The sequence below is a fragment of the Microcoleus sp. CZ3-B2 genome, assembly GCF_036705055.1.
GTDB lineage: Bacteria > Cyanobacteriota > Cyanobacteriia > Cyanobacteriales > Microcoleaceae > Microcoleus.
On sequence record NZ_JAUBTN010000002.1, the window covers coordinates 34,443 to 92,113 of the forward strand.

Annotated in this window: 52 protein-coding genes (1 of these 52 only partly in view); 21 read left to right on the forward strand and 31 right to left on the reverse strand. The window is 45.5% G+C overall.

Translation table 11 applies throughout. The annotated features are described in order from the left end of the window. The first annotated feature begins 220 nt into the window (after window positions 1-220). From QUA97_RS01225 to QUA97_RS01245, 6 genes are all read left to right on the forward strand, one after another. The gene (locus QUA97_RS01225; protein ID WP_194066074.1) at window positions 221-367 is read left to right on the forward strand and encodes an anacyclamide/piricyclamide family prenylated cyclic peptide; all 147 of its coding nucleotides are present in this window, start codon (window positions 221-223) and stop codon (window positions 365-367) included. A gap of 702 nt (window positions 368-1,069) precedes the next feature. Continuing rightward, window positions 1,070-3,241 carry a S8 family peptidase gene (locus QUA97_RS01230; RefSeq protein ID WP_333192319.1) on the forward strand — a complete coding sequence of 724 codons (2,172 nt, stop codon included), beginning with the start codon at window positions 1,070-1,072 and terminating at the stop codon, window positions 3,239-3,241. Between the two features lie 1,216 nt (window positions 3,242-4,457). Continuing rightward, complete coding sequence (locus tag QUA97_RS01235) at window positions 4,458-5,900, forward strand: 1-acyl-sn-glycerol-3-phosphate acyltransferase (protein ID WP_333192322.1); 1,443 nt, start codon at window positions 4,458-4,460, stop codon at window positions 5,898-5,900. 31 nt (window positions 5,901-5,931) lie between these two features. Then, window positions 5,932-6,054 carry a D-galactonate transporter gene (locus tag QUA97_RS28235; RefSeq protein WP_442922465.1) on the forward strand — a complete coding sequence of 41 codons (123 nt, stop codon included), beginning with the start codon at window positions 5,932-5,934 and terminating at the stop codon, window positions 6,052-6,054. A gap of 317 nt (window positions 6,055-6,371) precedes the next feature. Then, a complete protein-coding gene (locus QUA97_RS01240; RefSeq protein ID WP_333192325.1) occupies window positions 6,372-7,265 on the forward strand; it encodes a sensor histidine kinase in 894 nt (297 codons plus the stop codon). Between the two features lie 226 nt (window positions 7,266-7,491). Next, the gene (locus QUA97_RS01245; RefSeq protein ID WP_194066130.1) at window positions 7,492-8,931 is read left to right on the forward strand and encodes an IctB family putative bicarbonate transporter; all 1,440 of its coding nucleotides are present in this window, start codon (window positions 7,492-7,494) and stop codon (window positions 8,929-8,931) included. Window positions 8,932-9,419: 488 nt separating this feature from the next. On the opposite strand, the gene QUA97_RS01250 is transcribed toward QUA97_RS01245, so the two are convergent. The 3 genes from QUA97_RS01250 to smpB all read right to left on the reverse strand — a co-directional run bounded on the left by QUA97_RS01250 (window position 9,420) and on the right by smpB (window position 11,565). Then, window positions 9,420-9,650, reverse strand: a complete 231-nt coding sequence (locus QUA97_RS01250) for an Osc7112_2153 family protein (protein ID WP_194066071.1) — start codon at window positions 9,648-9,650, stop codon at window positions 9,420-9,422. Beyond that, a complete protein-coding gene (locus QUA97_RS01255) occupies window positions 9,647-10,372 on the reverse strand; it encodes a tetratricopeptide repeat protein (protein WP_194066070.1) in 726 nt (241 codons plus the stop codon). The genes QUA97_RS01250 and QUA97_RS01255 overlap by 4 nt, the downstream gene beginning before the upstream one ends. A 725-nt stretch (window positions 10,373-11,097) precedes the next feature. Then, the gene (gene smpB, locus QUA97_RS01260) at window positions 11,098-11,565 is read right to left on the reverse strand and encodes an SsrA-binding protein SmpB (protein WP_193971280.1); all 468 of its coding nucleotides are present in this window, start codon (window positions 11,563-11,565) and stop codon (window positions 11,098-11,100) included. A gap of 123 nt (window positions 11,566-11,688) precedes the next feature. Here smpB and xrtO point away from each other — a divergent pair, with 123 nt between their 5' ends. Then, window positions 11,689-13,245, forward strand: a complete 1,557-nt coding sequence (gene xrtO, locus QUA97_RS01265) for an exosortase O (RefSeq protein WP_333192331.1) — start codon at window positions 11,689-11,691, stop codon at window positions 13,243-13,245. Further along, entirely contained in the window at window positions 13,232-16,099 is a 2,868-nt protein-coding gene (locus QUA97_RS01270) for a TIGR02921 family PEP-CTERM protein (protein WP_333192333.1), read from the forward strand. The genes xrtO and QUA97_RS01270 overlap by 14 nt, the downstream gene beginning before the upstream one ends. A gap of 351 nt (window positions 16,100-16,450) precedes the next feature. Here QUA97_RS01270 and QUA97_RS01275 read toward each other — a convergent pair whose 3' ends face one another. The 4 genes from QUA97_RS01275 to QUA97_RS01290 all read right to left on the reverse strand — a co-directional run bounded on the left by QUA97_RS01275 (window position 16,451) and on the right by QUA97_RS01290 (window position 19,307). After that, window positions 16,451-16,750, reverse strand: coding sequence for a Rieske (2Fe-2S) protein (locus tag QUA97_RS01275; protein ID WP_333192336.1), 300 nt, complete (start codon window positions 16,748-16,750; stop codon window positions 16,451-16,453). A 36-nt stretch (window positions 16,751-16,786) separates the two neighbouring features. Continuing rightward, window positions 16,787-17,455: an HAS-barrel domain-containing protein gene (locus QUA97_RS01280; protein WP_333192339.1), complete on the reverse strand. Its 669-nt coding sequence runs from the start codon at window positions 17,453-17,455 to the stop codon at window positions 16,787-16,789. A gap of 340 nt (window positions 17,456-17,795) precedes the next feature. Further along, the gene (locus QUA97_RS01285; RefSeq protein WP_194066066.1) at window positions 17,796-17,987 is read right to left on the reverse strand and encodes an NAD(P)H dehydrogenase subunit NdhS; all 192 of its coding nucleotides are present in this window, start codon (window positions 17,985-17,987) and stop codon (window positions 17,796-17,798) included. A 249-nt stretch (window positions 17,988-18,236) separates the two neighbouring features. Then, entirely contained in the window at window positions 18,237-19,307 is a 1,071-nt protein-coding gene (locus tag QUA97_RS01290) for an Mrp/NBP35 family ATP-binding protein (protein ID WP_194066065.1), read from the reverse strand. Window positions 19,308-19,498: 191 nt separating this feature from the next. On the opposite strand from QUA97_RS01290, the gene hemF reads away from it, so the two are divergent. Both hemF and QUA97_RS01300 read left to right on the forward strand, forming a co-directional pair. Beyond that, a complete protein-coding gene (gene hemF / locus QUA97_RS01295; RefSeq protein ID WP_194066064.1) occupies window positions 19,499-20,542 on the forward strand; it encodes an oxygen-dependent coproporphyrinogen oxidase in 1,044 nt (347 codons plus the stop codon). Between the two features lie 60 nt (window positions 20,543-20,602). After that, window positions 20,603-20,965, forward strand: a complete 363-nt coding sequence (locus QUA97_RS01300; RefSeq protein ID WP_106149243.1) for an STAS domain-containing protein — start codon at window positions 20,603-20,605, stop codon at window positions 20,963-20,965. Between the two features lie 246 nt (window positions 20,966-21,211). Here QUA97_RS01300 and QUA97_RS01305 read toward each other — a convergent pair whose 3' ends face one another. Further along, the gene (locus QUA97_RS01305) at window positions 21,212-21,862 is read right to left on the reverse strand and encodes a chromophore lyase CpcT/CpeT (protein ID WP_194066063.1); all 651 of its coding nucleotides are present in this window, start codon (window positions 21,860-21,862) and stop codon (window positions 21,212-21,214) included. A 333-nt stretch (window positions 21,863-22,195) separates the two neighbouring features. On the opposite strand from QUA97_RS01305, the gene psb29 reads away from it, so the two are divergent. After that, window positions 22,196-22,909 (forward strand): photosystem II biogenesis protein Psp29, encoded by a 714-nt coding sequence (psb29, locus tag QUA97_RS01310; RefSeq protein ID WP_194066062.1) that lies wholly within the window; start codon window positions 22,196-22,198, stop codon window positions 22,907-22,909. A gap of 240 nt (window positions 22,910-23,149) precedes the next feature. Here psb29 and QUA97_RS01315 read toward each other — a convergent pair whose 3' ends face one another. Both QUA97_RS01315 and QUA97_RS01320 read right to left on the reverse strand, forming a co-directional pair. Continuing rightward, the gene (locus QUA97_RS01315; protein ID WP_194010712.1) at window positions 23,150-23,686 is read right to left on the reverse strand and encodes a late competence development ComFB family protein; all 537 of its coding nucleotides are present in this window, start codon (window positions 23,684-23,686) and stop codon (window positions 23,150-23,152) included. 367 nt (window positions 23,687-24,053) lie between these two features. After that, on the reverse strand, window positions 24,054-25,103 hold the full coding sequence (locus QUA97_RS01320) for a M23 family metallopeptidase (protein ID WP_442922466.1): 1,050 nt from the start codon (window positions 25,101-25,103) through the stop codon (window positions 24,054-24,056). A 784-nt stretch (window positions 25,104-25,887) separates the two neighbouring features. Here QUA97_RS01320 and QUA97_RS01325 point away from each other — a divergent pair. Continuing rightward, window positions 25,888-28,203: a cation:proton antiporter domain-containing protein gene (locus QUA97_RS01325; RefSeq protein ID WP_194066059.1), complete on the forward strand. Its 2,316-nt coding sequence runs from the start codon at window positions 25,888-25,890 to the stop codon at window positions 28,201-28,203. A 165-nt stretch (window positions 28,204-28,368) separates the two neighbouring features. Here the strand turns inward: QUA97_RS01325 and QUA97_RS01330 are convergent, their stop codons facing one another. Next, the gene (locus QUA97_RS01330; RefSeq protein WP_194067413.1) at window positions 28,369-28,581 is read right to left on the reverse strand and encodes an Hfq-related RNA-binding protein; all 213 of its coding nucleotides are present in this window, start codon (window positions 28,579-28,581) and stop codon (window positions 28,369-28,371) included. A gap of 266 nt (window positions 28,582-28,847) precedes the next feature. Between QUA97_RS01330 and dapF the strand changes: the two genes are divergently transcribed. Together dapF and QUA97_RS01340 are read left to right on the forward strand one after the other, a co-directional pair. Further along, on the forward strand, window positions 28,848-29,690 hold the full coding sequence (gene dapF / locus QUA97_RS01335) for a diaminopimelate epimerase (RefSeq protein WP_194067414.1): 843 nt from the start codon (window positions 28,848-28,850) through the stop codon (window positions 29,688-29,690). Between the two features lie 265 nt (window positions 29,691-29,955). Beyond that, window positions 29,956-31,101, forward strand: coding sequence for a hypothetical protein (locus QUA97_RS01340; RefSeq protein ID WP_194067415.1), 1,146 nt, complete (start codon window positions 29,956-29,958; stop codon window positions 31,099-31,101). A gap of 230 nt (window positions 31,102-31,331) precedes the next feature. On the opposite strand, the gene QUA97_RS01345 is transcribed toward QUA97_RS01340, so the two are convergent. From QUA97_RS01345 to QUA97_RS01365, 5 genes are all read right to left on the reverse strand, one after another. Then, complete coding sequence (locus QUA97_RS01345) at window positions 31,332-32,513, reverse strand: aspartate aminotransferase (RefSeq protein ID WP_333192356.1); 1,182 nt, start codon at window positions 32,511-32,513, stop codon at window positions 31,332-31,334. 99 nt (window positions 32,514-32,612) lie between these two features. Further along, entirely contained in the window at window positions 32,613-33,758 is a 1,146-nt protein-coding gene (locus QUA97_RS01350; protein ID WP_333192358.1) for an iron-containing alcohol dehydrogenase family protein, read from the reverse strand. Window positions 33,759-33,939: 181 nt separating this feature from the next. Beyond that, complete coding sequence (locus tag QUA97_RS01355) at window positions 33,940-34,269, reverse strand: type II toxin-antitoxin system PemK/MazF family toxin (protein ID WP_333192361.1); 330 nt, start codon at window positions 34,267-34,269, stop codon at window positions 33,940-33,942. Further along, on the reverse strand, window positions 34,256-34,699 hold the full coding sequence (locus QUA97_RS01360) for a hypothetical protein (RefSeq protein WP_333192364.1): 444 nt from the start codon (window positions 34,697-34,699) through the stop codon (window positions 34,256-34,258). The genes QUA97_RS01355 and QUA97_RS01360 overlap by 14 nt, the downstream gene beginning before the upstream one ends. A 77-nt stretch (window positions 34,700-34,776) precedes the next feature. Continuing rightward, on the reverse strand, window positions 34,777-34,971 hold the full coding sequence (locus tag QUA97_RS01365) for an element excision factor XisH family protein (protein WP_041623044.1): 195 nt from the start codon (window positions 34,969-34,971) through the stop codon (window positions 34,777-34,779). A gap of 378 nt (window positions 34,972-35,349) precedes the next feature. On the opposite strand from QUA97_RS01365, the gene QUA97_RS01370 reads away from it, so the two are divergent. The 3 genes from QUA97_RS01370 to QUA97_RS01380 are packed head-to-tail and all read left to right on the forward strand — an operon-like array spanning window position 35,350 to window position 36,515. Then, entirely contained in the window at window positions 35,350-35,832 is a 483-nt protein-coding gene (locus tag QUA97_RS01370; RefSeq protein ID WP_106148801.1) for a hypothetical protein, read from the forward strand. A gap of 52 nt (window positions 35,833-35,884) precedes the next feature. Further along, a complete protein-coding gene (locus QUA97_RS01375) occupies window positions 35,885-36,304 on the forward strand; it encodes a GIY-YIG nuclease family protein (protein ID WP_333192370.1) in 420 nt (139 codons plus the stop codon). 4 nt (window positions 36,305-36,308) lie between these two features. Beyond that, window positions 36,309-36,515, forward strand: a complete 207-nt coding sequence (locus QUA97_RS01380) for a hypothetical protein (protein ID WP_006631417.1) — start codon at window positions 36,309-36,311, stop codon at window positions 36,513-36,515. Between the two features lie 86 nt (window positions 36,516-36,601). On the opposite strand, the gene QUA97_RS01385 is transcribed toward QUA97_RS01380, so the two are convergent. From QUA97_RS01385 to QUA97_RS01410, 6 genes are all read right to left on the reverse strand, one after another. Next, complete coding sequence (locus QUA97_RS01385) at window positions 36,602-36,943, reverse strand: hypothetical protein (RefSeq protein ID WP_333192373.1); 342 nt, start codon at window positions 36,941-36,943, stop codon at window positions 36,602-36,604. 146 nt (window positions 36,944-37,089) lie between these two features. Then, complete coding sequence (locus tag QUA97_RS01390) at window positions 37,090-38,910, reverse strand: DNA repair helicase XPB (protein ID WP_333192376.1); 1,821 nt, start codon at window positions 38,908-38,910, stop codon at window positions 37,090-37,092. Window positions 38,911-39,278: 368 nt separating this feature from the next. Continuing rightward, window positions 39,279-41,159 carry a hypothetical protein gene (locus tag QUA97_RS01395; RefSeq protein ID WP_333192379.1) on the reverse strand — a complete coding sequence of 627 codons (1,881 nt, stop codon included), beginning with the start codon at window positions 41,157-41,159 and terminating at the stop codon, window positions 39,279-39,281. Window positions 41,160-41,401: 242 nt separating this feature from the next. Continuing rightward, entirely contained in the window at window positions 41,402-41,686 is a 285-nt protein-coding gene (locus QUA97_RS01400; protein WP_333192382.1) for a peptidase, read from the reverse strand. Between the two features lie 221 nt (window positions 41,687-41,907). Next, a complete protein-coding gene (locus tag QUA97_RS01405) occupies window positions 41,908-42,345 on the reverse strand; it encodes a DUF4363 domain-containing protein (protein WP_194067424.1) in 438 nt (145 codons plus the stop codon). 234 nt (window positions 42,346-42,579) lie between these two features. Beyond that, the gene (locus tag QUA97_RS01410) at window positions 42,580-43,026 is read right to left on the reverse strand and encodes a hypothetical protein (RefSeq protein ID WP_333192386.1); all 447 of its coding nucleotides are present in this window, start codon (window positions 43,024-43,026) and stop codon (window positions 42,580-42,582) included. Between the two features lie 519 nt (window positions 43,027-43,545). Between QUA97_RS01410 and QUA97_RS01415 the strand changes: the two genes are divergently transcribed. The 4 genes from QUA97_RS01415 to QUA97_RS01430 all read left to right on the forward strand — a co-directional run bounded on the left by QUA97_RS01415 (window position 43,546) and on the right by QUA97_RS01430 (window position 49,084). Beyond that, a complete protein-coding gene (locus tag QUA97_RS01415; RefSeq protein ID WP_194067426.1) occupies window positions 43,546-44,970 on the forward strand; it encodes an aspartate ammonia-lyase in 1,425 nt (474 codons plus the stop codon). A 50-nt stretch (window positions 44,971-45,020) separates the two neighbouring features. Next, window positions 45,021-45,347, forward strand: a complete 327-nt coding sequence (locus tag QUA97_RS01420; RefSeq protein WP_194011807.1) for a hypothetical protein — start codon at window positions 45,021-45,023, stop codon at window positions 45,345-45,347. 128 nt (window positions 45,348-45,475) lie between these two features. Further along, complete coding sequence (locus QUA97_RS01425; RefSeq protein WP_194067427.1) at window positions 45,476-46,435, forward strand: DUF362 domain-containing protein; 960 nt, start codon at window positions 45,476-45,478, stop codon at window positions 46,433-46,435. 1,440 nt (window positions 46,436-47,875) lie between these two features. Then, window positions 47,876-49,084, forward strand: coding sequence for a glycosyltransferase family 4 protein (locus tag QUA97_RS01430; RefSeq protein WP_333192391.1), 1,209 nt, complete (start codon window positions 47,876-47,878; stop codon window positions 49,082-49,084). Between the two features lie 270 nt (window positions 49,085-49,354). Here the strand turns inward: QUA97_RS01430 and QUA97_RS01435 are convergent, their stop codons facing one another. The 9 genes from QUA97_RS01435 to QUA97_RS01475 form a co-directional block, all read right to left on the reverse strand. After that, the gene (locus tag QUA97_RS01435) at window positions 49,355-49,735 is read right to left on the reverse strand and encodes a hypothetical protein (RefSeq protein WP_333192394.1); all 381 of its coding nucleotides are present in this window, start codon (window positions 49,733-49,735) and stop codon (window positions 49,355-49,357) included. 103 nt (window positions 49,736-49,838) lie between these two features. Beyond that, window positions 49,839-50,120, reverse strand: coding sequence for a hypothetical protein (locus QUA97_RS01440; protein WP_194067430.1), 282 nt, complete (start codon window positions 50,118-50,120; stop codon window positions 49,839-49,841). Between the two features lie 197 nt (window positions 50,121-50,317). Beyond that, window positions 50,318-51,160, reverse strand: coding sequence for a WecB/TagA/CpsF family glycosyltransferase (locus tag QUA97_RS01445; RefSeq protein WP_194067431.1), 843 nt, complete (start codon window positions 51,158-51,160; stop codon window positions 50,318-50,320). A gap of 197 nt (window positions 51,161-51,357) precedes the next feature. Beyond that, entirely contained in the window at window positions 51,358-52,428 is a 1,071-nt protein-coding gene (locus QUA97_RS01450) for an NAD-dependent epimerase/dehydratase family protein (protein WP_194067432.1), read from the reverse strand. 66 nt (window positions 52,429-52,494) lie between these two features. Then, window positions 52,495-53,724 carry a glycosyltransferase family 4 protein gene (locus QUA97_RS01455; protein WP_333192399.1) on the reverse strand — a complete coding sequence of 410 codons (1,230 nt, stop codon included), beginning with the start codon at window positions 53,722-53,724 and terminating at the stop codon, window positions 52,495-52,497. Then, window positions 53,724-54,884 (reverse strand): glycosyltransferase family 4 protein, encoded by a 1,161-nt coding sequence (locus QUA97_RS01460; RefSeq protein ID WP_194009478.1) that lies wholly within the window; start codon window positions 54,882-54,884, stop codon window positions 53,724-53,726. Before QUA97_RS01460 ends, QUA97_RS01455 begins: the two co-directional genes overlap by 1 nt. Window position 54,885: 1 nt before the next feature. After that, a complete protein-coding gene (locus QUA97_RS01465) occupies window positions 54,886-55,794 on the reverse strand; it encodes a glycosyltransferase family 2 protein (RefSeq protein WP_333192403.1) in 909 nt (302 codons plus the stop codon). Window positions 55,795-56,083: 289 nt separating this feature from the next. Beyond that, complete coding sequence (locus QUA97_RS01470) at window positions 56,084-57,337, reverse strand: glycosyltransferase family 4 protein (protein ID WP_333192406.1); 1,254 nt, start codon at window positions 57,335-57,337, stop codon at window positions 56,084-56,086. A 33-nt stretch (window positions 57,338-57,370) separates the two neighbouring features. Continuing rightward, window positions 57,371-57,671 carry the final stretch of a glycosyltransferase family 2 protein gene (locus tag QUA97_RS01475; protein ID WP_333192408.1) on the reverse strand. 629 nt of this gene lie beyond the right edge of the window, so the window shows 301 of its 930 coding nt (coding positions 630-930); its start codon lies off the right edge, out of view; it ends in the stop codon at window positions 57,371-57,373.

The following is a 57,671-nucleotide window of genomic DNA, read 5'->3' on the forward strand; positions in this document are numbered from 1 at the left end:
CCCAACAAACTGCCCCTGTCGTGCGGACAACTGTAGGTAATAACAACAGCCAAGCTGCTCAAAGCGTCGAGGCGTCCTTTTTCTTCCCTGCACCAATACCTCCTTTTGCGGGCGACGACGCCGAGTAATTGCCGACCTTGTGTCACTCAAAGCGACAAAGGGAAAAACTAAAAACTTTCCCTACCAATCAAATCTCACCTTTAATTAGGAAAGAAAAATCATGAAAAAGAGTCTCAAACCCCAACAAACTGCCCCTGTCGTGCGGACAACTGTAGGTAATAACAACAGCCAAGCTGCTCAAAGCGTCGAGGCGTCCATATTCATCCCTATACCAATTCCTCCTTTTGCGGGCGACGATGCCGAGTAATCGTTTCCATTTTCTCACTCGCCTCAAAAAAGCTCAAAAGTCTTTTTCTACTTCCTTTGGTTCACAATTTACCGCGATGAATTGACGTAAAGTCCTTGTCGTTTCTAGGTTTTTCGATACCGGATATGGGAGGAGTCTCCGAGGGGACTCAGATGACCGCTTTTGACGCCTGGTTGAGGCGAGAGTGAAAACTTTAGTCAGAGAGATGAACCCTGGCAAGCAGGTTACTACCCAGTAGCACTTTGTTGGGGTCTTCTCTTTGGTGTTGTAATTTTGACTAAAGCCTTTGTACTTTCTGGTCTACTTGGCACGGGCGACGTTTTCGGGTAATTATTTAGGAACATATAGAAATATGGATATCTTGTGAATCCTAACAATTTTATAGATAATGGTTGGCACAACAATATGGTTAATAAAAGCCAGACCTATTACAGAAATCAATCAGTATACGGTATACCTCGAAAAAGAATTTATTGCCGGAAACTTGAAAATTTTAATTTGTAGTATCAAAGGAGTTGAAGGGAAACAAAAGGTGTAACAGTAATGTCAGACTTCTATAAAAAATAATATAAATAATTAGGTTCACTAAAAATGCAACTGTTACAGACTTAACTATAACCAAATTCACTAATTTTCAAAAAATTGAAACTAACTTGAGCCTTACCATTGCACGCTAAGATTTAACATCTACTAAAATCTACAATGCCCGACCTCATAGCTATCCCCGGCCTCCCTGAACTCTGGACGCGCACTCTAGGCGACCCTCGCATCACTATTGCCGTCCTAGACGGTTCCGCCGACATGGCCCGCGCCTGCTTCCTTGGGGCCAACTTCAGCCAACTACGCCCCTACTGGCAGGAAGAATCCGAACCCATTGAGCCAGTTTATCTCGATAGATTCAGGACACTAGAAGCCCTGGTAAAAGAAGTCTCACAGCTAGAAAAAGACAACGAAACAGGGGCCCAAGACGCTAAAATTCAAGCCAAAGAAGCAGAAATAGAGGCTTTTAAAAAAACCATCCCCGAACCGATTCTCATACGCCTAGGCTCCGATTTCCACGCCACCCATGTTGCGAGTACACTTTTTGGCCAGCACGGTTCCCCCGTCCCCGGCATGGCTCCAGACTGCACCGGCATCAATATTCCGATCGACATCAGTGGCGAACGCAGCGAATTCATCTCGCCCCTCAACCTTGCGCGCGCCTTCAACTTGGCAATGAAACAAGGGGCAAATATCATCCACTGCGCCGCCTGCCACCCCACCCAAACGGGACTGGCGCACGAACTGATCGCCCGCGCCGTCAAGCAGTGCCAGGATAACGGCATTTTAGTTGTCGCACCTGCTGGTAACGATAAAGGCGAGTGTTGGTGCGTCCCCGCCCTGTTGCCTGGTGTTCTCACAGTGGGAGCGATACGAGATGACGGTCTTCCCTTCCAATTCAGCAATTGGGGGGGTAACTACAACGAGCAAGGCATCATGGCATTTGGAGAAAATATATTAGGGGCGCGGTTGGGAACTGACGAGCCAACGCGGAAAAGAGGCACGAGTTGCGCGGCTCCTATTATTACCGGCGTTTCTGCCCTGTTAATGAGCTTGCAATTGCAGCGAGGCGAAAAGCCGGATGCTGAAGCCGTCCGCGCCGCCATTTTAAACAGCGCCATCCCTTGCGATCCTGAAGAAGTAGAAGAACCAGAGCGCTGTTTGCACGGAAAACTCAACATTCCGGGTGCGGTGAGGTTGCTGACAGGGGAACCGCTAAGGGCTGTTGTCGCCTCTGGCAGCGATCGTACAGATTTTGTAGAACCTCTGGGCCAAGTCTTCTCTCTTTCCCCAATCGGGGCGACGGCGACGGAATTTTCCCGACCATTGAAGGGTGAAAACTCCTTTGCCAGCAAGCAAGAGGGGGTTTTAGCTCAGTCTCAACCCCTCCTTGCTTCCACCACTCTGGAAACCCGTCCCTCAGAAATTGCCACTATGTCGAGCACTCCTGTCACCGCCAGCCAAGCTGCCGGCACCGTCACCGCCAGCATTCCATCAAACCTAGTTTATGCCTTGGGAACCCTCGGCTACGACTTCGGCAGCGAAGCGCGGCGCGATACCTTCAAACAACTGATGCCGGCCTATGAAATTGACGGCACCGCAGTCCCCGCTAATCCCTACGATGCTCGCCAGATGGTTGATTATCTGGAACAAAACCCCTCGGAAGGGAAAGCTTTAATTTGGACGCTGAATCTGGAATTAACGCCGGTTTATGCCATTGAACCGAAAGGGCCTTTTGGGGCGGATGTGTATGAAACTCTCCAGTTAATGTTAGCCGGACAGGTGCTTGCCGAAGATAGCGAAGATTTTATTGAGCGGGTGAGTATACCCGGGAGATTGAGCGATCGCACGGTGGAGCTATTTTCTGGCCAAATAGTACCAGTAATTACTGTTCAAAATACCCGAGGAATGTATGGCTGGCGAGTCAATAGCCTGATCGCCGCAGCTTTGGAAACGGTGCGCGACTCTGACAGCGATACGAACTCCGAAGCGATCGGGCGTTCTTTAACTAGCTTCCTGCACCGCATCTATTTTGACTTGCGAAATTTAGGCCAAACAGCGCACGATCGCGCCCTCAATTTCGCTGCAACCAACGCCTTCCAAGCTGCCTCCACCTTTGCAGAAGCGGTTGCTAGGGGGATGGAACTCGACAGGATTGAAGTGGAAAAAAGCCCTTTCTGCCGTCTGGATAGCGACTGTTGGGATGTGAAATTGAAGTTTTTTGACCCAGAAAACAGCAGTCGGGCCAAGAAAGTTTTCCGGTTCACTATTGACGTGAGAGATCCCATGCCCGTTACTTTGGGTGAAGTGCGATCGTGGTCTGTGCCGAAGTAAGCTGGAGGCGTGATGTGATATCAATTCCGGCTGCACCGGAATGATAAGCGAGGACACGGCAGTGCCGGAATGATATAGAGGACACGGCACTGCCGTGTCCCTACCACGATCGATTGTAGGGACACGGCACTGCCGTGTCCTCCGTTTATATCATTCCGATGCTAACGGAATTGATATGAGGCTGCAAAAAATATCGCCTCTTGCCGCCCCTACAAACTCCCATTCCTCTAGCCTCGATCCTTCTACTACAGCCATTGTTTAGTCGATCGAATATCCCCTCCCAGATTTGTCTCTTTGTCCGCACAGGGGGTCTAGTTTTCTGCTTCTGGGGTAGTAATGGCTCATTGACATCCACCCCGACCTGAAGGTACGGGGATTCCCAAACCTCACGATTTGAATTTCTGCTTCTTCGCAACTGCCTCCACCCTAAAAGAGATTTGGTCTTATGTTCGCTCCACAGACTAACCCCGCAAGCCCTGCGGTTTTTACGTATCGAATACCAAACGGAATTCTTCGTAGTTTTGATTCTAGGGATGTTTACCATTGCCCTATCCTCTTTTCCCGGTCTACCGATTTTGCTTCGCCGCCAGCACAAGGCTGAACTTCGCTCGTATAGGCTGTTTGATCCATCGTCTCGGGTGGGTCGTTGACCAATTATATTGTAATATAAAGCCGTCCTAAAAGGACGAGGTTTCTACCCAATTTTCTGATGATTTTCCACTATGAGTCAGTTAAGCTGCTGCCCTACGGCATTTCTTTCTGATTTTAGCTCACCATCACAGATCCCAAATGGGTTATACAGCGTATTCCAGGTTTATTGAAGTAGGGACACGGCAGTGCCGTGTCCCTACGGCGACATAGATCGATAGGCGGGTGTCCTTCATAAACGTGGAATCTGCTGTATCTGAGCTGTTGCACCAATATCAATAAGGAGCTTTTTGGTGGGTGGGGGCGGGTTTATTTAACCTGTTTGCAACATGAGAAGGCTGTTGATGAACCCGCCCTTATAGCTTGCCCTCGAATGGTGCAAGATATCAGTTATATAAAACTTATGCAGAAACGGGGGTTTTTTACCAAAATATGTCGTTGCAGCCGCGGCTATAGGGTAAAAAACCTGTTTTTTTACTCCTTCTGCGTAAGTCCTGATAGAGTAGAAAACCAGTAAAAATTTCCAATTCTTACTGCAGTCTAGAAATCTCCAATCTCAAATCCCCAAATGCCGAATTCAATTAGCCAAGTTCAGCCACCGCTAGAATTCATCCCCCCAGCCTATAACCCCCTAGTAATGCTTGGCTGCCAACAAATACTCCCCTGCTGGCTGCGATTTCGGACGAATATCAGCCACATTCAAGCCGAAAACGTCGAAACCCTCGCCGAACTATTCCACCAATTTCAAAATCAGAAAGTTCGCTTCCTGCTAGCCTTCCGCCACCCCAACTCCGACGATCCCTACTGTTTGGGACAACTAATTTGGAAACTCGTACCCCAAACAGCGCGCGCCAAAGGCATTCCCCTACAATTCCCGGTACATTCCCACTTTATCTACGATCGCGGAATTCCCCTCTGGGCCGGTGCTGGAGTCGGCTGGCTGTATTCTCGCCTCGGCGGTACTCCGATCGTTCGCGGTAAAATCGATCGCGCCGGATTGCGATCGGCCCGCGATTTATTCGCCAACAGCCAATTTCCCATCGCCGCCGCCCCAGAAGGCGCTACCAACGGCCACAATGAAATAGTTAGCCCCCTCGAACCGGGAATCGCTCAAATGGGCTTCTGGTGCGTTGAAGATTTGTTCAAAGCCGGACGTACTGAGGAAAAAGTGTTAATTGTGCCGATCGGCATTCAATACCGCTATGTCAACCCGCCTTGGGAACCCCTAGAAAAACTTTTAACTCAATTAGAAATAGATTGCGGACTCCCACCCTTAGACCGCACCAACACCGCCAATTTAGAGGCAGAAAATTCCGATCCCGAAGAGGAAAATTACAAATTTCAATATCTGCGCCTGATTCGACTTGGCAGCCACTTGTTAACAGTAATGTCCGAGTTTTACAGCCGTTTTTATCATAAAAAAATACAGCCAACGACCTCTATTTTAACATCATTATCGCTACCAGATACAACTGCCAACGATTCGGGCAATGAAGTGATGGTTGCTCGACTGACAGCACTGTTAGACGTGGCTTTGCAAGTAGCAGAAGAATATTTTAACTTAAAGCCCAAAGGTAGTTTGATAGACCGCTGTCGCCGTCTGGAACAAGCAGGCTGGGACTATATCTATCGAGAAGATATCAAAGATATTGCAGCACTTTGTCCCTTAGAAAGAGGATTAGCCGATCGCCTCGCCGAAGAAGCAAGTCTGCGGATGTGGCACATGAGACTTGTCGAAAGTTTCGTCTCCGTTACCGGCAGGTACGTCCAAGAAAAACTGACTGCAGAACGTTTGGCAGAAACAACTTTACTGCTGTGGGATGTACTGACTCGCATCAAAGGCGGAAATCCTTTCGGGCGACCTTCTTTGGGCAAACAGCAGGTGCAAATGACCGTGGGCGAACCCCTCTCAGTGGGCGATCGCTGGCAGGGATATCAAAAGGGCCGCCGGTTAGCAGTTGCCGAACTCACTCAAGATTTGCAATCAGCTTTAGAAGCAATGATTAATTAGTCAGTAGTCAGTAGTCAGTAGTTAGTAGTTATTGGTTATTGGTTATTGGTTGTTGGTTATTGGTTATTGGTTATTGGTTATTGGTTGTTGGTTATTGGTTATTGGTTATTGGTTACTTGCTACGAATTCCCAATTTCCCATTCTCAATTCCTAACAACAAATAACAAATAACTAACAATTAACAAATAACCAACAACAACTAACAACTAACAAACAATAACTAACAACTAACAACTAACAACTAACAAACAATAACTAACAACTAACAACTAACAACTAACAAACAACAACTAACAACTAACAACTAACAGTCAACAGTCAGCAGCCAACAGCCAACAGCCAACAGTTAACAGTCAACAGTCATCAGTTAACTCAAGTCTGCAACTGCCAACAAGTTGTTATAGACTTGAGAAAGAGGTATAATGAACCACTAATAATCAACGAGCCATAATAAAACCAAAAAAATCACCGATGAATAACAAACCTATCGATTTGTTGACTAACTCAATCAAGGTAAAACTGCTGAATCATTTAGCGCAGGAATTGCTCACCCCACTCACTTCTGTCATCGGCATGGCGAGCGTGTTGAGCCAAGAAATTTACGGCCCGTTGACGAGCAAGCAAAAAGAATATATCGACGTGATTCAAGACAGCAGTCGGTGTTTGCGATCGCTAGTTGAAGAAATTTTGGAACTAGCAAATCTCGATGAATCGGCTTTCACCTTGAAGCGAGTCGCAGTCGATATAGAAGGTTTGTGTCAGCAAGTTGTGACAACCCTGTCGCCGGCGGCAAGTAGGCGAGAGCAAGAAATTAATTTCACCATCGGGCCCGGGCCGCGCATCTGGTTGGCAGATAAGGATAAGGTTCAGCAAATGCTGCACCACTTAATTTTTAGCATTATTCAATCGGCTGGGGCAGGCAGCGTGATTCGAGTCCACGTTTCTCGGAAAGAAGACGGTATCAACATCGGAGTTTGGGTTTTTCATCCTTGGTTGGGAGAAAGTTTGCCCCATGCTAAACTCTACTCCGACTACTTGTTGAAGGCCATAGCAGGTAGCGGTTGGCGATCGAACTCCGAAACCTCTTCCCCGGAACTCGAACCGCAACTGACGACACAGATACAGAGTGCCCAGCGGTTAACGCTGGCGTTTTCTGAGTTGGCGGCTTTGGTGGCCGAGAATGCCGCGGATACCGCACCGGTGTTAGCTGGTTACGGGGCTAGGGAACGATTGGGGCTGCTGCTTTGCTGCCAGTTGGTGGAAATTCAAGGCGGCCAACTCTCGATTCAAGGCACCCCGGAATCTGGATATCGCTACGTGCTCTGGCTCCCCTGCACTAATGCTACGGAGTTGTTGGAAGGGTGAAGTCAGTTGGCAGTTGGTAGTTGGTAGTTGGCAGTTGTTAGTTGGCAGTTGTTAGTTGGCAGTTGTTAGTTGGCAGTTGTTAATTGTTAGTTGGCAGTTGGCAGTTGGCAGGAAAACAGTTGTTAACAGTCAACAGTTAACAGTTAACAGCTAACAATTCCCTAATGACTAATGACCAATGACTAATGACCAATGACTAATGACTAATTACAAATCTAAAATAGAAATGAATTCAGTTTGGCAACAGTTAAGTCTGGCAAATTTGCCGCTCTCTCAGTGGCAAAAGGGCAGTTATTTATTGAATTGGGCGATCGGCAATGCGCGCAGTTGGCGAGAAAGTAGCTGGCTGATGCAGTGGGCGGAGCCTCTGGGTTTTGGTTTGCTGGCCTTGACGTTCAGTATGGGCCCGTTGGTGAACAATGCCTTGGTGGGGCTGTTGATGGCTGCTGGTGCAGCATTTTGGGTGCTGCTGACTGTTTCTGACGATCGCGCGATCGCCCTCACACCCATTCACTTGCTGGTACTGCTGTACTGGGGTATTGCCACCGTCGCCACCGCCATGTCGCCGGTGAAAGCCGCCGCTTTTGTCGGTTGGGGCAAGCTAACGCTGTATTTGCTGTTTTTTGCCCTCATGGCGCGGATATTGCGAGACCCCCGCCTGCGTTCCTGGTTGATTGCAGTATATTTAAATGTCGCTCTAGTAGTCAGTTTCTACGGCGTGCGGCAGTGGATCGATCAAGTGCCACCATTAGCTACTTGGAACGATCCGACATCAACTCAAGCCGATCTCACGCGAGTTTACAGCTTTTTGGGCAATCCAAATTTGCTCGGTTCCTATTTACTGCCAGCAATTGCCTTAAGCGCCGCCGCACTTTTTGTGTGGAAAGGATGGGGAACAAAACTTTTAGCCTTGACGATGCTGGTGGTGAATTGCGCGTGTTTGCGCTACACCGACAGCCGGGGTGCTTGGATCGGTTTTGTGGCTCTGCTTGTCGTGTTTTTAGTGCTGCTTTGGTACTGGTACAGCCCTTCTATGCCTCGGTTCTGGCGCACTTGGGCGCTGCCGTTAGGGTTGGGAGGTTTGGCTGGTGCGTTAATTTTGGGAGTGCTTTTGGTGGCGCCGTTGCGCGATCGAGTTTCGAGTATGTTTGTCGGCCGCGGCGACAGCAGCAACAATTTTCGGATTAATGTTTGGAATGCGGTGATTGACATGATTCGCGATCGGCCAATTCTCGGAATTGGCCCCGGAAACACTGCCTTTAATAAAGTTTATCCGCTTTATATGAAGCCGAAATTCACTGCTTTGAGCGCTTATTCCGTGCTGCTGGAAATTGCCGTAGAAACAGGCTTTATCGGTTTAATGTCTTTCCTGTGGCTGATGACTGTCACCGTCAATCAAGGTTTGTTGCAGATCAAAAAATTGCGCGACGCGCAATTTAATATCTCTAATTTAGAGGAAGCGTCCCCAAATCTCAAATCGAATCAAGGGTTTTGGTTGATTGCGGCGATCGCAACTTTAACCGGCATGATGGCCCACGGTTTTGTCGATACCGTTTGGTACAGACCAGAAGTTAATATGCTGTGGTGGTTGATGGTGGCGATCGTTGCTAGTTTTTACAGGAACTCGCAGGAGCAGCAAAATTCAGCTTTGACAGACAGCGAGTAGATAAAAATGCTGGCACAGAACATCTGTTCTTTTGCAAAAAGCATTTGTTTCTTTTAGTGCTTTCCCCGAAGCTCGCCGGTTGCAGGAGCTCTTCGAGCTTTTGATATCATCTCCGGTAAATTACCATCACAAAAACGGATCGCGCGTGCGATCCAATTTTATTGTTATCAATCGACCGGACATGATATTATATCAAATCCGGTTGTATTCCTTATGATGTTAACAGTCAACAGTCAACAGTTAACAGTCAACAGTCAACAGTCAACAGTCAACAGTTAACAGTCAACAGTCAACAGTCAACAGTCAACGCTTGAATTTACTATTCCGATGAAGAGAGGAAACGATATTACTTGATGGCTGTACGAACACAGCCACGATCGATAGTAGGGTGCGCGCTGCACGCACCCTACATAAAATTACTACATACTACATACCTGCAAATGTAAAGTGCTGGTGTCACACCCTACAAAATTTATGGAAAATAACTTTTATTCTGCGCTCTCCGAAGGCATGACGAATCTCGGACACGGATAATTTCCACCATCTCTATCTCTGCAACGCCGCCACGTTGACTGATTCGAGCTGAACGGCGTTTCGGATGATTCATTAACTGTAGATTGAACAGTTGCAGGAGTGGGCTGTGCTTTTGAGGCTTGACTGAACTGCAATACTGTGATAATTGCCAGTATGGTTGATGAAAGCAAAAATGTGCGTTTCATTTATTTGTTTTTTCCTCTTTTAATCGTTGACGTGCCATTCCTATCCATATATCCTCATCGAACTCTTGAGAATCCGCATACTTTAGACAAATTTTCCACTGCGGTAGCGCTTCCTTCGTTTTTTTCATCCCTTCTAGGACTTGCGCTTTCAGGCAATAAGTTGCTGGGCCTTCACTATCAAGCTTAATGGCTGCATCCAGATGTTGCAATGCTTCTGAATATCGAGCCTGTTTCAGCCGCGCCCATCCCAAATTTTTAAGTAAAGAATATTTAACTCGATCGTCCTCAGCTACTTTCAAACCTTGCCACAGCAAGTGAACCGCAGCAGCATAGTTTTTATTCTCAAGAATATATAACCTCGCCAAATTGCTGTAAGCAGCAGGCAGACCTAGTTTGGCAGCTTGCAGATATTTTCCTCGGGCGCATTGCAAATCTTGCACCTCTTCGCAAAGCCATCCCAAATTGTAAAGAGCCGCGCGGCTTTTGGGGTCTACAACGAGCGCCAACTCATAGGCTTGTTGAGTATCGGCCAATCGATTGGCTTTGTAGTTTTCCAAGCCTCTATTATTAAACAGTGATGCGAGTTCCGGCAACCCAAATTGCCAACCACCAAAACCTACTGTTAGGATGAGCAGGAAGGCCGCCCACTTGGACTGGTGATACTTTTTCCCTGGCTGTTTCATGACATTAAAAATATTAGCTAATGGTGTCGTTTTTGGCAAATTTTCACTGTTAGTTAAGTGATAATTTGTTTGCCGTATTTAATTGCCACCCTCATGACATCATCATCTTACGAATTGACTTAGACCTGAGCCTATTTCTCATTTCTGGTTTGCAACTCCACAGCCGAATGCTTGGGTAATGCTGCCAGTACCTAGATGTATTCGAGCATAGGTTAATTCTTCGCGGGGCTCGAACACCTATCCGGATCATTTCAGAAAAAAGCCAGAAAAAAGCCGTAAGCCCTAAGCCTGAAAGGAGAAAGAGCCTTGACTGCTACGGATGTTGTGAGTAATAATACTTAGTTGTGGGGCGATCGACAATAGACTGATTGCATATAGCCTTTCAAGCGAAAGATGAGATACTATCCTGTATAGGGCATGGGGCATGGGGCATAGGGCATACCTCACCACGCTTGAGAAGTGCTATAAATCTTCCATCGATGGGAAAACCGCAGATGTATTTCAATAACAGAAAGAGAATGAACAGCAATTCAAATCTAATGATTAATCGCTAATCACTAGACTTGAGTTGCACTCAAATCAAACACAGATAACATTGAATTATCTGCATCCGTCAGTGTTTATCTGCCTGAAATCTGCGGTTAACAAAGCGAATATTTATGTAACTCAAGTCTACTAATTACGAACAGACATAAACAATAACTCATGTAGATAGGACTCGAAAAGCCTGTTCTTTACAGGCTTTGAGAATATTCGTCCAATCACTAAAATTGCTTGATTGCGCGTTCCATATCCCGCTTGTCTTCGCGTTTCTTCAAATCTTCGCGCTTGTCATACAATTTTTTACCTTTACCCAAACCGATATCGAGTTTAACCCAGCCGCCTTTCAAATACATTTTTAACGGCACTAAAGTCAAACCTTTTTCTTCCACTTTGCCAATTAGTTTACGAATTTCCTGCTTGTGCATCAGCAATTTGCGAGTGCGTCTTGGTTCGTGATTAAAATAGTTGCTAGCACTTCTCCAAGGCGAAATATGAACGTTTATCAGCCACAGTTCGCCATTCCGAACTAAGCCGTATCCGTCCCGCAAATTCGCTTTTCCTTCCCGAATAGATTTAACTTCGGTTCCTTTTAACTCGATGCCCACCTGATATGTCTCTATAATTTCATAGAGATGCCGCGCTTGTCGGTTATCGCTAACAATTTTGTATCCCGGACTTTTTTCGCTCATTTTTACCTCCGCTGAAATTATTATAACGCTAGCTTGTCTGTAGAAAAAATAAAAGCTTGACAAAACTTAAATTTCAGGTCTAGGCATTACCAATGTTGCTGAGCTAAGATGTCACCAACGTGAATGTCAAGCGGTATCATGCAGCGCACCAATATTCCAGATTCTGGAATTCCAGATTCTGTTACTCCTTATCCTGCGGTTAATTTGGTTTGGTTAGCTCCTTCTTTACTGTCGCTCACTTGGTTTTTTGCCAATATCTCGGCAGTTAAATGGCTGTTATCCTCGTTTGTTGAGATACCGACACTGTACAAGATAGTAATTAGTTTTCTGATTGTAGCATTAGTAGTGCGATCGCTCAGTTCGGGAACTCGCCCGCCCGCATTGTCCCCCAAATTCGTTGTGAGGCGCTATCCGCTGGTATTAATGTTGGGTGCGAGCGTTTGCTCGATCGCCGCAGGGTGCATAATAGACATCAAACAAATTACCATCCTGCTATTTATCCTCGGAACCTACGGGCTGTACGGCTTAATGGTAGAGCCGAACTTTTGGCGAAAAAACCTGCCAATCGCGGGGCTGCTAGCTTGTATTTTACCATTCAACACTCAGCTCAATAACGGATTGGGTTTGCCGGCGCGAGTGCTGACAGCTCAGGTAGTAGAAAAATTGCTATCGGTTTTCCAAATCGGGGCTATTTCTTCCTACGATATCATCGTCTTAGAAAACGGCATCGCTCAAGTAGACGTACCTTGCAGCGGCATTAAAACCCTCTTAGTAGGGACACTATTTTTGCTAGCTGCTACCTGGTTAGAAAGCCGTCAATTGGGTTTTAAATGGCTCGCAGTATGCGCCGTCAACTTCATAATGTTAGTTTCGGCTAACGCTTTGCGGGTAGTCGTATTAGTATTAGTTGCCCAAGTTTTTCAACAGCCAATTTATGCCGAAATCCTGCACGTACCCCTGGGAATAGTCGGTTTAGTTAGCGCTTGTTTTGTGAGTTGGTTGATGCTGCAAAAAATACCAAAAATTTCCGCAGCCAAACAAATTAATCTTGAGTCGCAACCAGATGCAGAAATCCTCAAAAATCAGCCCTTAGCAAAATCCGGACTAATTGTGGCCGTCGCTGTATTGGCAGCAATTTCTCAATTCTATCATGTAGAAAGCGAACAAGTAGCGATCGCCCCCCTGAAATTTCCCGAACAAATCATATCCGAACCAATCCCCCTGAATCCCAGCGAACAAAAATTCTTCGGCAATTACCCAGACACCAAAACAGAAAAAAAGAGATTTATCTCCGGTAACTTGCGCGGTTCCATGCTAACCGTAGCCAGCACATCCTGGCAGACTTATCACGCACCAGAGTTGTGCTTTATCGCCAGCGGCATCCCCGTCAACCGCATAGAAAGAAAACAGCTAACTCCTGCCATCGCAGCCCGCTGGCTGTCTGTCAAAGACAACCAACTATCTGCCACCTACTGGCTACAATCTTCCGAGCAAACAACCGATAATTTCTTAGAGCGAATCCGCCGCGACATCAACCACAAAAATCATACTTGGGTGCTTGTGTCAATTCTTTTTGACAATTCCGTAAACCCCAAAAGTTCCGAAGTCCAATCTTTTGCTAAAAACGTACATAACACCGTTAATTATAGCTTAAAAACAGCAAAAAATGAAAAAAATTAAGCTGGCATTGAACATAATTTTTCAGTTAATATTTTGGCTGTGGAACCTGACGTTTTTGTCAATTGTTTATCTGGGAATTTTGCCCTACCTGGGAATCCCGTTAATCCAAGCCACAATAGACGGAATTATCCCCCTGGAATTTTCCTTAACCTTAACAGCACTAATAGCCGTACCGACAGTATTTACAACCATCGGATTCAACAAGCGTTTTAGCAACCAACCATTGCAGCTAATGCGTCTTTTTTACGGCGTAGAAGCGCCCTTATTTTTGCTCTGCTTAATCAGGTTATTTCTGCTGCGGGAACTAAATCCACCTAGCTCTCAAATTATTGGGACAATAGGATTGTGTATAGCAGGATTTTTAGTAGAAATCTTCTACGGATATTTAGGAAAAATAGAAAATATTCAAGATGTTGCAACATCTCAAGATGCTGAAAGCAAACCGCAACCTGTGAGTGGATTAATTGGCAACAAACAAATTGCCTGGATACAGTTAGGAGTTCACAGCTTAATGTTGCTAGTTGGCATTTGGGCAGCCGCATTGCTGATGTTTTACGCACTGCCTGTCGCAATTGTGATAATAGTTGGATTTTTTAGTTTTGCTTGGGTGACACCACTGATTGAATCTTTCAAGTACAGTTCATTTGAAATAATTTGGTGGCTGCCATTATCCTTAATCTTGTTTGGTTTTACCTCCAGCTTATTCGTAGTAATGCCTTCGCTTTACGGCTTTCTCTACATCCAATCTGCCCGCAAAATATTAAAGAGTTTTGCTTCGCAATACGGAAAAAATCAAGCAATCGCGGGCAGCTTGGGAGTTATGGCAGCTTGGTTGGCTATTTTCGCAGCTTTGCAGCAGCAGCCGCAAATTCAAGCAATGAAAATTCTGGAAACTCCCGCAGCTAATGAGACGGCGCGTCAAACTTTATTAGCCAAGTCTGATATGATTCGATCGGGCTTAGTTAACGCCTATTTGTCTCCTTACCGCTACCTGAGCACTGTGGGAGAAAATGACCACATTTACTCGCTGTACAAAAATACTTTAAATCTGCCTGACCAAGCAGCTAAAAGCGTACAGAACAGCTATAATATTTTAATGTCGTCGTTTTTGTATCAAGGCTCCGGTTCCGATGTCAAAAAAGCCGAAAAACTTTACGCTGGATTCTTCGATACTGAAATTCAAAAAGGTGACACAGAAGCAGTAAAACACGCGGTGCAGTCAACATCTAACCGGGAAGAAGCTAAGGCTGGTTTGTTGAATGTCAATGAGGAAAAAGTATGGTTGGATTCCCAAGAAGTTACAGTCAAAGAAAACGGCGATTGGGCTGACGTTCAAATCTACGAAGTTTACAAAAATCAAACGCCCAACTTGCAAGAAGTATTTTATTACTTTTCTCTGCCGGAAAGCGCCGCAGTTACAGGAGTTTGGCTGGGCGATACTGGGGATTTGCAAAAGCGTTTTGCTTTTACTGTGTCGCCCAGAGGTGCCGCCCAACAAGTTTACAACCAGCAGGTAGTAGAAAGGGTAGATCCGGCTTTGCTCGAACAAATTGGCCCGAAACAATATCGCTTGCGAGCTTTTCCTGTTCCGCCTAAACGAGAGTTTGCACCTACTAATGGGCCGACGGAAATGCACTTGTGGCTGACTTACAAAGTCCTGCGACAAGCCCAGGGTTGGGCGATGCCGAGTTTAGCGGAAAAACGCAATATTTTTTGGAATCAAAATACTCGCCGAGTTATCGCTGGAAAGGAGATTAAATACAAGGGTAAGGAGGCAAAAGAAACTTGGCTTCCAGCATTTTTACCCGCAGTTGCAACGCCAAAAACAATACCGTATTTAGCGAATTTACCAGGCCAAAATACTGTTTCGGCTCAGCCGCTGATTGAGATAAATTACTTTTTGCCAAACGTTAAAAAGTTGGCTTTGGTGCTGGATACTTCTCGGAGTATGGCGGCAGAAAGTCAAGAACTTAAGGAGACTTTTGATTGGTTAAAAAAGAATGTTTTAGCTACAAACAGTGTGGATTTATATGTGTCGAGTGCGGCGGGGATGCCGCCGAGGTTGGTGGAAAATCTACGCAGTTTTGATGTAGGAAAGTTGACGTTTTATGGTACTGTCCAACCTAAGGATATTCTGCAACAGTTTGCACAGTTGCGCGGCAATAGAAGTTATGATACTGTATTCTTGGTGAGCGATCGCCACAGTTACGAGTTATCGGACGATCGCAAAACCAGCGTTTCCCTAGCTGCACCTTTATGGACAGTGCATTTAGGAGGTTTGCCCCCTGGCTATGACGACGCTACTTTAAAGGTGATTCAAGATAGCGGCGGCGGAGTTTCTACCGATATCAAAGAAGCAATGCAGCGAGTGGCGACGATGGCAGCGTCGGGGAAATCTGTAGTTAATGTTGTTGATGGTTATGCTTGGAGTTATGCCAAAACTCCGAAGGTGGCAGCAGGGGATCCGAAAATAACTAATGATGAAAATGAAGGTTTTAAACCGATAGCCGCGCGGCAGTTGATAACGGCACTTAGCAAGGAGAAAACTGCTAATCAATTGACTCAATTGGATGCGATGCACTCGCTTGCTAAAACGTTTAAAGTCGTCACGCCCTATTCTTCGATGATTGTGTTGGTTAATGACGAGCAAAGAGCGCAGCTAAAGGCGGCGGAAGGTAAAAACGATCGATTTGAACGCGAGGTAGAATCGGGTAAGGAGGAGTTGACGAAACCGAGCAATCCTTTGAATGTTTCGGGGGTTCCCGAACCGGAAGAATGGCTGCTTTTGGCAGTAGGGGCGATCGGGCTTTTAGCGATTTTCCTCCGTCAGCGGCGTGCAAAAACGGTAGTTTGAAAAGCGCGCGCCTTGACTCAGAAACCGGGTTTCTTCCTCAATCGGGCGTGAGGACACCTAAATTGTCGCAGAAACCCGGTTTCTTGGCCCTAGGGATTCAGAAACCGGGTTTCTTCCTCAATCGGGCGTGAGGATGCCTAATATCAAATCCGTTAGCATCGGAATAATAAATTGGAGTCATATCAAATCCGGTAGCATCGGAATGATTCAGATATATATTCTCGGACTCTGTGTACTCTGTGTTCTAGCGCCGGTTAAATCATTCCAATGCAAGCGGAAACGATATGAATTGTCGCAGAAACCCGGTTTTGGGGCTTGGCGCTGGTGATTCAGAAAACAAGTAAATTATGACTAATCGATATTGACAAAAACGATCTCGCCCTCAATTTTTACCGGATAAGATTCCAGCGAATCCGGTGAATTCAAACACTTACCAGTATCTAACTTAAACCTAAATTTGTGAAACGGACAGGTAATGAGCCCGTTATCAACCTTCCCCATATCGATCGGATATTCTAAATGCGTGCAAGCATTGCGGTAACAAGTGATATTTGCACCTTGGCGATTCAAAATCAGCGAAATATCCTCAACTTTTACCTTCACAATATCCCGTTCGGGAATCTGATTTAGCGCTGCGATCTCTACCCACATAAAAAATTATACTTTTCTATTTACTTATCCCATATTCTACGGATGAATCTGACTCAAAATCAACCGCAACCTGTCATAATCATCCTTCAACAAAACACTCAAACTCCTGCCCGCTTCCACCAACCAAGATCGATCGCGCATTCGCAACTGATAAATCTCCCGAATCGTCGCCGCCGTCAGCGCATCCACCGGCGCATTAGTCACCCCCAGCAGCGTCCTCAAAAAATCCAACTTCACCGTAAAATCAATCACCTCATCCGGTTCGCAACAATAAACCGCCTGGTGAATTTGCGGCGGGCGCGGCGGCAAATACTGATAAATTTTACCCCTCGACGGGCCGTTACCGTTGAACTTTTCCGGTGGCACTTCAAACCCGACAATCGCCACTCTAAACTCGGTTTTGAGCATCGCAAAAATCTGCGGTTGTTCTTCCCGCAACTCTTCTAGCGACAAACCCAAGGCGCGAGCTCTGTGCACCGAGTCGATCGGGCTAGTCGTCGCGTAATAAACCACACCGTAGATTTGATTTTTTGACTCTTCATCCAGGGCCTTAACCCAACTTCCAAAAGGCGGCATCACCGGAAAACTCAAGTCCTCCGGTTCCAAACATTGAGCCATAAATTCCGAAGTTGCCGTCTCGATTACCTCAGCAATGCGATCGGGATGGCGCTCTTTTGTAGCAAATTGGGGTAAAGGTAAACGCATAATTTTAGTTATTAGTTATTAGTTATTGGTTATTAGTTACTGGTTATTAGTTATTGGTTATTAGTTATTGGTTATTGGTTGTTAGTTATTGGTTATTAATTATTGATCATTAGTCATTGGTTTTCTGTTACTTATTAACTATCTGTTTTTGAGCATTTCAATTGTCTACCAACAAACAATCTAACTGTGAGTGGGTTGGTCTCAAAGCACGTCCTGAATATACAATCTCAATGCGCGACAGCTTATTCCGTGAGTGTTCAGGTTTTGGTTAGCTTACCAATTCCCAATTCTCAATTCTCTTCAGATTAATGACTAATGACCAATGACTAATGACCAATGACTACTTCACCCGACCAGCCGTAGCATCCACAAGTTCTAACTGCGACAGCCGAAATGATATCAGCTTGTCCCAGTTGCCGCCTTCAAACAATACCGCGACTTTCCCGTCGGTAACTCGCTGGACAAGTCCTTGAAAGCCGTAGTAAATCTCGCCCTTATCTTTAACTCGAACTGCCGAACCTGGAAAAATCATAATTGTTTGAAAGTTAAGTTTGACTGTTTATAGTTTACTGTTTTTTGGCGATCGAGACTTGAGCCTAAAACCCAAGGCAGAACCTCCCTCATCTGCTTTCCCAGGAACATCCCCCGAAGGAGACTAAAAGTTAGTTCGGGAGGCGCTGGGACTCAAGAAACCGGGTTTTTGATGAATCGGCAGGCTGCAACGAAGTAAACGTCACAAAAACCCGGTTTCTCAGCACCGATGCGTCCCCGACTAACTTTGTTAGGCTAAGGCTGCTACGGAAACCTTACCAGCAATCCTACCCGCGATCGCCCGCAACTCCCTCGCCGAAGCAGAATCCGGTTGTCCCACCACGATCGGCACACCGGAATCGCCACCTTCCCGCAGCGGAATTTCCAGCGGAATGCGGCCTAACAGCGGCACTCCCAACTCCGCAGCCGTCCTTTCCCCGCCACCGGAACCGAAAATATCATATTGCTTGTCAGGCATATCCGGCGGGACAAAATAGCTCATGTTTTCCACAATTCCCAATACCGAGACTCCCAACTGCTGGAACATCTTCAACCCCTTGCGGGAATCCAACAAAGCCACCGTCTGCGGCGTCGTCACAATTACCACACCAGCCATCGGCACCGCTTGCGCCATTGTCAACTGTGCGTCTCCCGTACCCGGAGGCATATCGACAATCAGATAGTCTAAATCGCCCCAATTCACCTGATAGAGGAACTGCCGGATGATCCCGTTCAACATCGGGCCGCGCCAAATTACAGGCTGGTCTTTGTCAATTAAAAACGCCATTGACACCAATTTGACGCCGTAGTTGAAAGCCGGTTCGAGGCTTTCCCCGCTTTTTCCGTCCCTAACCATCACTTTCGCGTCTCCCAAACCCAACATATTTGGGTCATTGGGCCCGTAGATATCCGCATCTAGCAAACCCACCTTCGCGCCGGTTTGCGCCAGCGCTACAGCCACGTTTACCGCTACCGTGCTTTTGCCAACGCCCCCTTTGCCGCTGGATATTGCGATAATATTTTTGACTCCTTCTATTCCTTGGCGATCGGTCACTCCCTTCTGTTGCGGCGTTTCGGCTGTCACTTCCACCACCACTTTTTCGACTCCTGGCAACTTTTTGACCGCTTTTTGGCAATCTTCGACAATAAATTCTCGCAGCGGGCAAGCAGGCGTTGTCAGCACTAAAGTAAAACTGACTGTACCGCCGTCAATTTTAATGTTACGAATCATGTTCAATTCCACCAAACTTTTTTGCAGTTCGGGGTCTTGCACGGGTCGCAGGATCTCTAAAACTGAACTAATATCGAGTGTCTCGGGCATTGTGTTCTCCACCATAGCTCTGCAATTGGGTTAGCGAATTTTCGATCGCAATTTAAAGTATATTTTTGTTGCTATTTTTTAATGTATCTTCATTACGATCATTTGCAGACCTGCGGTGGCATAATTACAATGCCGACTGGATTGGGAAATCATCCCCCGTCTAAGACTCAAATCTGACAACAGAAATTCTTATGACAGTTTCTACCACACTTAAAACCAACTCTTCTGTGTTTTTGCCGCCCGCTGACTCTAGAGTTAGAGTCAGCCAATTTATGAAAACCCTACAAGATGAAATTTGTCAAGCCCTCGAACAGCTCGACGGTGGCAGCAAATTTAAGGAAGACTCTTGGGAACGCTCCGAAGGCGGGGGCGGACGTTCTCGCGTGATGCGCGAAGGCAATGTTTTTGAACAAGGCGGAGTTAATTTTTCCGAAGTTTGGGGCGAAAGTTTGCCGGCTTTGATTCTTGCGAAGCACCCAGAAGCGGCAGGTCACGATTTTTACGCGACTGGGACTTCGATGGTGCTGCACCCCCGCAATCCTTACTTGCCTACGGTTCACCTCAATTACCGCTATTTTGAGGCTGGGCCGATTTGGTGGTTTGGTGGCGGTGTCGATTTGACTCCTTATTACCCGTTGGCTGAGGATGCAGCTCATTTTCACAAAACTCTGAAAGCAGCTTGCGACAAACACCACTCGGACTATTACCAGACATTTAAACTCTGGTGCGACGAATATTTCTACCTGCCGCACCGCCAAGAAACTCGCGGTGTAGGCGGCCTGTTTTTTGACTACCAAAACGGTCAAGGCCCGCTTTACCGCGACCAGAATGTCAAAGGAAAAGCTGCTGAATACAGCAAGAATGCCGGAAACCCAGAACCCAGAAGCTGGGAGTCGCTGTTCGCCTTCGTACAGGACTGCGGTCGCGCATTTTTGCCGGCTTACACCCCAATTATAGAAAAGCACCGATCGAAAGAATACGGCGAGCGCGAGCGCGATTTCCAACTTTACCGCCGCGGCCGCTACGTTGAATTTAACTTGGTGTACGATCGAGGCACAACCTTTGGCTTGCAGACCAACGGACGCACCGAATCGATTCTCATGTCCCTGCCACCTTTGGTACGCTGGGAGTATTGTTTCGAGCCAGAACCCAACTCTCCAGAAGCCGAACTCTACTCGAAGTTCTTAAAACCGCAAGATTGGGCGAATTGGATGCCTCAGCAGTCACCGACCTGAGTTAAACTACTGGGAAAGTAACCACCGCGATAAATAGTAATAAATTTGAGGGAAGGGTCAGTGATTCATATTGATCAAAAAACCCACACGCTATCTGACGGTACAACAGTTATCGTCTTAGCACCGACAGGACGGTTGGACATCACGACAGCTTGGCAATTCCGCCTCAAGTTGCAAGAGTGTATTTCCAAACTCAGCCGCCATGTCGTCGTGAATCTTGGTCAGGTAAACTTTATCGATAGTTCTGGCCTGACCTCATTGGTAGCCGGTATGCGCGATGCGGATAAAGTTAAGGGAAGTTTCCGCATTTGCAATGTTCATCCAGAAGCCAAACTGGTGTTTGAAGTCACCATGATGGATTCTGTGTTTGAAATCTTTGAAACGGAAGAAGAAGCTTTAGAGGGGGTGCCGCGCGCCAGTTGAGCGCTCCCGCCGATATCGGTTGCGGCGTAAGGACAATTTAAGCTTGAGACTCGCCCAGAAAATCCGGCGGTTGAAACCGCTTCTTGTCAAACAAAACTTGTCTCCGCAGAAGAAGACCGCGCGATTGCAATCGCCAGAAAGTCAAACAAAACCTGCAGCTGTGCAGGTTAAAGACAAAGACGGTGAAAATTACGCGCTGTTCTTCTTTAGTCCACGGAGGCTGATTTTATTTGTCTAGACGCGGTTTCAACCGCCGTCTGATTTGCTCCCAAACCTATTGGCCAGTATCTCAGAAGCAAAATCTTGGCGCTTGACAAATCTCAAAGGGCCCATTAAAGCTCCCCAGATAGCCTTGCCTGTCGTGGGGCTTATTCCTTTGTCGTAGCTGAGAAATTCCTCCCCTGCTGCTTCAAATCCCAAGTCTACTTGGTAATTTTGCCCGCCGTAGGCAAAGCCGCAGTGAGTTCCCTCCGGCAGAGATGCCCGAAAACGATAGCGGTTTGAGGCTAAATTTTGCACCGCCACGGAGAGGGTGCAGCCAGGGAGGAATTCGATTTCCTCCCTGGTTAGTTTTGCTAACAAGTCGGGGTTGCTACCTGCTCCTTTGACGGCTGCAATATCCTTGAACATATAATACTGAGCTTCTATAAGTCCCGGCGCTGTCTTTGCGTGCCTCAGTTGCACGATGCGGGGGCGGTAGGGCTTGTCTAGTTCCAGAATGTTGGCTTGTTCGGCAAACAGGGCAATCCCAGGCTCGGAAAATATATCCGCAGGCAGGGGTCTTTGCCACAAACGAAGGTGGACGTACCAAGCCGGGTCTGCTAGCGCTTGTTCCCGGTTGTCAAATTCGCCCGCCATGTACTGGGCTAAAGCTATTAATTCAGGAGAAATTGTCATATTTGTTGGATTTTTCAGTATTTAGACTTGACATTCAGCATTTATTGTGATATGGGTTGCCAGTTCTGGGCGGGCAAGTCAGAAGATTAGATTGGTGAGCGATCCCAGAAGAGCTATGATTGTAAAGATACTTGGGTTTTGCCCTGGTAGTGCGACAGTTTATTTGTGGCTGCCGATCGCGCGCAAAATCTTTTAGATAAAATTTTGCCTCGCTTGAGGGCTGGTACAAATAAAAAAAAAACTGGCAATTTTTGTCAGCAAAGCCCATAGACTTTCACGACTTTACTCACGCGGCGCGCGCTGCTGCAAAATTATTTATCTATAAGACATCAGGTGAACAATAACCGTACAGTTTCAGATACTAAGCGAAGTTTCTATACGATTCACACTCGACCGATCAACTCAATTTACCGTCGGGTGGTGGAAGAGTTGATGGTAGAAATGCACTTGCTTTCGGCGAATGCCGATTTTCAATACGACCCGATTTATGCTTTGGGCGTGGTGACAGCTTTCGATCGATTCATGCTCGGGTACGTCCCTGAAGCAGACAGACTTTCGATTTTTAACGCTTTGTGTAAGTCCCTAGAAGACGATCCCGAACGCTACAAACAAGACGCTCAGCGCTTGGAAAGCATGGCGGGCAGACTTTCTGGGTCAGATTTGCTCTCGTGGCTCGATCGCTCCACCAGCTTTGAAGATACAGGAGATTTGCAAGCATCTTTAGGGGCGATCGCCAGCAACCCTCAATTTAAGTACAGTCGCTTGTTCGCGATCGGCTTGTTTTCGTTGTTAGAAAAAGCCGACCCCGAAATGGTAAAAGACCAAGAAACGCGAAACGGCGCGATCGCCAAAATCAGTGCGGCCTTGCACCTCCCTGAAGAAAAAGTTAGCAAAGATTTAGATTTGTACCGCAGCAATTTGGAAAAAATGGCCCAAGCGCGAATAGTGCTTCAAGATGTCATCCAAGCGGAACGGAAAAAACGGGAAAAGCGAGAGGCAAAAGTTACCGTCAGCCCCACGGCAGACTCTTCTGACAGCAACAATTAATCGTTGGAAAAAACAAGTCATATCAATTCCAGTCGCACTCCTGGTGATGTTAACGGTTAACTGTTAACTGTTAACTGTTAACTGTGAATTTACTATTCCGATGAAGAGAGGATTTGATATTACATTGTGTCCGCTAAATGAACCGGACGCGCGATCGATCTGGGTTGCTCAAGAACTAGAAATCCCGCTTTCTCTCAAGAGAGCGGGATTGATTTAAGCAAGATAGAGTAGTTTGTTGTACTAAGGCTGCTGCTCAAAATTAGTGGCGTTAGCTTGCAGCCAAGTGCTTAGCTGTGAAAGAACTTCGTTTCCAGAAGACTTGCCCAAAGCTGTGGGGTTTGGGGTGTCTGGCCTGTCCAAGTTGCGGGCGATCGCTGCGTTGACTTCTTTGGAAATCAAATCGTGAAGTTGTTCTTTAGCCCTAGCTCTTTGAAAATGAGCTCCCTCTTCCGTAGTAGCATACAGAGGCGGCAGCCTATTTAAAGCATAAGCCGCAATATCTCCCACATCCAGACTCAGGTCAGTCTTCTCCTCAATCTCGGCCACCCTGGCGATCGCCTCGCTGAGCACCAACTCTTCCATCACGTTGATGAACTGTTTGCGGGGCAGAACCACGACTTCCCCGGTTAACAACGAGCCCATCAGGCGATCGAGAGCCATATACTCTTCGATCGACAATTCCGAAGCCGTGTTGCAGATCCGTCCCACCTCAGCTTCCATAGAGGGCGTTAAATAGCCGTCTTGCAAAGCTTGTTCAACAATTTTTTCAATACTCATATATGCTTCCCACTCAACGGCATCATTAATAGAGTTTTGTGAAGACGCTATTGTTAGCGTCTTGAGATTCGAGTTTTGAGGATTGAGTTGAGAATTTTTAGACAAATCCTAACTCAATACTGATAACCCATAACAGTTATCTAAACACCCTAGCCACAAACTTACCCCATAATTGACGGCTTTATTCGTCAAAACCCGTAAAAATTCCTACTCAATTCCCTTTGAGATTCGAGTTTTGAGGATTGAGTTGAGAATTTTTAGACAAATCCTAACTCAATACTGATAACCCATAACAGTTATCTAAACACCCTAGCCACAAACTTACCCCATAATTGACGGCTTTATTCGTCAAAACCCGTATAAATTCCTACTCAATTCCCTGAAGCCGCCAAGGTACGGGATCGACAGACTGCCCGTGCACGTAAAGTCCCCAGTGCAGGTGAGGGCCTGTCGCAGCTCCAGTTGACCCCAAAGCACCGATTACTTGACCGGCTTTGACGAAATCGCCTTCCTTGACATCAATTCGGCTGAGGTGCATCAAAATACTTGCTACCCCTTGACCGTGGTCGATACCGACGACATTTCCGTGGATTTTAAACCCTTGGGATTCGCGTCCCACCAGAGACACCCGACCTGCTGCGGGTGCGATTATAGGGGAACCGTAAGCACCGCCGTAATCCACGCCGCGGTGGTAGTAGTCTTTAGCAAATACTCCATTATAGTATCGCTGCACGCCATAAATAGTGGTAACTTCTCCAGAGTTAGGGCGCAATAATTTGCCGTTCCAAAACTTTTCGGGTGTCACCAGTGCTTTAAATGCGTCTACGGGATCGAACTCGGCATCTGTACCTTCGGAGTCTTTACCCGGAGGTAGCCAGATGGACTGAGTGGGAAAATTTCGATCGCGCACTTGCACGTTCAACTTCTGTATCTGTCCGTCACCTGCGACTTCTAAAACGCGGGCACCGGGTTTCTCTACCGGTGTCGTCGGTAACAGAGCCCGAAAGCGGCCGTTACCCATTGGAAACGCGGGGTAGTTTTTCTGCTGTAAAGAAACTGTTGGAGTTTCCCCGCCGTTACCGTCAACCTGAATAATTACTGACAGCGTATCTCCCAGTTCGGGATTTTGTGGAGTGACAACTACCTGCAAAGCTTGCACCGGGAGGGCAAAACTCATCAAGCCGGCCACCATAGGCGCGATCGAACTAGCGTAGCACTTACGCAAAAAACCTGGTTGCTTGGAAAATCGCTGCTGTTCCCTTGAGATGCTTGATGCAGAAACAGGGTTTTTTGCCTTGACGTGCGTAACTTTTGTGGTGGTTAGCTGGTTTGCTTTCAACCCTCGCCCCTGTAAAATCCCACCTGCAACTATTTCCGCACTTAGCTTGCTGTTGCCTCGATTCACCGTCGTTCTCATTGTTAGCTTTCCTTAACTTTTATCAGCCATATATTTTTGTTGGCTATACAGCTCAAATATTATAATATAAACAGAATTCGTTTTTGACAACTCAAATAAAACTTTACTTTGGCAAGTGCGACAATCAAAACAACCAGCTAGCTATTGATTCAATTCGCCGCACGCGACCTAATTTAATTCCAACCTACATCAATCATTAAGTTTTAAATTTTAGCTAGCAATAACAGCAATATATGGCAGTAATCCTCAAAATGAGGTATTGATGGAGCACTCCTTCACTCCCTGCATTCTCCCATTTCAAATTTTCACTAGAAAATTAGAAAATCTCAACTTCTCACCTTTTTGATCTTGTCCTAAAATCTCCTACAAATCCTCACGTTGTCTGCCATACGTTTCGTAGAATAAATTCCCTGACTAACGCGCCCAAACTTGTTAAAACTAACTGAATCTATGGTAGATTTAGTTAGTTTTAACCTGTCCCGTAATCCTCGTCCTAGGCTTGAGGTAATGGCGTAATCCTAGGCAAATTAAACATAATAGAATGGGCCATTAGTAGAGATTGAACCATAGTATAAAATGTTCTGTTTCTCCTTAAGATATTAGATTTTTAAATTTTAAATTTATTCGACAGATGAATCACCAGAGCTTGAACTTGGGTCTAAAATTGCACTTTCTGCACGACGGTCGTCGGGCGATTGTATGGGTTTATGGATGAAATTAACGCGCCAAACACAGTCAACACATTAAACACTATAATATAACTTTACACTTTTTTGATAAACTTGTGCAAGAAGACTTCCGACTGATCGTTGACTTAGTTATAGTTCTCGCTGCTGCCGCAGCAGGAGGACTCTTTGCATCGCTGTTGCGACAGCCAGTAATCCTCGGATACCTCCTAGGAGGGATCGTAATTGGGCCTGCAGGTTTGGGGCTGATTAAAGAATTAATTCAGGTAGACACCCTCGCTGAATTCGGTGTTGCCTTTCTGTTGTTTGCTTTGGGAGTAGAGTTTTCCTTCGCCGAACTCCAGAAAGTTAAAGCAATTAGTCTGGGCGGGGGGGGCTTGCAAATTGTGCTGACGATCGCCTTTACAACTGCAATTTCCTTGGGCGTGGGCTGGGTAGAATCGCCGGCTCAAGGCGTGTTTTTAGGGTCGATTTTGTCGCTTTCCTCTACAGCAGTTGTACTCAAGTGCTTGATGGAACGCAACGAAAGCGGTACTTCCCACGGCCAAGTCATGCTGGGAATATTAGTAGTTCAAGACTTAGCATTGGGGCTGATGTTAGCAGTTTTGCCGGCTCTCAACGAGCCTGCAGAGGCGATCGGCATGACGGTAGCTTGGGCTCTGCTGCGGATCGGCTTATTTGCTGCTGGTGCTGTAGTTGCAGGCATTTGGATTGTCCCGCAATTGCTGCGCTATCTCGCGAAAACAGAAAGCCGCGAACTGTTTTTGCTGGGAGTTGTGGTTCTGGCTTTAGGTATTGCGCTGCTGACAGAATATTTGGGTTTCTCGATCGAGATGGGCGCATTTGTGGCGGGCTTAATGATTTCTGAGGTGGAATATGCCGACCAGACTCTAACTTACGTTGAGCCTTTGCGAGATATTTTTGCATCCTTATTTTTTGTCACCATCGGTATGTTAATCGACCCGATGTTTCTCTGGAGCCATCTAGAATTAATTCTGGGACTGGTATTTCTAGTATTTGTTGGCAAATTTTTGATAATCACGCCCCTCGTCCGACTATTTGGTTATCCGTTAAAAACAGCATTGATCGTAGGTTTGGGCTTAGCTCAAATCGGAGAATTTTCCTTTGTACTCGCTAGTTCCGGTCAAATGATGGGACTGGTTTCGCGAGAAGTTTATCTATTAATTTTAGGAACGACAGCAGTCACCTTGGTGCTGACTCCGTTTGTATTGAGAAGTGTGCCGCAATTATTGAATTGGGCGGAAAATTTCGGGCCTTTGCAGCGATATTTTGACGAAACATCTCAACCTGTGGAAATCGCGGAAAATTTGCCGGAACAAAATCATGTTGTGATTTGTGGCTACGGGCGAGTCGGCAAAAATTTAGTCAAAATACTGCAGGGCCGCAACTGTTCAATTGTGGTGATCGATGAGTCAGAAAGGAGAATTCAAGATTGCAGAGTGCTAGGAATTCCCTACATTTACGGGAATGCTGCTAGCTTGCACGTTTTGGAATCTGCCGGGATCGAACGGGCTGCTTCAATGGCGATCGCCCTTCCCGATCCCATGAGCACTCGCTTGTGTCTGAAGCGGGCTTTAGAATTAGTTCCCGATTTGGATATTGTCGTGCAGGCCAACCAAGATAAAGACATCGAACTGCTTTATCAACTAGGTGCGTGGGAAGTTGTGCAGCCAGAGTTTGAGGCTAGTTTAGAACTGTCGGCCCACTTGCTCGGCGGCATAGGTGTCTCGCCAATGGCCATCGGGCGGGAAGTCCAGCAAATTCGCAGCAGCCGCTATCTGGAATTGCGGCCGGCGCGCGAACCTTTGGCGATTTCGCGGGATTTGAAGGTGGCGGTTCGAGATATGAACAGCGAGTGGTACAACTTGCCACAGGGCTCTCCGATCGCCGGCATGACTCTGGAAGAAACTAATTTGCGGCAGTTGACAGGGGTCAGCGTGATGGCGATCGTCCGCAAAGATGGCGAGGAAATTGATTATCCCAACGGAAAGACAGCTTTGCAGTTGGGCGATCGAGTTTTTGTCGTGGGAGAACCGGAAGAACTCATCAGTTTTGAATTGCTGGCGAAGGGGGAAGTTTCTGTGCCGCATGGCGACAGTTCTTGTCAGTGGCTGAGGCTGCCACCAAAAAGCCCTTGGGCTGGCAAAAAACTGTCAGAGGTAGATGTACTCGCCCAGTACGGCGTGCAAGTGCGGGCGATCCGCCGGGAAGGGAAATTTACTCGCTGGCCGGATGGAACTAGCAGTTTGCTAGAGGGCGATCGTTTGCTGCTGTGCGGCGGCTTCTACGAGCTCGGCTTGATGCAGCGGACGGCCTCGCCCCCGGTTCCGCAACCTGCCTTAAAGCTGCCTTTTGTCACGGCTCAAGTCAGCGAAAAGCTGTTTAGCGATTAGTCATTTTGAAGTCATTAGTCATTAGTCATTAGTCATTGGTCATTAGTCAGAGGTTCGAGGGAAGAAGAAAGAGGTTCGAGGGAAGATTTTTCCCTCTCCCACTCTCCCCATCTCCCCATCTCCCACTCTCCCCCTCTCCCCCTCTCCCCCCTCTTCCCCCTCTCCTCAACGGTTAGGTTTGATATAGGCAATTGCTGGTCGCGAGATCAGAATTTGTGTTTCTGAGGCATCTACGAGGCAAAGGCAGCTATGATCCTGCCAAAAAATTCTGCCGACTAGCAAGTCGCCGGTCGTGAGTTTGATTTCTACCTGTTCTTTGTCTTTGATGTAGCTTTGTATTAGGCGAATGCTGGGCAATCCGGTCTCAAATTCAGACATACTGGGAAATGGGTAAGTTAGTCATTAGTCATCAGTCATCAGTCATCAGTCATTAGTCATCAGTCATTAGATGTGTCCCCAAAAATATTCAAGAACGGGCGGGATGCCTGTTTCACAGGAATTATGGGGGAACTCTATTAATGGCCAACGGCAGACTCAGGACTAGGAAGATACGGGATGCCCAGTACCAATGACTAATGACTAATGACTAATGACTTTAGAAGTCTATCAACTAATCAGTTTTAACCAAAAGAGGTTTGTTTTTTATGCCGATCGAGTTTGCGAAGTATCACGGACTGGGCAATGATTTTATTCTGATTGACAACCGCCACTCCCCGGAACCGGTGATAACACCAGAACAAGCTGTCGAAATGTGCGATCGACATTTTGGCATTGGGGCAGACGGCGTGATTTTTGCTCTTCCGGGTCAAAACGGCACTGACTATACGATGCGGATTTTTAATTCCGACGGTTCGGAACCGGAAATGTGCGGCAACGGAATTCGCTGTTTGGCTAAGTTTATCGCCGATTTGGAAGGCGAGAAGGCGAAAACTCAGTACCGCATCCACACTCTGGCGGGTGTGATTAGCCCCCAATTGCGATCGGACGGTCAAGTTAAGGTGGATATGGGAGTTCCCCGGCTGCTGGCTGCGGAAATTCCGACAACTTTGGCCGCACCGGATGCTAAAGCTATTGATATGCCGATCGAGGTAGCGGGTAAATCTTGGTCTGTTACCTGTGTCAGCATGGGCAATCCTCACTGCATTACTTTTGTAGACGATGTTTCGGCTGTTGCTTTAGAAACTGTCGGGCCTGTGTTCGAGCACCACCCAGCCTTCGGGCAGCGCACAAATACTGAATTCATTCAAGTAATACGATCGGACTACGTAAAAATGCGGGTGTGGGAAAGAGGCGCAGGTGCTACTCTAGCTTGTGGGACTGGTGCTTGTGCTGCTGTGGTAGCTGGAGTGTTGGTCGCTAAGTGCGATCGGACAACTGCTGTTGAACTCCCCGGCGGCGTTTTGGAAATCGAATGGGCCGAAGTTTCTGGGCGGATTTACATGACCGGGCCGGCACAGCGAGTATTTACTGGTTGTATTAGTCTTTAGTCATTGGTCATTAGTCATTAGTCATTAGTCATTAGTCATTGGTCATCAGTCATTGGTCATTAGTCATTAGTCATCTATGGGTGGTTTAAGGCAGTTTTTTGTATGATTGACAAAAAAATCAAATTGGATAATTCAAAATTTTTCTTGAATTCTGACTAAGGTCTTCCCCGTTGAGAACTAATTGGCTGCGGACTAATGACTGCTGACTAATGACTAATGACTAAAATCTAAAATCTAAAATCTAAAATTTACTAGGTGGATGTGCATGGCTGGAGGTATTTATCTGATTCAGGACGACGACAGGCTGGTAGAAATGATGGAACAGCCCTACGACTCGGAAGACCAGTTACAAGATTTGCTAGTAACTTATCCGAATTTGATCGCGGGAGACCAAATCGATCGGGCGACGGCGCGCAGGTGGCTGTTAATTTCGCGGGAAGCAGCAGCGCCCACCGATGAGGAAACAGCCGTCCAGTGGTCGCTGGATCATTTATTTCTCGACCAAAATGCAGTTCCTACTTTGGTGGATGTCAGGCGAACTCCTAATGCCGAACTGCGGCAAAAAGTTTTGGGTCAGTCGATCGACTATGCTGCTAATGCGGTAGTTCACTGGCCAGTCGATTCAATTATTGCTCTGTTTGAAGCGAATTGTCGCGATCGGGGCCGCGATCCAGAACAGATTTTTGAAGAGTTTCTGGGCGCGGATGCTAATGAAGATAGGTTTTGGCAGAAGGTTAAAACTAATTTGCAAGCGGGTAAAATTCGCTTAGTGTTTGTCGCTGACGAGATTTCCGCTGAAATGCGCCGAGTTGTGGAATTTCTTAACGAACAAATGGACCCGGTTGAAGTTTTTGCACTGGAAATTAAGCAGTATGTAAGTGAAGACGGTTTGAAAACATTGGTTCCCAGAGTCATCGGCCAGACAGCGGAAGCACAGCAGAAAAAATCCAGCGCAACGCGCGAAAGAAGGCGCTGGGATGAATCGTCATTTTTTGCGGAAATCAAAGTTAGACGGGGCGCGGATGAGGCGCAAATGGCAAAAGCAATTTACCTTTGGGCGAAAAGTCAAGAACCCGAAGTTCAGATCCAGTGGGGAACGGGGGATGCCTACGGCGGTTTCGCCGCTCAATTGCCTCAAAGGGGAAGAAAACCCTATCAGTTATTCACTGTAGATATTGCTGGCAGAATGGAGATTTCTGCTGATAATTACGGTTCCCAGCCGCCGTTTAATGCGGAACAGAATTGGCTGGAATTGAGAAGTAAACTGAGTTCGATCGGTCTGTCGTTGCCTATAGAACCAGGTGAGAGAAGGTCGCCGAGTCTGGCTTTGTTTACTTTGCAAGATGAATCTGCACTGAAGCAAGTTATGGAAACTTTTGATTGGGTGATTGAGCAAATTAAAAGGTTATAGTCAGTAGTCATTAGTCATTAGTCATTAGTCATTAGTCAGCAGTCAGCAGTCAGTAGTCAGCAGTCAGCAGTCAGCAGTCATTAGTCATTAGTCATTAGTCATTAGTCCTTGGTAGTTAATAATTGGTTACGATCGACAACAAATAACAAATAACCAATAACAACTAACAACCTACAAATCACCAATAACAACTAACTAATGACCACTAACTAATGACTAATGACTACTGACTAATAGCGAATATTAGCTTGTTTCAAGCGCCGCAATGCTTCTCCCAGCCGATCGCAATCTGCAATTAAACTAATTCTCACATATCCTTCGCCGCCCGGCCCAAAAGCATTGCCAGGAGTCACGACAACACCGGTTTGCTGCAAAACATTCAAAGCAAAATCCGTAGAACTCATCCCCGGAGTACAGGGAACCCAAAGATACATTGCAGCCAGAGGTTTAGGAATATTCCACCCTAATTCTGCCAGTCCTGCAACCATGAAATCGCGGCGAGTGCGGTAGCGTTCCTGCACTTCGTGCAAGTAACTATCTGGCAATTGCAGCGCTGTTTCTGCTGCGGTTTGCAATGCGGAAAATATACCGTAATCTAGGTTAGTTTTTAAGGTTCGCAAACCTTGAATTATCTTGCTATTTCCTACTACAAAACCGACGCGCCAGCCGGCCATATTGTAAGTTTTGGACATGGTGTGAAATTCGACACCGATTTCTTTACCGCCGGGAATTTCTAATAAACTTGTCGGTTGATAGCCGTCAAAGGCTAATTCCGCATAACACAAGTCGTGAACCAGCAAGATTTGATGTTTGTGCGCGAAAGCAACAATATCTTTATAAAATTCGCGGGGTGCTGTTGCTCCCGTCGGATTACTGGGATAATTGAAATAGAGGATTTTGGCTTGTTCGGCTACGCTGTCGGGAATGTCGGCTAAGTCAATTACCCAGTCATTTTCTGGTTTGAGAATGATATTGTGAACTTTTGCGCCGGCAATAATCGGGCCGCGAAATAATACGGGATAAGCAGGACTTGGTACTAATATTAAGTCGCCGGGATTGATATAGGCGATCGCAAAATGTGCTAAACCTTCTTTGGAACCCAACAAAGGCAATGCTTCGCTTTCTGGATCGAGTTCAACATTGTAGCGACGGCTGTACCATTTAGTAATTGTGCGGCGGAAATTGGCAGTTCCTTCAAAGGGTGGATAGCCGTGATTTGCAGGATTTTGGATGGCTGCGACAGCGGCTTCTACTACTGGTTGAGGAGTGGCACCGTCGGGGTTTCCCATTCCTAAGTCTATTAAATCGAGTCCTTGTTCGCGGGCGCGGGCTTTGAGTTCGTCGAGACGGGCAAATACGTAGGGCGGTAGTTTTTGCAACCTGTCAGCAGGGGTAATCCAATCCAAGGTCATTTATTTTTTGTCAGTTGTCAGTTTTCCTGGTTTGTAGTAAGGACTTTCGTCCTTGCTAGCACAGCCTTTTCAGGACTTTAGTCCTTACTACAAACTGTTTTAATTCTTAATCTTTAATTCTCCCACAGGTGCGGTGGTAGAAACCATCGCTGCCATTAATTGTTGGGGAACAACTTTAAAAGGCAGTCGGTGGATGTCGGAATTAGGATTGCAGGCTATGTCGGCGGCGCGCTGCAATTCTGCTATGGTAATGTCTCCGAGTCCTAGGTTATCTAAAGTTTGGGGCAATCCAATCTCGGCGTAGAATTTTAGCAGTTGCTGTCTGGCGCTAGCGGCAAGTTGATTGTTTTGCAGCATTTCTTCTAGTCGCAGTTGCACTAAGATGCCGTAGGCGACTTTTTCTCCGTGCAATGTGCCGTGACTTGCTAATAGATGAGTTAGGCCGTTGTGGACGGCGTGGGCGGCGACGGTGCGACATTGGGCTCCGCCGATGCCGCCAATTACTCCTGCTAGCAATACGGCTGCGTCTGTGACTTCTTGCCAGGTTTCGCTACCGGGTTCTTTGAGGGCGGCTGCTGATTTTTGGAATAATATATCGCGCAGTATTCTAGCTTGTTGGACGGCCGAAATTATCAAGGTTTGTTCGGAGTGTCCGCTGCTGACTGATGCTTCGTACCATTTGGCGATCGCATCTCCAATTCCTGCTACTAATGTCCGCTGTGGTGCGGTTTGAATTAAGCCGTAGTCGAGGATTAATAAGTCAGGACATCTGGCTAATGTGACATCGTATTGGAATGCACCTTGTTCGGAATAAATGTTAGAAAGGGCTGTCCAAGCGGCACAGGTGGCTGCTGATGTGGGTATGGTGACGATCGGGATTTTGCACTGATGGGCGACGAGTTTGGCTGCGTCTAAGGCTTTGCCGCCGCCGACACCGATGATGAAGTCGGCTTGATGGGTTTGGGCTGCTGCGCGGAGGGTTTCGAGGCCCCTTTCGCTGCAATCGTTGCCGTATTGTGTTTCGGCGGATTGTAACTGCTGCTGTTCGAGGATTGGTTGCAGGTAGGGTTGGGCGGCGGCGAGGGAGTTGCTGCCGCCGACGATTAGCGGCCGCTTTCCGAAACGGGCGATCGCATCTCCGGCTTGTGCGATCGCCGATCGACCCCGCAATACACAGGCGGGAGCAATTGTCAAGGAATAAATTGCTGGTGCGGTGGCGGTTTTAGTGCTTTGGGTTTGAGTCATCGAACCACTGGATAAGTGACGAGAAGGTTGACGCTTTGCAGGATTGCTGGATTTTCTAGGATAACTCTAACTCATGTTGGGCGACATGGTAAGTTTTGTAAAGTTTTTATTAACTATTGTGGTTGGGGTGGGCTGGGGGAGTTGGAGGGGAGTTGGGGAGTTGAGGGCGATCGAATTATCATTAAAATTGAGGCTTAACGTACAACTCCCAGACTTGTTTCACTGCTGCTGCATCTGCTTGAGAAATTTGCCCGATTTTCGCTAGCAACAAAGACTTTTCCAAACAATCTAATCTAGACAAACGCACTGTTGAAGCAACGCGCAAACCGCTGACAGACCAATCATTAAGAAATACATCAGTTTGGCTGCGGGGTTTGGCAGAGGTGACGACTGCTGCTACCACATCCTCGCCATCCAACCACAGCAAAAGTATGGGGCGTTTTTTAGAGTCTGCGCCGTTTGTAAAAGGAATATTTGCCACCCAAAAATCACCAGGTTCAATAGTCGTCATAAAGTCCTTCGTCTTCGGGTGCGTAGCCTTTCAAAAAAGCGTCGTGACTGCGAGTAATAGCTGAATCAATTAAATATTCTTCGCTGTTGACTGCAAAAAACTCTGTTAATTGGGCAGCGGTTAAATCTTGTTGGGTTGTTATCTCTACAAACGGTTCTAGTATAGGAGGGGATTCTACTAATACCCTTAAACAATCAATAAATGAGCGCTTGGAATGCGGTAGTTCTGTTTGCGAAATATTAGATTCAGAACTTTCATTCGGTGGCTGTTTTACTTTTTGTGCTTGGTGTACGAGAAATTGCACAAAGTCAAGAACTTCCTGTCGCCTTTCTGTCGGAAGCAGTCGCAAATTTTCTAACAATGTTTTTTCGAGCTTTCCGAGTCTCAAAAAAATCACTGGATATGTGAAAGTTTTTGCTGGTTGGTTCATGGGAGTTTTACACTAACAGTAAAATTAATGTACTTATATGATTATAGCTGACTTGCTCGCTCTGCGGGCGATCGCCCTTACCAATCAATGTCTTTGATTTCAACAGCGATTTTATGCCATTCTTTTTCGGCATTGAAAAACTTTTCTGCTCCTAAGTCGGCTTTCAAAAGAGTCTGCTCTAGCACTAAGACTAAAGGATCGTCCGTAATTGTCCATCCGTCTTTTTCAAGGGTGCGACGCAGGGAGAAATGTAAATTATCACGTCTAGACATTAGATATTCCAGAATTTAGGTTAGGAAAGATAAACACGAATCTCTTGAACTCCCATGTCTTGTGATGTCGCTGATGATGCAAATAAATAGTCTAGTCTGTAATAAAGATAACTTTTTTAAGTGCGACGAGTAAGATGCTTGAGTCGGATGGTGCGCCGAACTCGATTAAGAAAAGGAGATTCCGACGGGGGTAAAAAGGGGTTGACATACCTGAGTAATCTGCGGTATTCTTCTATTATATCAGGTATTGTACCGCAACTGCAAGAGAATTATAAGTTAAGTCGCTAAACCTGGGTTGAGATAGTAGCTTGAAGGTATCAGTTGAGCATTGAAGGTTCAACTGGGGAACACTGTGTATGACTGTGTTGAATTGTCACCATGAATCCTAGACAACTTGAGCAAGATCTGGAATTGCCGAACATTACAGCATCATTAGTTGCTTATCGTAATGCTGCACAGAAGAGTAAGTGGTACATTCGCTTTTTTGTTCCGGGTCCTGATGGAAGATATACACCTGGAGTGTCTGTTGTATCCAGTTCCAGGGTTCCTAAATTGGTAAGCGATCTTAAAAAAGCGCACCAGAAAATGGAATTTCTTCAACAACAGAAATATTCAGGAAGATTTTCAGAAGATTTTGTCCTGAGCGGTGAAGTTAGTGAGACTTTAGCCGTGACAGTCTCTAGTGAAACATCACACTTCCTATTTTGGAGCTATAAAAAGACAAGGTTGCACTTCTTGGTTTCAAGTAAGACCAACACATTTAGTACGTCTTTCGACTCAGATGATGTCAAAATGGTCATAAGCATACTATCTTTAGCAGAAGAGTTGGCAGCTAAACTTATTAATCAGCTAGAGAGTTGAAGAGCAGTAGCCAGAAGCCTTTCGCTGCAGTTTATGATGGTTGTAACAGAATTTGTGGGATTATGATTTCTGTGCAATTAGCCTTGTTGCCTTCATGCCAACGAATGATTCTGACATACAAATCCAAGCGCGAAGAATTCTAGACGCGATTGCTTTCATTCCTTTTGAGCAATGTCAACCCTTGACTCGTAGGTTTGAGAGCATTCCTGCGCGTCCTGGCATTTATGCAATCAGGCACAGAACTGATGGATTGCTCTACATCGGTAAAACCAAGAGCTTACGAGGTCGCTTCAGTGGTGGGCACAAAGCTTTTTTGTGGGCATGGCTCGATAAATATAGCGATGAAGACATACGGATTGCAGTACAGACAATTTCTCACTGGCAGAACCCTGCGTTACTATTAGAGCTAGAAGCCATCATTCTAAGAGCTGCTGAACCCCCTTACAACGTCCAAATTCCAACTGAGATGTAAAGCCATGCAAGCCAAACTTCAAGAGCAACTTTCCCTCGCTGATGCCGAAGTTATTTTAGGACGTTTTCCTGAACGAATTCGTGCTGCCCTAATTGCTCGTGCTGCTGAAATTGAATACCCAATCGAAGCAGTCATTGAGATGGCGATCGCTAGTTTCCTTGACACAGAGGCATTAGGTTTTGCAGATTGCAAACCAGGACGCGGACAATAATAGCGTCAATTGGCGATCGAGTTTTTTGAATTTCTTGGCCTCGGGTTGGATCTAGTTGTACTAGCCAAATCTCTCCTCGTTTCGAGTTAAGAGTCATATTCAGTCTCCCAGTCTTCGCTGTCGAGTACAGAAAATTCAGTTAATTCAGGATCGGTCAAAAAATCTTGGGCTGTGACAGCCATATATGGTGCTAGTATTTTATGGCGTTCCGCGATCGGCAATTTAGCAATTTCTGTGAAAGATAGCTTGAGTGGTGGCGGTTGTGTTAGCGAACTGCTGTACTCATAACTTTCTTTTGATAAATCTTGTGTCTGCTGCAATTTGTGTACTAGAAATTGCACGAAATCGAGCACTTCCTGCTGTTTATCTGTCGAAAGCATCCGCAGATTATCTAATAATATTTTTTCGATATCGAGTGTTTGTGTCATTGATTTTTACCTGCACATCGAGCGTGTTTTTGTAGGGTGCGTACTCCACACTTTACCTATTCTATTATATCAAATTTGCACTGTCAGCAGCCGATCGCCCTTTTGGATCGAGCTGAGATTTTGCAAAAGGTCTATTATGCCGACGGCTAACCATCGCCTTGAACCTCAATAGTATAACTGTAGCCCTGTTCAGTCAGAAACAGTTGGCGGTGTCGCGCAAAATCTTCCTCGCAAGTTTGTAGCGATACTAATGTATAAAAACTAGCAGTGTGTCCGTCAGATTTCGGGCGGAGAATTCGTCCGAGGCGCTGCGCTTCTTCTTGGCGAGAACCATACTTTCCCGATACTTGAATCAACACATCGGCATCGGGTAAATCGACGGCAAAATTGCCCACGCGAGATAGAATTAATCCGGGAATTTCTTTGTGACGGAATGCTTCGTATAACCGATCGCGATCTGCCTGTTTTGTCTTCCCCGTAATCAGCGGCAATTCGGTAATTTTGGCGATCGCATCCAACTGTTCCAGAAACTCACCAATAATTAAAATACGGTGTCCCGCCTCCTTTTGCAACAAACTTTGCACCACATCCAACTTACCCGGATTTTCCGCAGCAATCCGAAACTGACTGCGGCGGGGCGCTAGGGCATATTCCATTTTTTCCGCCTCATTTTGGGCGACACGGATTTCGGTACAATGAGCTGTAGCAATAAATCCCTGTCCTTCCAATTCCCGCCAAGGTACGTCATAGCGCTTGGGGCCAATTAGCGTGAAAACATCGCCTTCTTTCCCGTCTTCGCGAATCAATGTCGCCGTCAAACCTAACCTGCGTCGCGCTTGTAAGTCGGCGGTAATCCGAAATATCGGTGCGGGTAATAGATGCACTTCATCATAAATAATCAGTCCCCAGGATTGCGCGTTAAATAACTCGAAATGCGGGAATTCATCATCTTTAGTCGATCGATAACTGAGCATTTGGTAAGTCGAGAGAGTAACAGAAGCCGTTTTTTTGCTGTTGCTGCTGTACTCGGCGATCGCATCTTCAGTTAAACTCGTTTTGTCTAATATTTCCCTGCGCCACTGGTGCACCGAAGTCAAACTGCTGGTGAGAATCAATGTTTTTTGCTGCACCAAACTCATCGCAATCATCCCCACAATCGTCTTACCCGCGCCGCAGGGTAGGACGATCGTACCGCTGCCACCTCTAACCTCTCCGCTCTGATAGAATGCTTCTACTGCTTCCTTTTGATAGGCACGTAAATTAAAGGGTAAGTCGCTTCCTAAAGTGCGATCGCGCAACGCAATTGCTAACTCGGCACCTTCGACATATCCAGCTAAATCTTCCGCCGGATAACCCACTGCTAGCAAAGCTTGTTTGAGTACACCGCGATTCCCCGCATCGACTTGAAAGCAAAGATCCGAAATCCGCTTACCTAACAGCGGTTTTACGCGCTCATCCCGCACTAGCAACTCCGTCAGCGGGCGATCGGCAATCCGCAGTTGTAAATCGGGATTTTCCGCATCAATCCTTTCAATTACCGTCAATCCGTAGCGCGTACCAAGCAGTTCGATTTCCTGCGCTACCGATTCAGGAATGTCATATTTGGCATACTTTCGCAAAGCTGCGATCATCAATTCAACTAACATTCCCGCCGCCCGCGCATTCCACACGCTTAAGGGCGTGATCCGATAGGTGTGGATGTGTTCGGGACTTTTGATTAATTCGGCAAAGGGGGCGATCGCTTCTCGCGCTTTTTGTGCTGTTGGGGCGTGAACTTCTAGTAAAATTGAGCGATCGCTCTGTACGATTAAAGCATTTTCAGCAACATAACTCATAAGTAGAAGGAAGAAGGAAGAGGGAAGTTCGGCAACGAGCAATGTACGGGATGTCACGGATGTCACGGATGTCACGGATGTAACCGATGTAAGTCCGTCGGAAGAGGGAAGAAGGAAGAAGTCATTAGTCATTAGTCATTAGTGCTGTCTCCCCGGAGCTTTCCGTCCAACGTCATCAGGAAGAGGGAAGAAGGAAGAGAGAAAAAGTTGGGTATAACTGATATTTTGCACCATTATCAATCATTCTATAGGGACGGGTTCAGCAACAAACTTAAACGCAGCAGATAGGTTAAATAAACCCGCCCTTCCCCATGAAAAAGCCCCAATAGACTCAGGTAAAACAAAAATGTTTTGTTTATTTTATCCAGTCTATGTGAAAAGTGCGTCGCGATCGAGATTGTCTATTTTTTTAGGGATTTATCGCCAGCGATGCACCCTACAAACACTCTTGTGAGGTGGGCCCCAGAGCCCGCCACAGTAGACAATTCTAATGCCACAACTTATTTATCACTCTGGGGTAAAACATAGCCCATTTGCCGCAGGGCGGTGCGAAATTTAGTTTCCTGGCCCAATGGAACTGCTAAAGTGCGATCGCCCGCCAACTGACAGAACTTTTTAGTACGGGAATCATTCGCAATCAGCAATGCTAAATGGGCGGTAGTACATTCGATCAACCTGACACTACCTATATCTTGCACGCTATTCGATCGCTCTGTAACATCCGTTAGAAATTGCTGCACAGTTTGCGGTAGCGGTTCAATACTTCTGGCATCCAAAAACTCTGTAAACTCTGCTAATGGATATCCATTTTCAATGGCTGCGAAGATTTTTGGGCGATCGAGTCGCCACACAACATCTGACACCTTTTTAGTATAGATATCCAGGACGATCGCATCAGATGTCTCGACACCATCTCCCGCCGCAATAATTTCTAGATTCGGCAATACCCTGAGCGTTTGACGAACCTCAATTACTGGCGGAGTATACTGATCCGTCAAGCCCAAACAGTAAGCCCCCAAACTCGTCAAGCGAAAATATACTAAGCCATCATAACGACTCAGGAATTCCAGATTGTCCGTTCCCCAAAGATAGTCATAATCGCATGGTATGAGGAACGGATCGACATATGCAACATCAATTATGCCCAAAGTAGCAGCATACTCAAACAAAAAACAGCGCATATATCGTTCTTCCAGAATCGGCCAACTATGGCCATCCAATTCTGATAAGTTTCCATACCCAGCTTCACCAATATACAGATAATAGGGTTCCTCAGTCACATCAAAGCTATGGCCTGTTGCGACTAGATATTTACTAAAGTCATGAAATAAAATCCACTTACCCACAGGACATTCTGCGAGCACAGAGGCGATCGCATCTCTGCGCCACGCCACATCCGTCATCCCATTTGAACCCCTCCCGGTTTGTCCTTTGATCGCATCAATGCGGCGAAATTCATCAAAGATTTTTGTCTTTAACCAGCGCTTCCATGCTGTCTGTAAACCTTTGGCGGGTGATTCTTGTAAAGCTTTCTGTCCCGCTTTCGTCAAAACTAGCTTTTTGCCCGATCGTTCCGCGAACTTGCTCCCTTGCGCTATCATTATCCAAGCAAAGGGCTTGATGCTACCGAGTTCAGCGAATACTTCATCATCATAGTCGCTATCCTTGGCTAGGGTAATTTGACGCTGTTCCTCATTATAAAAATCACCGCCTAGCAATATAGAGGCGATCGCTTTTACACTTCCAGCACTAGGTAAAGCAGTTTTCTCGCTAACAGTAACTTTTCCCGACTGAATCAAACGCAAAACAGCCGCTAAATCCTTTGTAGCTGCCAACTGTGTTTCACAAGAAGTCAAGGGAATATCGTATTCTTCTATATCTTTTTCCCTTGTACTGTAGTTATATCTTTGGACGCTGAGTTTAACATGATTTTTTACTGTTTCACCACTATGATCCAAGGTCGCTTTTTTGGGCTTTGGCACGAATTTCAGCAATATTTCTTGTAGATCGTAAGGAATCTGGTTGCCATAAATAAACAAGCATAACAGTGATGGTTCTCTGTTAGTTCCATAGCGATCGATTGTTCCAAAATTTGCTGATTCTCCGTATTTCGCCCTAAATATCTCAGGAAAATAATAGCCGTCCTCTCCATGTATAACTTCAGCTACAGCCGCTTTTTGGAGGTCGTCTAATTTCGCCCACACTATCCGAAGGTGATCTCCCAGCAATTGCGATCTAATTCCATCAACAAGATCCGCTTTACGGGTTAATTTACGAGGATCGGGTAATAATGCTTTGAGCTTTTTTAAATCTTCAACAATTATTCCTTCTAGTGCCTGTTGGAGGCTAATAACGTTATCTATGCTTGGGTAACGCGACATAATGTTTGACAGTGCGCCCGCTTCAAAATTGTTTTGGCAACCCAAATATAACAACTTTACGGGATGCGGAACTTGAACTTTTGTTACAAAATGAAGCAATCTAGTTATACAGTTACGGTACGATGAACCGGAACCGTACATAGGTTATTTGTTTTGATTTTTAAGCTCATATTTGCCACCCTAAAATTACCCGGTTCAAGAGTCGTCATCAAGTCCTTCATCAGTTGCTCGTATCTTTGCTTTTAATCGTTAGAGGTTGGCTGCTTTCTTCTGCCAAACAAACCCGACATACTTAAACCTGTCACCAGCAAGCCAAGCATTCCCAATCCATTTAAAATCGGGTAAATTGCTTGCAGGTGAAAAATTTCACCTGTATGAATTTTCAACAATAATCTTGTTGAAATTCCTGTGCTAATCGGCCACTCCCTGCCCATCGTTGCTGCCATTCCAGTCAATACCGTGAGGGTAATTGGTAAAAAAACGATTGTGGCTAGAATGCGGTGGTACTTGCGAAATGCTTTTTTCATAAGGGTTGAAAACTTAGAAATACTCAACTTATATATAGCGGTTCTCAAAAAAGTGAGGTATGCCCGGTTTGGCCTATGCCCACGGAGGCCTATGCCCTAGGCCCGATAGTACCTCACATGAGAACACAGAAAGGCTATAATGATGGAGCATTGAGTGTTTGTTTCTGAGCAATTACGGCGAACGCCGCACTAGAAACAAACACTCAAATTAGCATTTAAATCTAGGACTTAGGAATGCTAGCGATGGTCTTTTCTAGCGACTGCAATTGAGCTAGCACTAGGTCTTTGCTAGGCTTAGCTTTTTTGAGTTCGTCTGTTACTTTTTCTGTAGTTTCTTCAACGGTATCGTAGCTTTTAGGTTCCTTAGCTTTGATGCCATCTTCGACTTTCTTCCAGGAAGTTTCAAACTTGTCAAATTCGGTTTTAGCTTTAACAAAATCACCAGTGTCAACTGCTGCTTTGGTATTAGTAACTACACTCATTAACTCTGGATAGTTAGCAGTAGATGCTGGTTTCTCAGATGTGGTGACAGTGGTAGTCGTAGAAGTAACCGGTGGAGGTGAGGTTGGCGGAGTGGATGCTTCTTGCTTCTCGCCGCAACCAGCTAAAGCTACAAGGGTGACGGCACTGAGGACAAGGATTTGATTGAAACGAGCCATGAAAACTCCTAAAAAATTAATACTACAATCTATTTTGTCACAAAAACCGCAGATCGATCGCTAAAACCATCTGCAATTCCTGCAATTAACCGCAGTTAGCAGCCAGCCCAAGAGGATCGTGCTCCTAGCGCTGTCATCTTCGAGACGGGGCGGGGGTTACAGACACCGAGTTTCGGGAATTTAGGTAATGCGATACCTGACAGGATTTAACAACCTTAAGGAAACATCGAAATATTAGTGTATCGAAACTGATAAAGTGTAACTTGCACCGCCTCGTTCTGTACCGACGACTATCTGATATTTTCCCGTCTGGGGCAATTCTCCCGACCAGCTTCTTTTTTCTTCAGCTAAGGGGTTTGTATTCGGATCGATAACCTTAAAAACAGCATTTCCTTCTACTGATTGGATCTCTAGATTCATCCTTTGACCTTGTTGGGCCCCGATCAAATAAATCATGACTTCGCCCCGGGCTACTCCTCCTTTTACTTCCCCTGAACTAGCACCTCTTTTAAACTTAATTTGCTGCTGTCGCTGAGCCATTAAAATCGCCGATTGTTCCGGGATTGCTGTGGAGGGGACAATGCTGGAGATAGCGTTTACTGAAGCCGGAAAAATTGCAGAGGCACTTAAGCCGATCGTTAAAACATTTAGCTGTTTGAAAGTTTTTGCTGGTTTGTTCATGGGAGTTTCACTCTTAGCGTGATATCAATTCCGGTTGCACTCATACATGATGTTAACAGTCAACAGTGAATGTACTATTCCGATGAAGAGAGGATTTGATATGAAATGATTCATTTGTACAATTATAGCTAAACATTTTTGTCGGCGCGCGATCGCCCTTGCAGAACAATTTTAGCTTTTTGTAAACTGCCCTTTCGCCCTCGCCCTCGCCCCAGACTTGATTTGAGATTCTAGATTGGAGATTCAACCCTAGGATGTGGGATAATTTTGGGCGATGGGGAACCAGATCCTATTTGGTTGATTGACAACGATCAGATTTGGTTGGTAGTGCGGACTTAAGTCCGTTCTCCGGCGGCAGACTTAAGTCCGCACGCGCGATCCATTTTTGTTGTGGTAATCGCTGGACATGATATTACATATTACCCTCCAGTCGCCAGCGGGTGCGGTAAAGTAAAAACACCCAGAACACGCAGTTACAAAAAAAATTGTATACTTCGTAATTATCACAAACCAAACGATATGACGCAACAGCCAGCCATTACCTACCGCACCGAAAGCGACTCAATGGGAGACAAACAAATCCCATCTACCGTTTACTACGGCATTCAAACTCTGCGCGCCGTTGAAAATTTTCCAATTAGCGGTATCAAACCTTTATCAACTTATGTAGATGCTTGCGTTTTAATTAAAAAAGCTGCGGCGATCGCCAACGGTAAACTCGGCTGCATTCCTGAAGATATTAGTCAAGCACTGATCCAAGCTGCCGATGAAGTTTTAGCAGGAAATTTGCGCGATCAATTTGTAGTTGATGTCTACCAAGCAGGCGCGGGAACTTCTCACCACATGAACGTTAATGAAGTGCTTTCCAATCGCGCTTTGGAAATTATGGGCGATGAAAAAGGCAACTACAAGCGCGTTAGTCCCAACGATCATGTAAACTACGGTCAATCAACCAATGATGTGATTCCGACGGCGATTCGGATCGGCGGATTGTTGGCCTTGGAAAAAACTCTATTTCCGGCTTTGTCTGAGGCCATAGTCGCCCTAGAAAATAAAGCAGAAGAATTCAAAAATATTGTTAAATCTGGCCGCACTCATATGCAAGATGCTGTGCCGGTTCGACTCGGCGACACCTTCGGCGCTTGGGCGCAAATTCTCAGGGAACATACCTTGAGAATTGACAGGGCATCCGATGATTTAACTTCCCTGGGATTGGGGGGAAGCGCCGCTGGAACAGGCTTAAATACTCACCCTGAATACTGTCAAAAAGTTGCTGAAATTCTCTCAGAATTAATCGATCGCCCCCTGAAACCAGCAAGGCATTTAATGGCAGCTATGCAGAGTATGGCACCGTTTGTAAATGTCTCCGGTGCGCTGCGAAATCTCGCTCAGGATTGCGTTAAAATGTCCCATGACTTGCGTTTGATGGACTCTGGGCCGAAAACGGGTTTCAAGGAAATTCAACTGCCTCCGGTGCAACCTGGTTCGTCAATTATGCCTGGAAAATACAATCCTGTGATGGCAGAAATGACTTCGATGGTGTGTTTTCAAGTTATGGGTTACGATAGCGCGATCGCCCTTGCAGCCCAAGCGGGACAATTAGAATTAAACGTGATGATGCCCTTAATTGCTTACAATTTGATTCACAGCATCGAAATTTTGGGCAATACCATCAGCGCGCTAAGCACAAAATGCCTCGAAAAAATTGAAGCAAAGGGCGATCGGTGTCTCGCTTACGCAGAAGGCAGTCTCGCCCTCGTTACCGCCCTCAACACTCATATCGGCTATCTCAATGCCGCCGCCGTCGCCAAAGAATCTCTCGAAACCGGCAAATCTTTGCGGCAAATTGTCCTAGAACGCGGTTTAATGAGTGAAGAAGACTTGGCAAAAGTTCTAGATTTAGAGAAAATGAGTGCGATGCCAACATCATCTGCTAATGCTTAGCCACAAGATGGCAGTATTCTTTCAGAGTCTCAAGTTTAGGAGCAAAATTTATGCGCGCAGGTTCCTTTGGCCAATTAACTCAAGATAAAGAGAACACAACTCAAGTGACATTTCATTATGTGGAAGGTCACACGGAAACCTTTACAATTCCTATCCCGGCATCAGAATTTCAAGAGGAAGTGCTGCAGTTGTTAAATCAACCTTGGTTGACTTTTCATTTAGTCGATCAAACGGTTTTTATCTGCACTGCCCGGTTGATAAAAGTGGAAATTAAACCTGCTATCCCGGAACTTCAGGGCCAAGGAATTTTCTCTAATTCTATGCGAGTTAGTACGATGCAGCGGGCTGCTTCTGGCAGATTGCCGATGAATACTTAATGGAGCATGGGGCATGGGGGATTGAATATGAGGATTAATCATTGGTAATTTGTTGTAATTACCAATTATCAATTACTAATGCCCCATCTCAAATAACAAATAACAAATAACCAATAACCAATAACATCATGTCTTCTGTTAGTTTAATTAAGGCCAATTCATACGATCGCCAAATCCTGCAAACATCTGTAGAAAATTTGCTCGCACCCCTGGGCGGAATGTCGGCTTTTGTCAAATCGGGCGATCGGGTTTTACTCAAACCCAACCTCCTCACCGGTTCTCGCCCCACCAAAGAATGCGTCACCCGCCCGGAATTGGTTTACTGCGTGGCGAAAATGGTCATAGAAGCTGGCGGAAAACCGTTCTTAGGCGACAGTCCGGCTTTTGGCAGCGCGATGGGTGTAGCCAAAGCCAACGGTTATTTGCCGCTGTTAGAAGAACTGAATTTGCCAGTAGTTGAGTTTCAAGGAAAACGCTACGAAACTGTCAGCCAAGATTTCAACCATCTCCGAATTTGCAAAGAAGCAATGGAAGCAGATGTAGTAATTAATATTCCCAAACTCAAATCTCACGTACAATTAACCGTGACAATGGGCGTGAAAAATTTGTTCGGCTGCGTCCCCGGCAAAATGAAGGCTTGGTGGCACATGGAAGCTGGCAAAGATAGCGCCAGATTCGGTCAAATGCTGGTAGAAACAGCCAGGGCAATTAACCCAAATTTGACAATTTTGGATGGAATTATCGGTCACGAAGGTAACGGGCCAAGCGGCGGCGAACCTAAGTTTTTGGGGATTTTGGGCGCGTCGAGTGATGTGTTTGCGCTGGACAGAACTTTAGTGGAAATCATTAATGTCGATCCGGCGCTGGTTCCGACTGTGGCTGCGGCGATGAGATTGGGACTTTGCTCGAATTTAGAGGATCTCGATTTTCCCCTGTCGCACCCGGAAACTCTCAAGGTTTTGGATTGGAAGTTGCCAGAAAGCATGATCCCGATCGACTTTGGTATGCCTCGGGTGATTAAGTCAGCGTTCAAACACCTTTATATCCGCTTCATTAAAGAACAGTTCAGCCCCAACACTTCGCACTAGCAAACAGAGAAAGCGCGGTAAGGTGCGCTGGGGGCGCACCCACAGAAAGTCTGGTGCCGTCCACTCTACATATCGCAGTGCGATCGCCAGATCGGGTATCAATCCCCCAATCCCCCAATCTCAAATCGACTGACTCCTCACCTTTTGGAGACAGACTATAAGTCACTCCTACCTTTTTATTTTTTGTTTGTTTAATTGTGAACAAATGCAACATTATTATAAATAATGTGAATGCTATTGGTGTTACACAAATTTATATAAATATTTCATAAAGTTTTGGAATAAATCTTGATTTTTTAAATGATTGGTCTCGTTGCCTTCTAGAACGGCGATTCCCTACCCTTCACCGAACCCCTATCACGCACTTCTAGCGTTCCACACTTGTATCAAATTCTATCGGTAAGACGGAAATTATGCACTATATATATAGGGCTGACAAGAATTTATGGCATCTGTCCTGTATTACTGCTAAGTCAGAGCTAACTTCAACCTAATTATGTAGCCTCCCGGCTGAAGCACCTCACGGTGTTACAATAACGTGTAAAACCATTTTTTGCCTTTTGGACTATAAGTTGAAGGCTCTGATAAATCTACGACATAAGTATAAATATCTAAAGTCGCAGTTAGTTTGACAAAAATCAAGCCTAAAACAGCAATAACTTGTTACTTAAGTGGTTAATTGTAAAAGATCGATAAAGTTAGCAAAAACCTCTTGACAGTTATAGGTAATTTCTCGGATAATAGATTCACATAAAAGACGGGCTCGGTTTGAAGTTTAAATATCAAATTCGGTTCAGATAAACCTTTTGACTGGTGTGACGTTCCAGAAACATTAAACATATCCAATAATTCTTGTAGACCTGGCATCCGGCCTGCTGTTTACAGTTTTTTTAGGATGCGCCTATTGTTAATGACACGGACAACGGACGGCCAGAACGCAATAGATCGATCGAACTAGATTTGAAATCAGTCACCACGAGTAATCCAAAGTGATAAGAAGTATCATATTGCTTCTTTACGTTACTTTCCCATGCGATTTTCTGACTGTCTGTTATATTTCGAGGCAACAGCCCATCGAATCTTTAGTGAATTTATCAGTACGTAGAATTAGCTTTTTTAGGAATTAAGTTGAGGCTCCTAAAGCTGAGAGATATCAATCCGCTATCTTAAGAACTTTCAACTTCAATAACAGCAAGGCAAGCTTTGAGTTTCGCAACCGGATTAACGAGTAGAAACTCTAATTTTCTCAATCTCATTTTTTAATTGTCTAGCTTCATGTCGAGGTGGAAAACCACCGGCGATATGTCATTGCTAATATCTCGGTGCAAGGAAGCAATCTTACAGTTTTACATAGCTTCTATCTAGCGCTATCCGAGCAATTACAAGCATTAATGCAGACAAACGACCAAAAGAAAACTCCATACAAAAGAAGGTACATCTATGTTTTCCAACAACAATTTGACTATTTTACAACCCCTATCAGCGAAACTCTTGCCAGAGGGCCAAGTTTTACTCACCCGCAAGCTGGACGAGGCCGTTGTCGAATTAACCAAGTATTGGGATGGTTCGATTACAGTGATGATGGAAGAGACCCAAACAGGTAACAATAATCTCGATTGCAAAGTTTTCGATATCGATAAACTACCATTCAAATTAGAAGTGATTTCCTTCGATCTAATCACGCCTGCTTTGTTGCACAAACACAATACTTCGCTGGTATTGGCAGTGCCAGGATACCGACAAAACCATATCAGCAATATTTGCAACTTAGCTGGAGTGCCATGTATTTACGTTTCTGAATATACTCTGAAAACTCGCAAACAAATTGCGAGCGTGAATACCAAAAACCCGATTGTACGCTTGCGGAGAATGGCTTGGGAAAAAAATCAAGAAATTCAGCAGCGGGCGGCGATCGCAACTGCGGATGGTTTGCAGTGCAACGGTACTCCTACCTATAAAGACTACTTGAACCTCAATCGCAATTCGATGCTTTTCTTTGACACGCGGATTAGCGAAGATATGCTAGCAACTGACAGGGATATTGAAATGCGGACTCACAACCGCTCAGAAGATATGCCTCTGCGGCTGCTGTTCTCAGGCCGCCTGATTAAAATGAAGGGAGCCGATCATTTACTGAATGTTGCTCTAGAACTTAAGAAACGGGGAGCAAATTTTGAAATGTTCATTAGCGGTGCTGGCGACTTAGAAAAAATGATGCACCACACCATAGCAGCCCATCAACTTCAGAATTGCGTGAAAATGCTTGGTGTCCCGGACTTTAAGACCGAGTTTTTCCCCTTTGTTAAGGACAATATCGATTTGTTTGTGTGCTGTCACCGGCAGGGCGACCCCTCGTGTACTTATTTAGAAACAATGTCTTGCGGAGTGCCGATCGTAGGCTATGCTAACGAAGCATTCGAGGGAATTTCAGAAATGTCTGAAACGGGATGGATTGTACCGATGGATAAACCTAAACTGATGGCGCAGAAAATTATTCAACTCAGCTACAACCGAGAAGTCATCAAAGCTATGTCTTTTAAGTCGCTGAGGTTTGCCCAAAAGCACACATTTGAGAAAACTTTTAAAGCTCGTGCAGAACATATGCAGCGGGTTGCTGATAACTCAATGTCGATGAGAAAAGCTGCCTGAAGAAAAATGTGGGTTCGAGATTTGATGTCGTGTCTGATCTATTGACCGCAATAAGTAGGGTTCGTAGTGCGGACTTGACTCCACTCCTAGGCCCTGGAGTCAAGTCCGCACTACGAACTGTTTTTGTTATGCTAATCGACCGGACATGATTTGATGTCGTGTCTGGCGATTTGATTGGAATTAAGCCTACATTCAGAAGAAATAGTTCTGATTTATTCATCAAAAATAGGACAGTCTTCCTCACTACAAACCTATCTAATTTTTTATTTTTTAGGGCAGCCAGCAGGGGCGACATCCTTTTAGACGCAGTTCTTGAGGTGAGGGATAATTATTAGAGGCCGGTGCATTTTTGAATTTGAAAAGTATTAGAGTTGAAAGGGCGATCGCACTTGGGTCATTGCTTCTCAAATCTCCTGCGACCGGTTCCGATTTCTTTGCCACTACCCGGTCTAACAGCAATTCTATCCCGTCGGGCGACAGGCTCATTTTTGTCTCCACTTGGTCGGGCAAAACTAACAGCGGTTGTACTGCAAATGTCTGCAAATCAATTGCTTCAAGGGTGAATTGTTCGGAAAAATCTTTCCCAGGCTTCCGTCTGGTTAAAAAGTAGTAAAGCTGAGGAGTTCTGGGGTCAAACTGACAGTCGATCAATCAATTCTCCGGTGGTGCGGATTAGTTCTTTTTGCAATTCCTGATTTGTTACTAAAAAAATTGACTGTGTAAAATCGCTGTTGTACTTCAGCATTGCCGATTCTCAGCCGTCGGGTGTGAAGCTGAATACTCTCCGAAATGATGGTATGAAGTCTAAAGGTTTGACGTTTGGTGTCAAGGATAAAATGGCGATGCCGTCTGCTTGGGGATTGGCTAAAGTTCCGCTGTCTGGGGCGATCGCAAATTCTCCGGTCGCACGACTAAAAAGCCGCTGCGGAATCCGGGAAGTTTCCGGCCGCAACAACGACAAACCAATGTCCTCTGCATTGCCTCTCTTGGCGCGCTGAATCGCGATCGCTCTTAAGGTGCTGGCACTTACAGACAATTCAAATATATAATGCCGATGCCATTGGAAACAACATTACAAAGCAAGCCAAACAAAATTTCTTGACAACAACCCATTAATTCTAGATTTAAATCGTCACAATTTTTAAGTCGAAAGTCAAAATAATTAATTATTATTTCTAGGTTTGGCTTTTGGCTTTTTATTTGTGAAAATCAACAATTTACAACAGAATAAATTCAACCATACAAAACTTCTTTCACAGGCGGCGTGGCATCTTTGGGGTCGAATTTTTTGATTTTCAAAGCTTGCAGCAAAAACAGCGAAATATAAAGCGGATTCAACAATACATACCGCTTCCAGAGACGCCTGGGCTCCTTAATCATCCGAAACAGCCATTCCAAACCTATCTTAGATAAAAACTCAGGAGCTTTAGCCAAATTACCCGCGTGAAAATCGTAAGCTGCACCTACAGCAATCAGCGGCATTGATAAGTCATCTCGGTATTCGTAAGCCCAAACTTCTTGTCGCGGACACCCCAAACCGACAAAAGTAATTGCTGCACCGCTGTTGCGAATTTTCTCGGCAATGTCCTGTTTTTCTTGCGGCGAAACCTGCTTAAATTGAGAAGGCTGAGTTCCAGCAATAATTAACTTGGGATAACGCTGGCAGAGATTGCGAGATAAAGCTTCCAGTACAGAAGCTTGAGAGCCGTACAAATAGATAGATAATCCTTCTTCGGCGGCGCGCTCGCAGATTTTTAACATCGCATTTGGCCCGCAAACTCGATCGGGCAATTCCGTATTGTAGAGCAAATTTAACGCCCATCTGACCGGCTGTCCGTCTGGCAATACTAAATCAATGTGATTGATCCGATAGCGGTGAGTGCTGTCAAGCACCCCAGTCATTACCCCGTGAACCGCTAGAGCCGAAACTGACAGTGGTTTTCCGGCGTTGGCTGCCGCAATAATTGTGCTAACAGCCGCTTCATAATTAACGGCATTTACTAATATGCCGAGTACATTTTTTTTTCCTAAATCGATATTGGAAGACCTCTCTAAGCCAACGACACTTACACTCATAAATATCCTCTAAAATTTGTTTAACTTTGTTTTCAATTCTTTATACCTCTTGCACAAATATTCGATCTGTTAACCGCAGATCTTAAGTGGATAAACACTAATCGACGCAGATAATTTAATCTGATCGGCGATTGAATGCAAGAGGTCTTTTACAAAAATTGCCAGCACATTCTTTTTGTACCCGTTCAATCCTGCGATCACTCTTTCAGCCAGCGTTCGCGGTTACATTCATAAATCTCCTGTAGGATTTGTTTAACGTTATATTTCATTTTCCAGTCAGGATAGTGACTGGAAAATTTTGAATTATCGCTAATCCACCAAATGTGATCGCCAATGCGATTTCCTTCAGCATAAGTCCAATTAAATGTACGTTCCGCAATTTCCTCGCACATCTGGATGGCTTCTAACATCGAACAATTGCTGTATCTACCTCCTCCTGTATTATAAACTTGGGCGCTTCTGGGAGCTTTATAAAATTCATAAAATGCCGAAATTAAATCAGCGCTGTGAATGTTATCGCGGACTTGCTTGCCTTTGTAGCCAAACACTGTGTAGGGAGTTCCCGTCACGGCGCACTTCATCAAGTAGGCGAGGAAGCCGTGCAGTTGAGCTCCAGAGTGATTTGGCCCCGTCAGGCAGCCGCCGCGAAAACAAGCGGTGTTTATCTGAAAATATCGACCGTATTCTTGCACTAAAATATCAGCGGCTACTTTAGAAGCACCAAACAAACTGTGCAGGCATTGGTCGATCGACATATCCTCCCGAATGCCGTTTTCGTAAGTGTGACCTGCTTCTATTTCCCATCGATGATCTAATTCAACTAAAGGCAAGTTGTTGGGGGTATCGCCGTATACTTTATTAGTAGATGTAAAAATGAAAACTGCTTTGGGACAGTACAAGCGAGTTGCTTCTAAAAGATTGAGAGTACCGTTAGCGTTTACTGTAAAATCTATTTTTGGGGCGCGAGCCGCCCAATCGTGGCTCGGTTGGGCGGCTGTGTGAATTACTAGCTCGATCGAATCTCCGTACCGCTGAAAAATATTGGTAATAGCTTCGTAGTCGCGAATGTCAACATCTAAGTGATAATACTTGGTTCCCAAAGATTTTTCTAGCTGTTGGCGGTTCCAGTTGGTAGAACCATCGGCACCAAAAAAGAACTGGCGCATATTGTTGTCGATGCCAACTATGTCTAAGCCTTGTTTGGCAAAGAACTTACAAGCCTCCGAGCCAATTAATCCCGCCGAGCCAGTAATGATTGCAACGCTCACGTTTCACTCTCCTCACAAATCTTGTTTAAGTTTTTGGCGCTAGAATACATCCGAATATATCAGAAGTTATCCAATTTTTTCTTTGATTAGATCTTCGCACAATTCGGCAAAGAATTTACCTTTGACATCCCAATCATAAATTTCCCTGACGCGCTTTTGACCAGCTAGACCCAAGCGCGATCGCAAGTTGGGATCGCTGGCCAAACACACTATAGCTTCTGCTAGACTTTTCACAGCGCGATCGGGATCGGTAGCAGGAACTTTGATGCCTGTTTGGGCAGTCACTTGAGTAGCCGGGCCACCCAAATCCAAACAAATTGTCGGACGGCCAACCCCCATCATTTCAGTGCATACAAAACCGCCAGAGTCATGCAAACTCGGATGGAGGAGAACGTGAGACTCGCCCATTTTTAAAAGGGTTTCACTGCGAGATAGAGCACCCCAAAAATGTACTTTATTTCCCAGTCCCAATTCTGTTGCCAAAGCTTCTAAACGATCTTTTTCCGGGCCGTCTCCCACAATCCAGTATTCCGAGTTTTCCAGCTTCGCCTCCGCAAATGCACGGAGTCCCAAGTGCACTCCTTTCCAGTGTAATAGACGGCCGACACTGATGAATCTAATTGGTAGCTCCGGGGGGGGTGGAGATTTTTCTAGTTGTTGAATTTCCTGCTGCGATAAACCGACTTGCGAGAAAATTCTCACGTTTTTTGCTTGGAGAAATCGCAGTCTTGCCGCTGTTTCTTCTGTAGTTGCCAGCGCCACCGCACTGCGGCGCGCCGTCAGCCCCACAAACGGATCGCGTTCTCCTACACTTTGAGCCAATGCTCGCAGGGTTTCATAAATTTGGCCCCGGCGGCTAAAATCTTCCCAAAAAGGCTTTGGTGCTGCTTCTGCACCGCCCACAGGCCCCCAAATAAAAGGATGCGGCAACAGTGCTAGGAAACTTGGAGACCAATGTTTGACATAAGTTACGTGCTGTACTATGTCAAAAGCGATTTCGCGATCGAGCTTTCGAGCTATAAAATAAGCCCAGATTTGCCACAAATAATAGTGAAGTTGCAGCAATCCTTGTTTTCCCTTCCAATCTTCACTCCACCCAAACGGATCGAAATAAACAAAGTGCAGGTTGGGTACAGGATTTTTTTCTAGTTCTGCTTCGATGTACGATCGACAAAATGTCCGAGTGAATACCCAAGTTTCGTGATACTTAGCAGATTGAACGACAGTATTCCATCCCACTCCCTCTTCGGAACCCAAGTTTGGTTCGCAAGCAAAGGCAGACAATAAAATTTTCATCAACTTTTCTCCAATACTAGCGAAGTCACATCGGCTATTAATTTCGCAGCATTTTCTGGTGTATGTTCAGCGATCAATTGCTGGGATTTTTGGCCCATAATCACTAACTTTTCGGGGCAATCAATCAAGTTCCGCATCGCATTTGCCATACCTTCCGAATCATAGGGATCAAAAATATAACCATTTTCACCTTCAACGATCATTTCGCAAGCCCCAGCCCATTTTGAACACAAAACTGGCTTACCAAATGCCATCGCTTCTAGTACCACCATTCCCCAAGTATCTTCTAACGTAGGAAAAACAAACGCATCAGCTTCTAGAAAATAAGATCCCAAGTATCCGTATTCGATCCACCCTGTCCAAACAATTTGTTTTTCTAAATCCCATTCTTTTGTAAGTGCTTCTAGTTCCGAGCGCTGTTCCCCGTCTCCAACGATAATGACTGTGTAATTCGAGTATCCCTGGCTTTGCAAAATTGTGCAAGCTTCTAACAGATTCTTAATCCCTTTGCGAGAAATTACTTGACCCACGCACAGAAAAATTGGGTGGGGGAATGACAAAGAGATAGAATTATTATTGTCTATTTTTTCTACCAAAGCTTTAGCATCAGGAACCATGTAAGGTTGAGCAAATATCTTACTTTCGGCTGCCCCAATCACTTCAACCAAATATTCTTTACCTCGGCGACTATTAGAAACAAAGGTATCCGCAAATTTACCCATCCATCGTCGAATCGTCGATCGCACCTTAGAATCTCGAAAGTCTACATTCGGGGAACTACTTTCATAAACTAAAACCAGTCGCCATTTCCCTATAGGCTTAAAAATTATAGCTACCAATGTCCAGATCGAAAATCCACTAGCAAAAATGACCTGGGGCTTGAATTTCAAAAGAGGAAAAATAATCCCAGGAGTAGCCTTAATATAACCACGACTGTACCCTGTTTTTATCTTTTGGGTGGTGATGAATTGTGTATCTCCCACAACTTCGACTACTTCTGTACCAGCAGCTTCCGGATCGTAGCGCGGCCAGAGGCGACCTGTATAAAAAATCGTGTTCGGAATTAGTTTTTTGAGCTCATGTAAAACCGGCGGCCAATAGGCCCCAAACTCTGCAGAAGGAACGAGCCAAGCGATGCGAACTTCATTTTTGTCAACCATCCTATTCACCTTGAGTTTTGTTTTTAGTCAATCCCAGTTTACTCAACACTGAGAGCCAAACTAACCTGCGATAAGGTAGCAGCCAATAAATTGGCCACAACAACCCACCATGCCGCTGAGCAAATACTTTCCACTCTTGAGCTGGTTGCAGGGTAGTATCTTTGAATGATAAACCTTTCGGTTTACTCATTTTATCTAATCCTTCGCTTAAATTCTCAGCAGCCATTTTGGTAACTTGGGGATTGAGGGAACAAGTACCTAAATAGCCCGGAGCAATCCAAACTGTACATCCTTTCTGTCTGGCTCGTAAACCATAATCCCAATCACCAATATAATGGACAAAAGCCGGATCGAGGTTGCCGACTATTTGCACAACACTGCGGGGAATTAATACGCAGTTGCCGTGCATAGTATCGCACATTTGAGGATCTTTTGTTGGTTCTAGGATACCATATCGGAAGGGGTGCAAAGCATTATTTCGCACCACACCCCCGTAAGTTGTTTGACCAGTTTCTGGGTCGCAGGTTGAACCGCCAATGATTGCTTTTGTTTCTCCTTTTTCTGATAATTTGTGACTGGTTTCTAGCAAGACACTTATTGTTTTTGAATAAATAACAGTGTCATCATTTAACCACAGGTAGTAGTCGGGATCGTGTTTCATTGCTTCGCTGAAAGCCCCGCGCATTCCCCCGTTCCAAAATAGGTTCCCATCTCCGGAAAAAATCTTGACTTGAGGATAAGTTTGCTGTACTGCTTCGGCTGTGCCATCAGTGCTGCCGTCATCTACCAGATAAGTATTGAGTGCAATTTCACTTGTTAATATTTGCTTAAAGAGCGACTCTAGAGTGGCCAAAGTCTTTAACTTGCGGTTATGGCAAGTCATCAGGACTGCTATACTCATCTGCTCCATCTATATTTGAAGATTTGGCTATTGGTGAAAAATTAGTAGAAAACTGCTCTCTGACCATCGACAATGCCGATCGACTTCGAGTGCTATCCAATTATTAACTTAATCTGTCGCAACTATCAAGATATTTACTCGATCGCTGATTTTTTGATTTTTCCAGATTTCCCCAGACAATAATTTACTAATAAATTATTGTATAAATCAACACGCTGCCTCTCCGAAAATATACCAATAAATACCTCAAAAATGGCATAATCAATACCAGAGAAGTTCTGCGTTTAATTAGTTTCACTTACTTAGCAGTATATAAAACTTCTTCATACAGTTTTTGGTACTCGCGAGCTTGCACTTCTAAGGTAAACTTTGCTTCAACTTTCTCTCGTGCATTGCGACAAAGCTTTTGGTGTCGCTCTGAATCTTCTAGCACCCAAGCAATCCCTCGCGCTAAATCCTCTGTTTCATAAGGTTTAGCTAAATATCCATTGGAGCAGTGATCGATCAGATCTGGCATTCCCCCGATCTTAAATCCGACGCTGGGGATACCGCAGGCTGCAGCTTCCATCACCGTGTTCGGCAAATTATCATAAATAGAAGGGGCGACGAAGACATCTGCTGCTGCATAAACTATTGCTAAGGAAATATCATCAGCAAATTTACCTAAGTAATGTGCCTTAAAACCTAGTTCAATCGGGTTGGACGGCTCTGAAGAGCCAAAAACTAGCAACTCTATACGATCGCTCCAGCCCGATTTACTGAGGCTTTGCAAAGCCGATACTAGCAGATTAAATCCTTTCCAGCGATCGCCCGTTCCGCTCGCACAGCCAAAAAGTACAATTTGTTTATCTTGAGGTAAATTCAGAATTTCTCGCACCCACTCGCGGTTTATCGGCTTGTACTTTTGAGTATTGATACCGTTAGGAATCACCTCAACTCGATAATCCTTCAACAAAGAACTAGAACTAGCACATTTAGCCAACCAAGCACTAGGGCTAACTAAAGTTAAGTTAAGATTTTTCCAAGATTTTGCTTTTCGCCGCCACACCCACCGCGACATATCCCAATCTTTGCTGCTGTGCAGTTGCGGACAGCTACCGCAAGATTCAGTATACCGATCGCACTCTTCGCTATAGTGACATCCACCCGTAAAAGGCCACATATCGTGCAGCGTCCAGACTAAGGGTTGATTAAACTTTGGAACACTTTCTACCTGCATATAACCCCCGCAAACCCAGTGCAGGTTAATAATATCTGGTTGGATGTTAGCAACTTTCGCAGCCAGAGAGTCCGGCAGCCATTGGGGAGAAAAAATCGCAGAATTTCTCTCAGGATAAAGCCGCAATGGCGAATTTGATAAAACTGAAATAATCTTATCAAAACTCTTAGCCAACGCTTGCCCTGCCGAGATTACACTTAGATCGCCGCTATTGTTATTTTTCACCAGCATTTGCGAAGACACCCCAATCCCCTGCAAACCTTGGTGCAGTCTATAAGCCGCGCGGGCTGCACCGCCTTCAGTATCAGAAGTATTGAGAAGTAAAACCTTCATCTCCCCACCTATCCTATAGATTTATAGCTAATTTTACCTGATTTGTTTCAAAAGTTTATTGACTTTTTTGTGTACCTTCCTTAACAACGGCGGATCGTAATCATATAAAGTATTTTCAGTAAAATTATCTGCTTGTCTATCCCGAATTGCAAAGGGCGGGTGTTTCATTGGAAATGTTATAGCTTCTACAGGCATATTACTGTAAGGACTGTTCACATCCTCCGTATTAGTTCCCTCTACACCATGTCCGATATTAGAAACTAAATTGACATTGGCAAGAATATTCGTACCATTTTGAATAAAGCTAGCAAATGTCCACTGATAAGCCCAACTC

Coding starts and splice junctions, on each gene's coding strand:
- QUA97_RS01225 (WP_194066074.1), top strand. CDS start 221: ATGAAAAAGAGTCTCAAACCCCAACAAACTGCCCCTGTCGTGCGGACA.
- QUA97_RS01230 (WP_333192319.1), top strand. CDS start 1,070: ATGCCCGACCTCATAGCTATCCCCGGCCTCCCTGAACTCTGGACGCGC.
- QUA97_RS01235 (WP_333192322.1), top strand. CDS start 4,458: ATGCCGAATTCAATTAGCCAAGTTCAGCCACCGCTAGAATTCATCCCC.
- QUA97_RS01240 (WP_333192325.1), top strand. CDS start 6,372: ATGAATAACAAACCTATCGATTTGTTGACTAACTCAATCAAGGTAAAA.
- QUA97_RS01245 (WP_194066130.1), top strand. CDS start 7,492: ATGAATTCAGTTTGGCAACAGTTAAGTCTGGCAAATTTGCCGCTCTCT.
- QUA97_RS01250 (WP_194066071.1), bottom strand. CDS start 9,650: ATGAAACGCACATTTTTGCTTTCATCAACCATACTGGCAATTATCACA.
- smpB (WP_193971280.1), bottom strand. CDS start 11,565: ATGAGCGAAAAAAGTCCGGGATACAAAATTGTTAGCGATAACCGACAA.
- xrtO (WP_333192331.1), top strand. CDS start 11,689: ATGTCAAGCGGTATCATGCAGCGCACCAATATTCCAGATTCTGGAATT.
- QUA97_RS01270 (WP_333192333.1), top strand. CDS start 13,232: ATGAAAAAAATTAAGCTGGCATTGAACATAATTTTTCAGTTAATATTT.
- QUA97_RS01275 (WP_333192336.1), bottom strand. CDS start 16,750: ATGTGGGTAGAGATCGCAGCGCTAAATCAGATTCCCGAACGGGATATT.
- QUA97_RS01280 (WP_333192339.1), bottom strand. CDS start 17,455: ATGCGTTTACCTTTACCCCAATTTGCTACAAAAGAGCGCCATCCCGAT.
- QUA97_RS01285 (WP_194066066.1), bottom strand. CDS start 17,987: ATGATTTTTCCAGGTTCGGCAGTTCGAGTTAAAGATAAGGGCGAGATT.
- QUA97_RS01290 (WP_194066065.1), bottom strand. CDS start 19,307: ATGCCCGAGACACTCGATATTAGTTCAGTTTTAGAGATCCTGCGACCC.
- hemF (WP_194066064.1), top strand. CDS start 19,499: ATGACAGTTTCTACCACACTTAAAACCAACTCTTCTGTGTTTTTGCCG.
- QUA97_RS01305 (WP_194066063.1), bottom strand. CDS start 21,862: ATGACAATTTCTCCTGAATTAATAGCTTTAGCCCAGTACATGGCGGGC.
- QUA97_RS01315 (WP_194010712.1), bottom strand. CDS start 23,686: ATGAGTATTGAAAAAATTGTTGAACAAGCTTTGCAAGACGGCTATTTA.
- QUA97_RS01320 (WP_442922466.1), bottom strand. CDS start 25,103: ATGAGAACGACGGTGAATCGAGGCAACAGCAAGCTAAGTGCGGAAATA.
- QUA97_RS01330 (WP_194067413.1), bottom strand. CDS start 28,581: ATGTCTGAATTTGAGACCGGATTGCCCAGCATTCGCCTAATACAAAGC.
- dapF (WP_194067414.1), top strand. CDS start 28,848: ATGCCGATCGAGTTTGCGAAGTATCACGGACTGGGCAATGATTTTATT.
- QUA97_RS01340 (WP_194067415.1), top strand. CDS start 29,956: ATGGCTGGAGGTATTTATCTGATTCAGGACGACGACAGGCTGGTAGAA.
- QUA97_RS01345 (WP_333192356.1), bottom strand. CDS start 32,513: ATGACCTTGGATTGGATTACCCCTGCTGACAGGTTGCAAAAACTACCG.
- QUA97_RS01350 (WP_333192358.1), bottom strand. CDS start 33,758: ATGACTCAAACCCAAAGCACTAAAACCGCCACCGCACCAGCAATTTAT.
- QUA97_RS01355 (WP_333192361.1), bottom strand. CDS start 34,269: ATGACGACTATTGAACCTGGTGATTTTTGGGTGGCAAATATTCCTTTT.
- QUA97_RS01360 (WP_333192364.1), bottom strand. CDS start 34,699: ATGAACCAACCAGCAAAAACTTTCACATATCCAGTGATTTTTTTGAGA.
- QUA97_RS01365 (WP_041623044.1), bottom strand. CDS start 34,971: ATGTCTAGACGTGATAATTTACATTTCTCCCTGCGTCGCACCCTTGAA.
- QUA97_RS01370 (WP_106148801.1), top strand. CDS start 35,350: ATGAATCCTAGACAACTTGAGCAAGATCTGGAATTGCCGAACATTACA.
- QUA97_RS01380 (WP_006631417.1), top strand. CDS start 36,309: ATGCAAGCCAAACTTCAAGAGCAACTTTCCCTCGCTGATGCCGAAGTT.
- QUA97_RS01385 (WP_333192373.1), bottom strand. CDS start 36,943: ATGACACAAACACTCGATATCGAAAAAATATTATTAGATAATCTGCGG.
- QUA97_RS01390 (WP_333192376.1), bottom strand. CDS start 38,910: ATGACTAATGACTTCTTCCTTCTTCCCTCTTCCGACGGACTTACATCG.
- QUA97_RS01395 (WP_333192379.1), bottom strand. CDS start 41,159: ATGTCGCGTTACCCAAGCATAGATAACGTTATTAGCCTCCAACAGGCA.
- QUA97_RS01400 (WP_333192382.1), bottom strand. CDS start 41,686: ATGAAAAAAGCATTTCGCAAGTACCACCGCATTCTAGCCACAATCGTT.
- QUA97_RS01405 (WP_194067424.1), bottom strand. CDS start 42,345: ATGGCTCGTTTCAATCAAATCCTTGTCCTCAGTGCCGTCACCCTTGTA.
- QUA97_RS01410 (WP_333192386.1), bottom strand. CDS start 43,026: ATGAACAAACCAGCAAAAACTTTCAAACAGCTAAATGTTTTAACGATC.
- QUA97_RS01415 (WP_194067426.1), top strand. CDS start 43,546: ATGACGCAACAGCCAGCCATTACCTACCGCACCGAAAGCGACTCAATG.
- QUA97_RS01420 (WP_194011807.1), top strand. CDS start 45,021: ATGCGCGCAGGTTCCTTTGGCCAATTAACTCAAGATAAAGAGAACACA.
- QUA97_RS01425 (WP_194067427.1), top strand. CDS start 45,476: ATGTCTTCTGTTAGTTTAATTAAGGCCAATTCATACGATCGCCAAATC.
- QUA97_RS01430 (WP_333192391.1), top strand. CDS start 47,876: ATGTTTTCCAACAACAATTTGACTATTTTACAACCCCTATCAGCGAAA.
- QUA97_RS01445 (WP_194067431.1), bottom strand. CDS start 51,160: ATGAGTGTAAGTGTCGTTGGCTTAGAGAGGTCTTCCAATATCGATTTA.
- QUA97_RS01455 (WP_333192399.1), bottom strand. CDS start 53,724: ATGAAAATTTTATTGTCTGCCTTTGCTTGCGAACCAAACTTGGGTTCC.
- QUA97_RS01460 (WP_194009478.1), bottom strand. CDS start 54,884: ATGGTTGACAAAAATGAAGTTCGCATCGCTTGGCTCGTTCCTTCTGCA.
- QUA97_RS01465 (WP_333192403.1), bottom strand. CDS start 55,794: ATGGAGCAGATGAGTATAGCAGTCCTGATGACTTGCCATAACCGCAAG.
- QUA97_RS01470 (WP_333192406.1), bottom strand. CDS start 57,337: ATGAAGGTTTTACTTCTCAATACTTCTGATACTGAAGGCGGTGCAGCC.